Here is a 56,139-nt window from a genome sequence, read left to right on the forward strand (position 1 = left end):
CCAGAAGGCGGGTTCGAGCGCGATCTCCTCGCGCACCGCGATGATGCCGAGCTCGGAAAGCGACGCCTGGACTTCCGCCACGCCCGCGTCGACGGCGGCGGGCGTGTCGCCGTGCACGGCGATCGTCATATGGTGCTCGCCAAAGGCCGAACGGCCGCCGGCGACTTCGTCTTTCGCCTGACCGAGATCCGCTCTGAGGCTCATTGCCTCGTCTTCCGCCGAACGCATCCGCCGCAAGGCGAGATTCATCCGGCCGAGCGCAGCTTGCCGGTCGACGAAGCCGAACGACTGCGAAACCGTCAACTCGAAGGGCAGACGAAGCAGCTCGTCGAACATTCCCGGGCCGGTCTGCCCCGGATAGTCCTTGATCGAAACGATCCCGGTGAACGTGCGCGGCAGCGCGCCTGCCGGACCGAGTTCGACCGTCTCCTCGCCGAAACTCACGCGCCGATACGGAAGATAGGAGGCTATCTCCTCGAACGGCAGCAGCACCGGGCGCTCTTCGCGATTGTAGAGCTGCGAGAGGAATTCGAGCGGCTCCGAACAGGGCCCTTGGTCGGTATCGTATGTTCCGAGCAGGCGAGGCTCGTAGCTGCCGAGTGCGGCCATCAGCGCGTCGCGGGCAGTGTCGAGCTGGCGCAAGTCGGCGGCGATCGAGGCGCCGTCGTCGTTCGAGCCGCGCCCGAGGGACTCGCGGATGCGATCGAGCAGGCCGACACGGCCCTGGAGCGGGCGTCGCACCAGCGTCAGATAGAGATCGTTGACGTAGAGCCGCTTAGCCGCGAGGCGGGATTGCCATGCAGTTGCCAGCCGACGCGAAAAAGGGTCCCGGTAATCGCCGTCGAGCGCCGCTTGCGACTGGCGCCGGATCACGTGGTGGTAGATCGCGAAACGCGAGGAGCCGATGGCCTGCAGCATCGCGTCGCGTAGGCGTTTGCGATAGTTGATCTCGTCGGTGTCGGTCGTCTCGAACAGGAAGCCGCGCAATTGCACTACCTGCAGCAACAGCCCGTCGCGGGTCTCGATCGTCGTGCGATCGACATGCCGGGCATAGGGCAAATTGCGCCCGGCGGGCGCCTCGCGCTCGACCGTCCTGCGGTCGCGGGTCAGGGCCGGTAGGAGTTGCATCGCCAGATCGCGTAGTTCTTGACGCGCGGGCAACGGCCGATCCGCACCAGCCAAAGATCGAAGAAGCGCGGCTCGCGCACGCAGAGCAGCATTCCGGCCAGATGGACGAGCAGCGCCGCGAGGACGATCCACGCCGAGCGGAAGATCAGGAACAGCTCAGTGGCGAGCACTGCGTTCGCGACGAAATAGCTGTAGGCCACGCCGGCGAACATCTGCGGACGCGTCAGGGCAACGAACAACGGGTCGCGATCGAGCCCCTCCATTCGCTATTGTCCCAGGCTGGCAGTCGACTGGATTCCTGCCACGATGCTGGCGGCACCGAAAAGAATGAAGCAGCCCAGGATTACGGTTGCGCCGTAGCGCCAGTTGATCTCGTCCGGTCAGCATCAGAAAACCGACCGACGCGATCGCGATTACCGCCACCACGGTGGCGATCGTGCCGAGCAGGGTGCCTTCCAGCCATCGAACCGCGTTGACGATGGGGCCCGAACCCGCGGGATCGCTGAACGTATCCTGCGCCGTCGCGACGGCAGACCATATCAGGGTCGAAGCCGCACCAAGCCTGCTCGCAATGCGACAAATACGCGACATTGTCATTACGTCCGCCCCTTAATGGTCAATGATAACGCGATCTTTCGGCAAATGCCAAGGGCAAACCAGAGCGTTTTGAGCGTAGCTTCGCCGGGCCGATTACTTTCCGCCATTGTGTTTCGACAGGGTTGGAATCGAGCGTAAATGCTCCTCCATCCTCATGCCGGCCGCGCGCGTGCGCGTTGGAGATGCAAGAATTGCATCATCAAAGCTTGCGCAGTGGCAGCGGTGTCAAATATGCCTCGTTTTGGGCCGCTTTCGGCCGGGGGTGCGCAATGTCCAGCCGTCCGACGATCAAGGAAGTCTCGAAGATCGCAGGCGTGTCCTTCAAGACCGTCTCGCGCGTCCTCAATAACGAGAAGCATGTCAGCGAGGAAACCCGCCGGCGCGTCGAGGAAGTCGTGGCGCGGCTCAACTTCCGCCCCAGCCATGCGGCGCGCACGCTCGCCGGGCGGCGTTCGTTCCAGGTGGCGTTGCTCTACGACAATCCCAGCCCTTATTACGTCTATCACATCCAGCTCGGCGCGCAGCAGCGCTGCAGCGAACTCGGCTATCGACTGTTGCTCCAGCCGATCGACAGCCAGTCGCCCGATCTGGTTTCGAACGTGATGGCGCTGGTCGACGAGGCGCATCTGGACGGGGTGATCCTGTCGCCGCCGGTCACCGAGATCGCGGCCCTGCTCGACGAGCTCGACCGGCGCGGACTGCCTTATGTCCGCATCGCACCCGGTGCGCGCAAGGACAGCGGCATGGCGGCGGCGATCGACGACGTCGCGGCCGCGCGCGAAGTCACCGAGCATCTGATCGGGCTCGGCCACCGCGCGATCGGGTTCATCCGCGGGCTCGACAGCCACGTCTCGACCTGGGAGCGCCTGCAGGGCTATCGCGAGGCGCTCGAGGCGCACGGCATCGCCTTCGACGAAGGCCTGGTCGTCGCGGGCGAGAACAGCTTCACTTCGGGCGGCGAGGCGGCGCGGCAATTGCTGGAACGCACGCCGCGGCCCAGCGCGATCTTCGCCGGCAACGACGATATGGCGGCGGGCGTCTTGGCGGTGGCGCACGAGGCCGATATCGACGTGCCCGGCCAGCTCTCGATCGTCGGTTTCGACGATTCGGATCTCGCCCGGGCGGTATGGCCGCCGCTGACGACGATGCGCCAGCCGGTGCGCGAGCTGGCTTATGCTGCAGCCGATCTGATGCTCTCGCCGGAGGCCGAGCCGCGCGTAACGCTGGAGCACAAGCTGATGATCCGTTCGACCACCGGTCCGGCGCCGCGTTAACCACGATCCCGGGATTCCAGGGCCTGCTACCCTCGGGGCGGCGCGCGAAGCGTGTCCCGTAACAAAACGCACGTTAACCTTCTTCTGTGCTGGCCATAAAAGTAAACGAAGCGTTAACTCCTGCGATGCAAAGCCAACTCGTCGCCGAGGGCCATGCCCGCCGCCACCCGTTCCGCAGCCATATGCGGCGCGTCTCCGCGATCGAGCGCAAGGTCAGCGACGACAGCGACTGGAAGCTTTTCGCGCTGAGCTTCAGCGCCTTCTTCGTCTGCTTCTACACCTTCATCGTCTAGAACGCCGCCTCTCAGGGAATCGGATCGAGCCCGTGGGGCAGGTCCTCGGCCTTGTAGAGCCGCCATGCGCAATATGCCGAGGCGAGGCATAAAAGGAATACGATCCAGATCGCGTGGACCACGTCGACGCCGGGGATGTTGGTGAAGCCGAGAACGCCCACCGATCCGGCGACCATCGCCCCCGAATTGACGATATTGTTGGCCGCCACGGTGCGCGAGGTCTGCGACTTGTCGACCGTCGTGGTGAGGAAGGCGTAGAGCGGCACGACGAACATGCCGCCGGTGATCGCGATCATCGCGAGGTCGAACAGCACCCGCCACGCATCGGGCAATGCGAGGAAGTTCGCGGTCTTGAGCAGCGGCCCCTCGCTCACCGGAAAATACAGAGCGGCGAAGAAGAAATCGACGACGAACAGCGACATGGCGAGCACCGACGCCGTCGCATATTTCGCCGAGACGTGGCCCTTGAGCAACCGGTTGATCACCACCGATCCGATCGCGATGCCGACCGAGAAGATCGCGAGGAATACGCTGGCGACGTCCTTCTGGGCATGGAACACGTTCTTCACCAGCGGCGGGAAGAGCACGCCCAGCACCGCGGCGATCGTCCAGAACACGCTGATCGCGACGATGGCGAGATACAGGCGCGGGATGTGCATCGTCGCGCCGATCAATCGGGCGGAGGCGCGGAAGATGTTGTAATCCAGCTTCAATTTGGTGAGCGGCGGCGCCGGCGGGATCTTGAGCGACGCCAGCCAGCCGATCATCGCCACGCCCACCACGGCGAAGGCCGCGACGGTCGGGCTGATCAGTCCGCCCGCGATCGTGCCGAACAGAATGGCGATATAGGTTCCGGCCTCGACCAGCCCGGTGCCGCCCAGCACTTCGTCCTCGTTCAGATGCTGGGGCAGCACGGCATATTTGATCGGGCCGAAAAAGGTCGAGTGGATGCCCATGCCCACCAGAGCGACCAGCATCAGCGGCAGGCTCTTGATGAAGATGCCGAGCGCGCCGACCAGCATGATCACGACCTCGGCGGCCTTGATGATCCGCATGATCTTCGCCTTGTCGTAGCTGTCGGCGAGCTGCCCGGCGAGCGCGGAAAACAGGAAGAAGGGCAGGATGAAGATGCCGGTGGCGATCGCGCTGAACTGCGTTTCCTGCTCGACCGAACTGAAAATCTGATAGGTCGCGAAAAAGATCATCGCGTTCTTGAAGAGGTTGTCGTTGAACGCCCCCAGAAACTGCGTGACGAACAGCGGCAGGAACCGGCGCTCCTTCATCAACCCGAGCGCACCGATCATATCCTGCCACGTCCTTGAAGCGCGGGAGGACCCCGCCAAACGACGCGTCGGCATAGCCGAGCGTCACGGAACGTATCAACCGCCATGTGCGTCCCACATCCATGACGAAGACTGTTTCGGCTCCCGCACGACCGGTACCAGAGCCCGGACCCGCTCCGTCAGGGCCGTTGCGGATATCGGCTACGGACCCTAGGCAGAGACGATGCTGACGTTGCCCAACATCCTGACGCTCTCGCGGATCGTCACGGTGCCGCTGCTCGCGGCCTTTCTGTGGTGGCCCGAGTGGCGGACCGGCTATGCCGTCGCCTTCGCGATCTACTGCCTGATGGGCATCACCGATTATTTCGACGGCTATCTGGCGCGCGCGCAGGGCACCGTCTCCAAGCTCGGCGTGTTCCTCGATCCGATCGCCGACAAGATCATGGTCGCCGCGGTGATCCTGATGCTGGTGGGCAAGGGCGTGATCGCCGATTTCCACTTGATCGCAGCCTTGATCATCCTGCTGCGCGAGATCACCGTGTCGGGACTGCGCGAGTTCCTCGCCCAGCTCCAGGTGTCGGTCCCCGTCTCCCAATTGGCCAAGTGGAAGACGACGCTCCAGCTCGTCGCGTTCGGCGCGCTGATCCTCGGCCAGGCGGTGCCGCAATATCCGTGGGTGGCGTTGCTGGGGCTGATCACTCTGTGGAGCGCGGCGGTGCTCACCGCGATCACCGGCTGGGACTATATGCGCGTCGGCCTCAAGCACATGGATACGTGATGGACCTGCTCTATTTCGCCTGGGTCCGCGAGCGTATCGGGACGGGAGCGGAGCAGCGCGATCCGCCCGAAGCGGTGCGCAACGTCGCCGATCTGATCGACTGGCTGGCGACGCTCAGCCCCGGCCATGCCGAGGCGATGCGCGAGCCCGAACGGTTGCGCGCGGCCATCGACCAGAAGTTCGTGCCGCTCGATACGCTGCTGGGCGATGCGCGCGAAGTCGCGATCTTCCCTCCGGTCACCGGCGGATGATCCGGGTCTCGATCGACGACGCGCCGATCGAGCTGGGCGTCGAAGTCGCCGCGCTGGAGGAACGAGGCGCGGGTGCCGTGGCGACTTTCACTGGCGTCGTCCGCGGCGATGACGGCGTGACCGCGCTCGAGCTGGAGCATTATCCGGGCATGACCGAAGGGGCGCTGATCGCGCTGGCGGAAGTCGCGATGCAGCGCTGGTCTTTGCTCGGCGTCACCATGGTCCACCGGGTCGGCGTGATGGTTCCCGGCGACCGCATCGTTTTCATCGGCACCGCCGCGGAGCATCGCCGCGAGGCGCTGGAGGCCTGCGCCTATCTGATCGACCGGCTCAAGACCGACGCGCCCTTCTGGAAGCGCGAGACGCGGGGCGAGGCGGCCCGCTGGGTCGAGGCGCGCGGGAGCGATGCGGATGCGGCGGGGCGCTGGAACGCCGTCGACTAAAGTCATTGTGCTCCGGCCTTCGCCGGAGCACGAACGAGCGCTCACGCCGAATCAGCCAGCACCTGCGCCAACAGCCGGAAGTCCCGTTCGCGCGGACTCGCCTTGCGCCACACGAGCGCAATGTGCCGCGAGGCATTCTCCGCATCGAGCGGCCGCGCAGTCACCTGGGTATGGTCGAGGATGCCCGCGTCGATCGCCATCTCGGGCAGCATCGTGACGCCAAGGCCGTTGTCGACCATCTGCACCATGGTGTGCAGCGAGGTGCCGAGCATTGTCGCCTCGGCGCGCAATTCGGGCCGGTTGCACGCGGCGAGGGCGTGGTCCTTCAGGCAATGCCCATCCTCGAGCATCAGCAGCCGGTTGGCGTCGATATCGGCCGGGCGGATCGTCGGGGTCGGGTCCATCTCGCCCTCGGGAAAGGCGACGAACAGCCGGTCGTCGAACAACGGCGCCGCCTCCACGTCGCCGCAGCCGAAGGGGAGGGCCAGCAGCACGCAATCGGTGCGCCCGTGATGGAGCTGCTCGCAGGCCTGCCCGCTGGTCTCCTCGCGCAGGAACAGCTTGAGCTCGGGATATTCGCGCCGCAGCCGCGGCAGGATGCGGGGAGCAGGAACGGCGCGATCGTCGGGATGACGCTCATCCGCATCTCCCCCGACAGCGGCCGCCCCGCCGCGCGGGCAAGGTCGCCCAGCTCGTCCGCCTCGCGCAGCACGCGCCGCGCCTTGTCGACGATCCGCTCGCCGAGCGGCGTAAAGCGGACGACCCGCCGCGTCCGCTCGACCAGCACCACGCCGATCAGCGTCTCGAGCTCGCGGATTCCGGCGGAAAGCGTGGACTGGGTGACGAAACAAGCCTCCGCCGCGCGGCCGAAATGACCGGAATCGTGCAGCGCGACGAGGTATTGCAGCTGCTTGAGCGTCGGGAGATAGGTTGCTGCCACTGATCGCCTCTATCGATTGAAAAGGCGTATATAAGTGATTTCTTCTCTTACGTCATCCCGGCGAAGGCCGGGACCCAGAGTCAGGCAGGGCATCGCCTCGTGGCTCTGGATCCCGGCTTCCGCCGGGATGACGAGGAAGTTCAAGCCGCCGCCTCGACCAGCTCTTCCGTCGGCAACCGGATCAGATAATCGAACGCCGACAGCGCCGCCGTGGACCCCGCGCCCATCGCGATGACGATCTGCTTGTACGGCACCGTCGTCGCGTCGCCCGCGGCGAAGATCCCCCGCTGCGAAGTCTCGCCGCGCGCGTCGATCTCGATTTCGCCTCGCGGGCTCAGCGCCACCGAATCCTTGAGCCACTCGGTGTTCGGCACCAGCCCGATCTGCACGAAGATGCCTTCGAGTTCGATCTGGTGCTCGGTGCCGTGGTTGCGGTCCTTGTAGATCAGCCCGGACACCTTCTCGCCGTCACCGCGCACTTCGGTGGTCAGCGCCGAAGTGATCACCTTGACGTTCGGCAAGGTCGCCAGCTTGCGCTGGAGCACGGCGTCGGCGCGCAGGTCGCTGTCATATTCGATCAAGGTGACGTGCGCCACGATCCCGGCCAGGTCGATCGCCGCTTCCACGCCCGAATTGCCGCCACCGATCACTGCGACGCGCTTGCCCTTGAACAGCGGCCCGTCGCAATGCGGGCAATAGGCCACGCCCTTGTTGCGATATGCGTCCTCGCCGGGCACGCCCATCTGCCGCCAGCGCGCGCCGGTCGACAGGATCACGGTCCGCGCCTTCAGCGACGCCCCGTTGGCCAGCCGCACTTCGTGCAGCCCGCCCTCGGTCGGCGCCGGAATCAGCTTTTCGGCGCGCTGGAGGTTCATGATGTCGACGTCGTAGTCCTTGACGTGCTGCTCCAGATGCGCGGCGAGCTTGGGCCCTTCGGTGTGCGGCACCGAAATGAAATTCTCGATCGCCATCGTGTCGAGCACCTGCCCGCCGAAGCGCTCCGCCGCCACGCCCACGCGGATGCCCTTGCGCGCGGCATAGATCGCCGCCGCCGCGCCCGCAGGCCCGCCGCCGACCACCAGCACGTCGAAGGCATCCCTGGTCCTGATCTTCTCGGCCGCGCGCGCCTCCGCGCCGGTGTCGAGCCTCGCGACGATCTGCTCGAGCTCCATCCGGCCCTGCCCGAACGGCTCGCCGTTGAGGAACACCGTCGGCACCGCCATCACTTTCCGGGCATCGACTTCGTCCTTGAACAAGGCGCCGTCGATCGCGACGTGCTTGATCCGCGGATTGAGCACCGCCATCAGGTTCAGTGCCTGCACCACGTCGGGGCAGTTCTGGCACGACAGCGAGAAATAGGTCTCGAATTCGAAGTCGCCGTCGAGTTCCTTGACCTGCTCGATCAGCTCCTGCGCCGCGCGAGACGGATGCCCGCCGACCTGCAGCAGCGCCAGCACCAGCGACGTGAATTCATGCCCCATCGGCAGACCCGCGAAGCGCACGCCGATATCGGTGCCGGCGCGGCGGATCATGAAGCTGGGTTTACGCGCATCGTCCTTGCGCACGACGCTGATGTCGTCGGAAAGCGCCGCGATGTCGTTCAGCAGGCGCTCGAGTTCGCCCGATTTGGCATCGTCGCCCAGGCTGGCGACGAGCTCGATCGGCTGCTTGATGTTGACCAGATAGGTCTTGAGCTGCTGCGTCAGATTGGCGTCGAGCATCGGGTACTCCCAAGGAACTGGAACAACCGTTCGCCCTGAGCCTGTCGAAGGGCGGCCCACCACGGGCGCGTCGCTTGAGGCTAGGTGCCCTTCGACAGGCTCAGGGCGAACGGGGTGAGAAGAAAACGGCCCGGGATGGTAGTCCACCCCGGGCCGAATCGGCGCCTCCCACAAGGGGAGGGGAGGAGGCGCCTTAGGTCTTAGATCTTGCCGACGAGATCCAGCGAGGGAGCGAGCGTCGCTTCGCCCTCTTCCCACTTGGCCGGGCAGACTTCGCCCGGATGCGCGGCAATATACTGTGCGGCCTTGATTTTCCGCAGCAGCTCGGCAGCGTTGCGGCCGACGCCTTCCGACGTGATCTCGACCAGCTGGATCACGCCCTCGGGATCGACGACGAAGGTGCCGCGGTCCGCAAGGCCCTGACCCTCACGCAGCACGTTGAAGTTCGTGCTGAGAACGTGGTTCTGGTCGCCGAGCATATAGTAATTGATCTTGCCGATCGCCGGCGAGGTGTCGTGCCAAGCCTTGTGGCTGAAATGCGTGTCGGTCGAAACCGAATAGACCTCGACACCCATCTTCTGGAGAGTCGGGTAGATGTCGGCCAAGTCTTCGAGCTCGGTGGGGCACACGAAGGTGAAGTCGGCCGGGTAGAAGAAGAAGACCGCCCACTTGCCGCGCGTATCGGCGTCGGTGACCTGGACGAACTTGCCGTCCTTATAGGCCTGCGCCGTGAACGGCAGAATCGTGCTTCCGATGAGCGCCATGCGTGAATTCCTCCAAAGGCATTGTGTTGCAATGCGGGATATAAGCGTGCTGCGGCGCAATGCTAATGGGAAGCTTCGCTCGCGGTGATCGAGTGAGACGATCAGTGGGGGTATTGATCGATTGACCGCCGACACACACATGCCGTCAATCCCGGCGAAGGCCGGGATCCAGAGCCAAGCAATACTGTCCGAGCAGAGTAACCCTGGATCCCGGCCTTCGCCGGGATGACGAAACGCGTCGGGACACTGCGTCGCGGCGCCGAACCTTACCGCAGCGCGAGGTAAAGATTGTAGATGCTGGTCAGCGTCAGCACGATGCCGACCATCAGCATCAGCGTCTTGGGCTCAACCCGCTTCGCCAGCCGCGCCCCCAGCGGCGCCGCGATCACGCCGCCGATCAGCAGCCCGACCGTCGCGACGGTGAAGGCCTCGAGCCCGAGCTGGGTGATGAAGGTCGCCGAAATGGTGGCGGTCACGAAGAATTCGGCAGTGTTGACCGTGCCGATCGTCATCCGCGGGCTCGATCCCTGGACGAGCAGGTTGCTGGTCACCACGGGCCCCCAGCCGCCGCCGCCCGCTGCGTCGAGGAAGCCGCCGACGAGCCCCAGCGGCTCGACGATCTTGGGGCTGCGCTCCTGCGGCGGATAATGGCGGCTGCGCCACAGCAGATACAGGCCGATCGCCGTCAGATACGCGAGAATGAACGGCTTGGCGGTCGCTGCGTGGATGTTGGAGAGCACATAGGCTCCCAATGCGCCGCCGATCACGCCGGGCACCGCGATGCGCAGGAACAGCTTCCAGTTCACGTTCTTGTGGACCGCGTGGCTGATCCCGGAAACGGCGGTAGTGAAGGTCTCCACGGTGTGAACGCCCGCCGAAGCCATTGCAGGGGCACGCCCAGGCTCAGCAGCAAGGTGTTCGAGATCACGCCGAACGCCATGCCGAGCGCACCGTCGACCATCTGCGCGGCAAAGCCGACGGCGATGAAGGGGAGCAGCGCCGAGAGGTCAATTCCGAAGATCATCCGCGCCCTTTGCAAGCCGTTGGATGCGCAGGAATGCCGCGCCCGCCGAATTCCCACAAGATACATCGTGTTTAGACGGGACAAGCCCTGCGGGGGCCGTTCTGGAAATCCGGCGCGCAGTGCACTAAATGGGCGCGGCAAAGGGGAACCGGCCATGTTCCGTCGATTGAAGGCCTATCTCGATTCGATTCACGCGCGCGATCCCGCGCCGCGCAGCCGTGCCGAAATCCTGCTCTATCCGGGCGTGTGGGCGGTCTTCTATCACCGCATCGCGCATCGGCTGTACCGGGGCGGCTGGTTCTTCCTTGCGCGCGCAGTCAATCACTGGTCGCGCTGGATGACGGCGATCGACATCCATCCGGGCGCGACGATCGGCCGCAATTTTTTCATCGATCACGGCTTCGTGGTGATCGGCGAGACCGCCGAGATCGGCGACGACGTCACCATCTATCAATGCGTCACCCTGGGCGGCACCAGCCCCGATAACGGCGTCGCGGGCAAGCGCCACCCGACGATCCTGAACGGCGTGATCATCGGTTCGGGCGCGCAGGTGCTGGGGCCGGTCACCGTCGGCGAGCGCTCGCGGATCGGCGCCAACGCCGTGGTGACCAGGGACGTGCCCGAAGGCGCGGTGATGGTGGGCATCCCCGCCAGGTCCACCTTGGTCGAGGCGGGGACGTGGCAGAAGGATTTCGTCCCCTATGGCACGCCGTGCAGCGAGCTGTTCGATCCCGCCACCCAGAAACTCGAGATCATGCGCTGCGAGCTCGAAACGCTCCGCAAACGGCTCGACGCGATGATCGAGGACGGCGGTAAATCCACCGCCAGGGAGCGCCGCGACCGCGCCTGATGGGTATCGTCACGCCTCTGCCGGTCGGCCGGCCGTCGCAGGTCGGTTTCGAACGCCTCGAACTGACGCGCATCCTCGATCTGTACGGCCGGATGGTCGCCGCGGGGCACTGGAAGGACTATGCCATCCAGTTCGACCGTGACGCCGCGGTGTTCGCCGCCTTCCGCCGCGCCGCCGAACGCCCCGAATACCGGATCGAGAAATGCCCTGCGCTGCGCAACCGCCAGGGCATGTGGGCCTTGGTCAACGAGGCCGGGATGATCCTCAAGCGCGGCCACGAGCTCGGCCCGGTGCTCGCCCCGGTCGAGCGGCGGCTGATGAAGCTGGTGGGGGAGTAGAGCTGGCGGAGGGCGGCTTGTGGTGGTGAACTGCCATCGCCGTATTCTCGTCACCCCGAGCTTGACCCCGGGGTGACGAGGAATTCGAGCCTCCGCCACTGCGTGTAAACGCCCTTCGTCCGCAGCAGGCGTCTCCTGCCTAAAAGCAGCACTGGCAATGTAGGATTTGTTCTGCTTTCGTTCGGTGATGCGCAGCTTGCGGCAGCACCTTGGCGTCACGCCCTCGCACCGTGGTTGTCGCTTGACTCGCAAATGCCCAAACGAGTCAAGCGCGCGCCGGTTGACTCGCTGTGTCGAAGGGCAAAATCCACGGAAATCCGTGCCTTTTCAGCCCAACCAAAAGGTTGGTAGCCTTGTCCGTGCCAACCTTCCGGTTGGCTGGCGGGAGGGCCGCACCAAGCCGGAATCGGCCCGTCCCGCATATCCCGACACAGCATGCGCCACAAAGCAAAAGGGCCCGAAAAGCTCCCGGGCCCTTTCACAACCGCAGATTCTCGTATCAGGCGACGGCGAGCTGCTGCGTCGGCGGCAGCCGGCCCTCCAGATCCTTGCCGAGCAGGCCCACCACGTGGCGGCGCATCGGCTGCCAGAAGGCGGAGAGCGTGAGCAGCGCCGATCCGATCACCAGAGCGGTCAGCGCCGCTGCCAGCTCGACTGCGCCGCTCTGCTCGAACAATGCGAACATCGCCCACAGCACATAGACGAGGCTGGAGACGAGCAGCGCGCGGCGGTCGACTGCCAGCGCCACTGCGGCGAAGACCACGTAGAGCGCGAGCACCACGCCGGCCATCGGGGCGCCGATGTCGCCGTCGAACACGCCGAGCATGTGGAACACCGGGTGCGCGATCAGCGGCGCCGCCGCCAGATGGAGCCAGAAGGCGACGTCCGAGCGGCGCGTCCGGCGCTCGCGATCCGATATGTCCCAGCGCATCGCGAAGACGAAGACCAGCACGCCGGCGATCAGCAGCATCAGGTTGAGCGAATCCTGCGAAGCGGGAACGAACGCAGTGATCGCCCCGACCCCCACTGCCACCAGCGCTATCGCACCCACCGCGACGGTGATCGGCACCATGAAGCGCCGCCAGTGCAGCCATGTCGCGCCGGCGGTGAGGATTCCGGTGACGACCCCCATCACGCCCGCCAGCTGGCGCTGCTGCAGCTCGGTGGTGAGGCCGAACTGCTCCGAAAGCCACGGCGCATTGGCCACCCAGATCGCGCCGAAGCCGGCAAAGATGCCACCCGCGAAACCGAGCAGCAGCAGAATGCTGGGGAGGGCCATGCGGCGCTGCCTGGTGAAATATTCGGCGAGCAGCCAGCTGGTGATCGCCACTGCGAACCCGCCGAACGCGACGGCGACGCCCACCTGGCGGGGCCCCTCGGTCGTATCGAGATCCATGATCTTCGCGCCGATGTAAAAGCCGATCCAGCCCACCGCGACGAGGATCAGCATCGCCGCGATGCCGACGAAGACGTCGTTGAAGCCGGTCAGCAGCCGGAAACTCTCTTCGTCGACGGTCGGCGTCGATCGGCTAGCCGCTACGTGGTTTCTGAGGGCCGCCGCGGCGTCCTGCGAGATCGCTCCCGCCTCCACCGCGCCTGCCAGGTCGCTTTCGCTGTACATGGGCAATCCTCCTGTTGTGAGGATCGCCGTAGCATAAGTGTATTAGTGAGGCAATACGGTGAGGCGCTACTGCAGCCGGGACATGATCGACATGGTCTGCTCGGCGCCCGAATTGGGGACGATCTCGCCCTTGCGGTCGATGATCTCGGCCCATTGCGCGGCGACGCTTTCGGGGTCGGCTCGGTCAGCCTCGCGCCGGGGGTCAGCGTGACATAAGCGGCTTGCACCACGCCGGCGCCGGCGCCGATGATCATGTTGGTCGGCGCGTCCTCGGAGACGAGGAACAGCGCAGCGGGCGCCACATTCTCCGGCGCGAACGCCTTGAACGCCGCTTCGGGGAAGATGTCCTCGGTCATGCGGGTGCCGGCGACGGGCGCGATCGTGTTGACCTTGATCCCATATTTGGCGCCTTCGAGATGCAGGGTCTTGGCCAGCCCCGCCAGGCCCAGCTTGGCCGCGCCGTAATTCGCCTGGCCGAAATTGCCGAACAGTCCGGTCGACGAGGCGGTCATCAGGATCCGGCCGTAATTCTGGTCGCGCATCGTGTCCCACACCGCCTTGGTGCAGTTGGCCGATCCGTTGAGATGCACGTCGACGACGAAGCGGAAATCCTCCGGCTCCATCTTGGCGAAGCTCTTGTCGCGCAGCACGCCGGCGTTGTTGATCAATATGTCGATCCGGCCCCATCGCGCCTTGGCCGCTTCGACCATCGCGACCATCTGGTCATATTCGGTGACGCTGCCGCCGTTGGAGAATGCCTCGCCGCCCGCAGCTTCGATCTCGCGCACCACCGCGAGCGCGGCATCCGAATGGCCGGTGCCGTCGCGCGCGCCGCCGAGATCGTTGACGACCACCTTCGCGCCGCGCCGCGCCAGCTCGAGCGCATAGGCGCGGCCAAGGCCACCGCCCGCGCCCGTCACGATGGCGACGCGATTGTCGAAACCTATGGTCATGGAAGCGCTCCCCAAATCTATGGAGCGCTTCCTATGACGCCGTCACCGCGGGCGCAAACCCGCGTTGTCGCTCAGCGGCCGCCGCGCTGGCGGCACTGGTCCTTCACGGTCTTCGAGCAGGGGGATATTCCTGCTGCGCCGCGGGCGGGGGCCAGCCGTCATCGGTGCGGGGGTCGATGCCGCCGACGGAGCCGGCGCGGCTGCCGCGTCGGGCGTCGTCGGAGCAGCTGCCGCATCGGCCGGAGGCGTCGTGGCGGCTGCGTCGGGCGGCGTCGCCGTTGCGTCGGGCGTCGTGCCCGCGCCGGTGGTGCCGGGCGTGGTCGACTGGGGATCGGCGGGCGTCGACGCGTCAGGCGTCGTGGTTTGCGCAGGGGTCTGCTGGCTGGCGGGCACGTCCTGTGCCGCCGCGGTGCCGCTGATGATCAGCGCGGCGGCCATGATCGTCCATTTCATTCGCACGTCCTTTTCTCGCTACGGAGCCCCCGTTGCGGAAGAGAAACGTATATCCTGCACAGAATGTTGCGCGTCCGGCGCGCTTCATCCTGCCAAAAGCGGCGTTCGTCGCTCAGCCGCCCCGTTGTTTGCAGCCGTCGAACTGGCCGCGCTTGCAGAACGGAACGTTTTCACGCGGCGGCGGTGGCGGGAATGCCTCGCTGGGGGTCCTGGGATTGGGCACGAACACCACCTGCTGGCCGGGGGCGGGCGGCCCGTTCGGCCAGGGGCTCGCGGGGGCCAGCCCACCCAGCCGCGCCGGGGCATCGGCCGGCGGAGCAGTCTGGACAGGCGCATCCTGCGGGAGTGCACCGCTCATCGCCAGTGCAGCCAAAACGATCAGAGTCATCACAGGTCTCCGAACAGTTTCTCGAGCGCAGTCGACTGCGCTTTTCGAGAACGCGAGACCTGCGGGATGGCTCCGGATTTAGTTCCCGGTATCCAGCGCATAGCCCGCCGAGCGGACCGTGCGGATGATGTCGGGGCGATCGCCATGGTTGATCGCTTTCCGGAGCCGCCGGATATGGACGTCGACGGTGCGCGATTCGATATCGCTGTCATGTCCCCACACCGCGTCGAGCAATCGCTCGCGCGAGAACACCCAGCCCGGATGCTCGAGGAAGTGCTTGAGCAGGCGGAACTCGGTCGGCCCGAGCGAGATCACGTCGCCACCGCGGCGAACCTTGTGCCCCACCGTGTCCATTTCGATATCCGCATAGCTAAGCGCCTCGCCGGCCAGCGCGGGACGCACGCGGCGCAGCACCGCGCCGACGCGGGCGACCAGCTCGCGAGGGAAAACGGCTTGGTGACATAATCGTCCGCGCCGGTCTCGAGCCCGCGCACGCGATCCTCTTCCTCGCCGCGCGCAGTGAGCATGATGATCGGGATATTGGCGGTCTCGGGCATGCGGCGCAGGCGGCGGCAGACCTCGATGCCCGAAAGCCCCTCGACCATCCAGTCGAGCAGCACGATGTCAGGCGTCGCTTCCTTGGCGAGCAGCAGGGCCTCCTCGCCGTCGGGCGTGTGCTTGACCTCGTAATCCTCGCGCTTGAAGTGCCATGTCACCAGTTCGGCGATCGCGGCGTCGTCCTCGACGAGAAGCATCTTAACTCGGGCCATAAGGGCGTCCTTAACCAGCAGCCGCTTCGTCGGCCAGATAGCGGCCGGTCGCGGCGAAATATACCATCTCGGCGACGTTGGTCGCGTGATCGCCGATCCGCTCGATATTCTTGGCGACGAAGAGCAGATGCGCAACCTGGCTCACCGTGCGCGGATTCTCGACCATGAACGTCACCAGGGTGCGGAAGATGGAGTCATAGAAATCGTCGAGCGCCGTATCGCGCACGCAGATCTCCGCGGCGGCGGCGGCGTCGCGCGAGGCAAAGGCGTCGAGCACGTCGTGCACCATGTCGCTTGCCATCCGCGCCATCGCCGGCAGCAGCGACAGCGCCTCGATCCGCTCCTCACCCTCAGTGTGGATCAGCGGTACGCGCTTGGCGACGTTCTTGGCATAGTCGCCGATACGCTCGACCACCGCGGCGATCTTGAGCGCGGCGATCACTTCGCGAAGGTCGTCGGCCATCGGCGCACGCAGCGCGATGACGCGGACGACGAGCTTCTCGACCTCGGCCTCGATAGCGTCGATCGCCTTGTCCTTCTTGCGGACCTTGTCGGCAAGCGCGGTGTCGCCGCGCTGGAGCGCCTTCATCGCGTCGTCGATCGCCTGTTCGGCAAGCCCGCCCATCTGGCTGATCAGCGCACGGAGCTGCTTGATGTCCGCGTCGAACGCCTTGACGGTATGTTCCTGACCCGTCGCCATTTAGCCGTACCTTCCGGTGATATAGTCCTTGGTGCGCTCTTCGCGCGGCGTCGTGAAGATCTGGTCGGTCTCGCCATATTCCACGAGGGTGCCCAAGTGGAAGAAGGCTGTGCGCTGGCTCACCCGCGCCGCCTGCTGCATGTTGTGCGTGACGATGGCGATCGCATAGCGGCCGCGCAATTCGTGGATCAGCTCCTCGATCTTGGCGGTGGCGATCGGATCCAGCGCCGAGGCCGGCTCGTCCATCAGGATCACTTCGGGATCGACGGCGATCGCGCGGGCGATGCACAGCCGCTGCTGCTGCCCGCCGGAAAGCGCCGTGCCGCTGTCCTGCAGCCGGTCCTTCACTTCCTCCCAAAGGCCCGCCCGCTTGAGCGACCGCTCGACGATCGCCTCCAGCTCGCTCTTCGACGCCGCAAGCCCGTGGATGCGCGGGCCATAAGCGACATTCTCGAAGATCGACTTGGGGAAGGGGTTGGGCTTCTGGAACACCATGCCGACCCGGGCGCGCAGCTGGACCACGTCCATCGCCGAGGAATAGATATTCTCGCCGTCGAGCATGATGTCGCCGGTCACGCGCGCCGAGGCGATCGTGTCGTTCATCCGGTTGAGCGTGCGCAGGAAAGTCGATTTGCCGCAGCCCGACGGGCCGATGAACGCCGTCACCTTGTCCATGTCGATGTCGATCGACACGTCCTTCACGGCCTGCTTGTCGCCGTAGAAGACGCTCACGCCGCGGGCGGACATTTTGGAAGGAACGTCGATCATCACCAGCGGGTCTCGAATTTGTTGCGAAGATAGATGGCCAGGCCGTTCATGGCGAGGAGGAAGACCAGCAGCACGATGATCGCGGCGCTGGTCTTCTCGACGAAGCCGCGGCTGACTTCGTCGGACCACAGGAAGATCTGCACCGGCAGCACCGTGGCGGGGTCGGTGAAGCCGCCCGGCGGCGTGACGATGAAGGCACGCATCCCGATCAGCAGGAGCGGCGCGGTCTCGCCCAGCGCGCGCGCCATGCCGATGATCGTGCCGGTCAGGATGCCGGGCATCGCGAGCGGCAGCACATGGTGGAACACCACCTGGATCGGGCTGGCGCCGATGCCGAGCGCCGCATCGCGGATCGAGGGCGGCACCGCCTTGATCGCGTTGCGGCTGGCGATCACGATCACCGGCATGATCATCAGCGCGAGCGTCAGCCCGCCGACCAATGCCGCCGAGCGGGGCAGGAGCGGACCGAAGGTATAACCGAACAGGCTCCAGCTTCCGAGAAACACCGCGAGCCCGAGCAGGCCGAAGATGATCGAGGGCACCGCCGCGAGATTGTTGATCGAGACCTCGATCAAATCGGTCCAGCGGTTCTTCGGCGCATATTCCTCGAGATAGATCGCCGAAAGCACGCCGACCGGGAAGGCGATCAGGAAGGTCACGGCCATCGTCAGCAGCGAACCCTTGAGCGCGCCCCAGATGCCGACCGCGACCGGATCGGTCGAATCGGATTCGTGCAGGAAATCCATATTGAAGTGCCGCGACAGCGCGCCCGCTCGCTCGAGCTTCGCCACCGTCGCCTTGGCCTCGGCGTTACCGTCGCCGCGCATCGCCTGGTCGATCCCGGTCGAGGCGGGCACGTCGATGCTGATCTTGCGGTCGAGGATCGACGGATCCGCCTTGATCGCGTCGCGCACTCGCAGCCAGGCGTTCTCGGAGATGAAATCCTCGCCGCCCGCGCCGAATGCCGTCGCCGCTGCGCCTTTGACGGTATTCTCGAGCCCCGCGCCCGCCAGCGCGAGATCGGCGGCGGGCGTCCTGAGCTGACCGCGCTCGATCAGCATTCCCGATGCGGGGAAATCGATCGGCAGCGCCACGTCGGTCCGCGTGAAGCCGCGCCAGCCGTTTGCGACCATCGTGATCAGCAGGAAGGCGAGGAACGCCGCCGACAGCGTCACCGCCGCCAGCCCGAAGAAGCGGAAGCGCCGCTCGCGGCCATAGCGCCGGCGGATGCGCTGCTGCATCGCCGCCGCGTTCCAGTCGGTCGGGGTGCGTTCCGGGCCAAGGGCAGAGGGAGCGGCGCTATTCATAGGCTTCCCGATATTTCTTCACGACGCGCAGCGCGACGATGTTGAGCAGCAGCGTGATCACGAACAAGGTCAGGCCCAGCGCGAACGCCGCCAGGGTCTTCGGGCTGTCGAACTCGGATTCGCCGGTGAGCAGATCGACGATCTGCTTGGTGACGGTGGTCGCGCTCTCGAACGGATTGAGCGTGATGTTGGCGGCACCCGAAGCGGCCATCACCACGATCATCGTCTCGCCGATCGCCCGGCTGACCGCGAGCAGCACGCCGGCAACCACGCCGGGCAGCGCGGCCGGAATCAGCACCTTCGAGATCGTCTCGCTGGTCGTCGCCCCCATCGCCAGGCTGCCGTCGCGCATCGCGGTCGGCACCGCCGCGATCGAATCGTCGGCCATGGACGAGACGAACGGGATGATCATCACCCCCATCACGAGGCCGGCGGCGAGCGCGCTCTCGGAGGAGGCATAGGTATAGCCGAACGACACCGCGAGGTCGCGCACGGCGGGGGCAACGGTGAGCGCGGCGAAGTAGCCGTAGACCACGGTCGGCACACCCGCGAGCATCTCCAGCGTCGGCTTCATCCATTTGCGCACCGTCGGCGCGGCATATTGGGTGAGGTAGATCGCGCTCATCAGCCCGAACGGGATGGCGACGATCATCGCGATCACCGCGCCGATGAAGAATGTCCCCCAGAACAACGGCACCGCGCCCAGCGATTTGCCCGGATCGGCGGCGTCGATCACCTGCGGGCTCCAGTGCGTGCCGAACAGGAAATCGGTGATCGGCACCTGCTGGAAGAAGCGCAGCGACTCCCACAGCAGCGACAGGAAGATGCCCAGCGTGGTCAGAATCGCGATCAGCGACGCGACCAGCAGCAGCACCATCACGCCGCGCTCGACCTGGCTGCGCGCCTTGAAGCTCGCACGGACGCGGGTGAGGGCGAAGGCGGCGCCGGCAAAGGCAAGCAGGATCGCGACCCCGGTTCCCATCCAGCCATAGCGCGATTGCGCGGCGCGGGTGGGGGCGGCAAGCTGCTCGGCGACCGGATCGAAAGCCTTGGCGTCCACATCATTGGCCACCCGCTTGGCCTCCGCCAGCAGGGCATCGCGCTCGAACTCGAACTGGGGAAGCTGCGCCGCGGCGGGGTGCGCGAGCACCGCTTCCTTGACGAGCCCGGGACTGACGGCGCTCCACACCGCAACGAACAGCAAGGCGGGCAGCATCGTCCACATCGCGACATACATGCCGTGCTGGCCGGGCAGCGAATGGAGCCGCTTGGCGCCGCCCCGGTCGAAGCGATTGGCGCGTGCGCGGGCGGTCAGCCAGCCGATCAGCCCGAGCCCGGCGACGAGGAAAAGGAGGGTGAAGGCGTTCACGACGTCATCTCAGTGCAGCCCCGCCGGATCCAGCGCGATCCGCTGCGCCAGGATCTGCGCCGAGTGCGCCCGCAGCGCATCGGGCGCGGCGATCAGTCCGCGCTGTGTCAGCTTGCCCTTCGGATTCCACATCGTCGCGTAGAGCGTCAGGAAGTCTGCCAGCCCCGGCACTGCGCGCAGATGGCGCTTCTTGACGTAGAGGAACAGCGGCCGTGCGCCCGGATAGCTGCCGTCGGCGATCGTCGCATAGCTCGGCGCCACGCCTTCGATCGGCACGCCGTGCAGTCGGTCGATATTCTCCTCGAGGTACGAATAGCCGAACACGCCGAGCGCGTTGGGATTGGCGGCAAGGCCCTGGACGATCAGATTGTCGTTCTCGCCCTTGTCGATATAGGGTCCATCGTCGCGGATACGCTTGCAGCGGCTGTCATAAGGCGCGGTATCCTTGGCCGCCTTGAGCGCCTTGGCCTCCGGGTCCGCGGCCACGCAGCCGGGCTCCATCACCAGCTCGACCAACGCGTCGCGGGTGCCGCTCGTCGCTGGCGGCCCCATCACCTGGATCGGTATCGCGGGGAGCGACGGATTGACGTCGCGCCACAGCCGCGCGGCGTTGGGCTTGCCCAGTGGATTGGCGGCGAGCGCCAGATAGACGTCCTTCTTGCTCAGCGTCAGCCGGGGCCCGTTATTCGCCTCGGCCAAAGCGACGCCGTCGACGCCGATTTGGACTTCGATAATCTCGCCGACGCCATTGGCCTGGCAGAGCTGATATTCGGATTTCTTGATGCGGCGGCTGGCATTGGCGATGTCGGGGAACTCCCAGCCCACGCCTTCGCAGAAGCGCTTGAGGCCCGCGCCCGTGCCGATCGATTCGACCACCGGCGCCTTGCGCCCTCCGCCCTGATTGACGAAGGTCTCGGCGACTGCGGTGGTGAAGGGATAGACAGTCGACGAGCCGACGACGCGAATCTCGCGCGCCGTGTTGCTGTCGCAGCCGGCCAGCGTGAGCGCCGCCGCTGCAATCAGGGCCAACCTGCCGAAAATGTGCGAACTCCCCGCTTCACCCGAGTCGTGCGCCGCGGCACGCAAGCCGCGTGTCTTGCAAGTCGGTTACGCCTTTATGACACTCGTTGTACCGGCAGCAGGATAGTGACGGTGGTACCCTTGCCCACCGCGCTGGCGATATCGAGCCGGCCGCGGTGCCGCTCGACGATGTGCTTGACGATGGCGAGGCCCAGGCCGGTGCCGCCCAGCGAGCGGCTCCGTCCGGAATCGACGCGATAGAATCGCTCGGTCAGCCGGGGAGGTGCTGCGGTGGGATGCCTTCGCCTTCGTCCGAAACGGTCAGGCGCACCATCGCCTCGCCTTCGGGCTGTAGCGTCACGGTGACCGGCGTCGCGTCGCGGCCATATTTCATCGCGTTGCCGATGACGTTGTGGAGCAGCTGGCTGAGCTGGGTCGAATCGCCCGCCACCGGCGCGACGTCGCTGATCTGCGTGACGAGATCGGCAGCACGCGGGCTGCCCGAAAGCTCGACGGTCACTTCCTCGATCAAGTCGGCCAGTTCCACAGCCTTGTCGGGGATGCGATATTTCTCGGCTTCGATCCGGCTGAGCGAGATCAAATCCTCGATCAGCCGCTGCATCCGCTGCGCCTCGCCGAACACGATCTTGAGGAAGCGGCCGCGCGTCTCGGGATCGTCGCCGGCATCCTCGCGCAGCGTCTCGACATAGCCGAGCATCGAGGCGAGCGGGGTGCGCAGCTCGTGGCTGGCATTGGCGACGAAGTCGACGCGCATCCTTTCGGCTGCATAGCTGCCGGTACGGTCGACCAGATGCACTACGCGGCGTCCGTCGCCAAGCGTATGTACCCGCATCTCCCAACGCTGGTCGCGCGTGCCGAGCCCGACGAGGTGGATCGGCGCGGCGGGGGCGCCATTGTCGGTGCGCATCAGCCGCTCGGCGGCGGCGGGATGGCGGATCGCGACGCGGACGTCCTCGCCCAGCACATGCTGCCCCAGCAATTCGCGCGCGCCCTGATTCGCCGCCTCGACGCGGTTGTCGGCAATCACCAGCACCGGTTCGGCGATCGCCTCGATCACTTCGGCGATCGCAGGTTCGCTGTCGGCGGAAGGCATTGTGTGACCCGTCGCGGGGGCGTGCTCGTCGCCGCCGGTAGCCGCGATCAGCACCGCCGCCACGGCGCAGACCAGTACGACCAGGCTCGCCTGCACGTCGCCGTTCAGCAACAGGCTCACCCCTGCGGCGATGACCGCGACGACGAGCGCCAGCGCTGTTCGGATCCCGGGGAAAGACGGCATGTGTCCCGTTCTAGGCATGGATTTACGATTGCGAAAGCGCTGCTGGCGCAGGAGAAGGCACTATGGCCGACGAAACCTCCGGACCCGTCGCTTCGCGCCGCCGTGCATTGATGCTCGGCGCGGTGGGCGCATCGGCGATCGTCTCGATCCGCCCCGCGCTCGCGCAGACCAGCGCCTCGGTGCTCAATTGCGAGATTCCGGTCCCCGATCCGGCACGCGCCGGCAGCTATATCGCTGCCGACGGCACACTGGTGCCCGCCGGCACGCCCGGCGCCTATCCACCGCCGGGAACCGCGTTCAAGGCCGAGGACGTGAAGCGCGCGCTCTCGGGCGGAACCTTGCCCGGCACCGATTACGAACGCAGCCGCGCCTACACCAATTACATCCGCCGCCTCCAAACGGGCACCAGCGGCTTCACTTGCTTCGCATCGCTGCAGATGCCGCGCGGCTGAGGCCGTGACGGCACAACTTTACCGCGCCGCCGCGCCCGAGACGTTGCGCATCGTCCCGCTCGACGCGCTGACTCTGGTCTATCACCGCGCCTCGGGCATCACGCATATCGTCGACACGCCGGTTCCCGAGATACTCGAGACGCTTTCCGCCGAGCCGCTCTCGGCACCTGACCTGCTCGCCCGGTTGGCGGACGCATTCGACCTGGTCGATGCCGATCCCCTGGCGCTCGCGGTGCGTCTCGACGAACTCGCCGCCGTCGGCCTGGTGGAGCGGTTGTGCGCCATCTGACGCAGCTCCGCATCGGTCCGGTGGGCTTTCGCGTCGGCAGTGACTGGCGTGCGCCGATCGCAGCGCTCGACGATCTCTACCGCGACTATCCCGCGCCCGAGGACGGCATCCCCGACTTCAACGTCCACCTCTTTGCCGCTCGCCCGTGGCGCCGTGTGCTGCGACCGTCGGTCCATATCGGTGGCGATTTCGTCATCCCCGATGCCGCGCCGCTGCCGCTCGCGCAGGGGTTGCTCGCCGCGGAGATGGGAATGAACCTGCAGATGGCGCTCGGCCAGCGCCGCTATCTGCTGCTCCACGCCTCTGCGGTCGAGCGCGACGGCAAGGCGCTGCTGATGACCGGCATGTCCGGCGCGGGCAAATCCACGCTCGCCGCATTGCTGATGGCGCAAGGCTGGCGGCTGATGGGTGATGAGTTCGCCCTGCTCGATCCCGCGACCGGATTGATCCACGGCTTCCCACGATTGATCAGCCTCAAGAACGAGGCGATCGGCGTGATGGAGCGCGCACTGCCCAGCGCGCGCTTCGGGCCGGTGCTCGAAGGCACGCCCAAGGGCACGATCCGCCATCTCGTGCCCGATGCCCGCGCCATCGCCGCGATGGCCGAACCCGCCGAACCCCGGCTGATCCTGTTCCCGAGCTACGGCTTCGCGGCGGCCGAGCGCGACGTGCTGCCGAGCGAGACCTTCGTCCGCCTGACGCAAGCCTCGACCAACTATGTCGCGCTCGCCGAACGCGGCTTCGATGCGCTCACCCGGCTGGTGCGCACCGTCCCGGCCCGCGCGCTCGATTATCCCGATACTGCGACTGCACTCGCGCAGGTCGAGCGGCTGTGGGAGGCGGCATGATCGACGGCCGCATCCTCGCCGACGCATTGCGCGATCCTGCAACGGCCTCAGGGCTCGACGCAGACGGCTGGACCGCATTGCTCGCCATCGCCCGCGCCGAGCAACTGATCGGCACACTTGCCCACCGGCTGGAAGGTTTGCCGATGCCGCCCGCCGCCGCGCGCATTCTCGAGGACGCGCGCAGCTCGGCCGCGCAGGACCGAACCGCCGCGCTCTGGGAAGCCGAGATGGCGCGCCGCGCGCTCGCGTCCATGGGAATGCCGGTGATCCTGCTCAAGGGCACCGCTTATGCCGCGGCGGGCCTCGCCGCGGGCACCGGCCGTTCGATCGGCGATCTCGACATCCTCGTGCCCCGTGCGCGGCTCGATGAGGCGGAGGCCATGCTGCTCGCGGCGGGCTGGGAATGGGTGAAGCCCGATCCCTATGACGATGCTTATTATCGCCGCTGGATGCACGAGCTTCCGCCGCTGATCCATCGCGAGCGCGATCGGATGATCGACGTCCACCACACCATCCTGCCGCTCACTGCGCGCGTCACGCCCGATGCAGATGCGCTGATCGCCGACAGCGTCCTGCTGAAGAACGGCCTGCGCGTCCTGAGTCCCGCGGGCATGGTCTGCCATGCCGCAGCGCACCTCTTCGCGGACGGCGATCTTGCCGGAGGGTTGCGCAACCTCTGGGACATCGACCAACTTGTTCGCGAATTCTCCGAGCGTGACCCGGATTTTTGTTTGGACGTTTACGAGGAAAGCCATACGCACGGTTTGATGCCCGCGGTGATGCGAGCCTTTCGCCTTGCCGCTGCGCTCTATGACACCCCGGTGAAGGGCTATTCGAGCCCGATCAAGGTCACTCTCAAGCCCCAGCGCTCCGACAGGTTTTTCTTCCACCGCCTGCTCGCGCGCAACGCATGGGGACGCCCCACGCACAGGCTGACCCGGCTGGCTTTCTACCTACGGAGCCATGCGATCCGGATGCCGCCGCACATGCTGGCAAAGCATTTATTCATTAAATCGCGCAAGAGCCGGTCAGTTTAATTAAATCATTATTGATTTACTGGTCGGGTGCGGAAGTAATGAGTGCAAACTGATCGGCGTTATGTCTATTGCCCATGTCACTGTCTTGTGGCGATCGGCATAATTAGTAGTGGATAACAAGGAGGGCGGACGTTAGATCGTCCGGGTTGCTGTGATTTCCGAGACGCGAAGATGCAAGTAATTCATTGATATAAATGGATAACTTTGGTTATCGTAACTTCGAATGCCGGCAATCGGGGACAGGGCCGATTTTAGCGATTTGTTAACCTTTCTTATGTGAAGGTTAATCGCCACCGAAATAGGCGGGGCAAGACGTGGGGGCGCGGAAACGATGTAGTTCGGGCAGTGAGGCAGTTTGTGATCGACGAAGCCACGCAGGCTCTGGAAAATGCCGACGCCAGGACGATCGTCGAGGCGCTGTGGTCGAGTTGGCCGATCGTCGTGACGTTGTGCGCCGCCGATGTCGCCATGGGCGACTCCCCGAGAGACACATCGATTTCATCAAGGCGCTTCAGGAGCTGGGGATTCCGGCCTGATCACTTTCGAAGCATTCCTCGTCGGACCCGGCGGACCGCAGATGGTCGACGCCGCGCTCACTGCCCGCGGGCGCGCTTTGCTCGGGCCAGGAACGAACCCCGCCGAGACCGTCCGTCAGTTGGCGAGCTGAGGCTGGCGGATCAGGTCCGCCACGATATCCGCCACCGTCCGCAATATCTTGAGATCATGTCCGTCGAACTGGCGCTGGCCGCGCTGGATCGCGACGATCCGGCCCAGCGGCGCACCGTCCAGGTCATGCAGCGGGACGCAGGCATAGGATTGGAAGCCGAGCGCACCGGCTTCGATCGGATCCGCGAGCTGCCAGAGCAAAGCTTCGGAGGTTTCCGCTGCGCCGCCCGCCATCAGCACGCCCGCAGTCTCGAGCCGTTCGGAAGCGCCGGTCGCGCGCTGCCGGGTCGCGTAATGGCGCAGGTCGATGATGGCGCCGTCGGCGACGAGTGTCAGTTGAATCAGTTCCGCGAGTCTCGCCGACGCGATCGGCGCGCCGGGTCGCAAGTCGGCAGCGGCCTCTCCTTGAGAGGCATATTCTGACCCCTTCAATGCGTCCCCCCGGTGCGACCCACGTTTTCTTCCCCGTATATGCTCCACGTCCGATAGGGGAAAAGCAAGCGTCCGCGGAACTCAGGTTAAACACTGTTCGGGACTTTTCGGAACAGGCTGGAATCCATCCTCGTCCGCAACCGGATAGTTCAGGCGCCATGATATCGGGCGGCAGGGCGGTCGCGCGAGCAGTTCTTCGCGACCAATGCTTCGGCGGCGGCATAATTGTCCCAGTCGCGGATCTCGGGAAGCGAGGGGATGCACACCGGCTCGTCCATTTCGAGCGCGCGCAGCGAAGCGACCACCAGATCGTCGGCCTGCATCACGCGTTCGGGCGGGAAATTGGCGAGGTCGTTGCCGGCGACTTCGTGGAAATCGGTGGCGATCACGCCGGGGACGAGCAACTGGACGCGGACGCCGGTGCCTGCCGCTTCGACCTGCATGTGGCGCGTGAACGCCATCACATAGTTCTTGGACGCGCCATATCCCGCATTGCCCGGCATCTGCATGAACACCGTGCCCGAGGCGATGTTGATGATCGTGCCGCGTCCGGCGGCGGCCATCGCCTTCATCGCCGCGGCGGAAAGCCGGCTGAGCGCGAATATGTTGACGCGGAGCATCGCATCGAGCGCGTCGGGGTCGAGTTCCGCCACTCGGCCGCGCGTGGCATATCCCGCATTGTTGATCAGCATGTCGACGCCGCCTACCGCGATCCGCGCGGCCACCGCCGCCGCGCCTGCATCGCTGCCCAGATCGGCGGCGAGCACTTCGACATCGGCCTGGGTCGCGGCGCCCAGTTCCTCGGCCAGCGCGCGCAGCCTGTCCTCGCGCCGCGCGACGATCACCAGGTCGTGGCCGGTGCGCGCCAGATGCTCGGCGAAATTGCGGCCGATGCCGGCGGACGCGCCGGTGACCAAAGCGCGGGGGCGAGTCGTCATGGTTCAGTCTCCTGGGATGGGGTGCAGGATCATATAGGGTGTGCCGCGCCGAGCTTCTCCAGCGCCGGCACCAATTCGTCGAAATGATCGATCACTGCGTCCGCCGCCAGTTCCTCGATCGGTTGCATCAGGAAGCCGAAGCTGACCGCGACAGAGGGATTCCGGCATTCCTCGCCGCCTGGATGTCGAAGATCGAGATCGCCGACGAACGCCGCGCGCCCGCCGCCGCAGCGCCGGATCATTTCGCGGATTCCTTCGGGGAGGGCTTGCGGTTGTCCGGCCCCATCGTGTCGCCGCCGATCACGCAGGCGAAGCGATGATCGAGCGCCAGTTCGGCGACCAGCTTCACGGCGAGGCTCTCGGACTTGTTGGTGACGATCGCGAGCTTCACGCCGCGTGCCTCGAGCGTGTCCATCGCTTCGATGAGTCCCGGAAAGGCGTAGGTGCCCCGGGTAAGATTGTCGCCGTAGAAGGCGAGCAGCTCGGGATACGTGCGCTCCAGCACCTCGGGATCGCACCCGCCCGAAGCCTCGAGCCCCTGCTGGAGCATGTGTTTCCCGCCGCGCCCGATCATCGGCTTTACCGTCTCGACACTGAGCGGCGGGCGGCCGAGCAGCCCGAGCGCGTGGTTCACTGCGTCGGTGAGGTCCACGCTCGTATCGAACAGCGTGCCGTCGAGATCGAATCCGACAATGTCGAAGGGGAAGTCGGCCATATGCGGCGCCTGCTGCCAGCAACGCTATGGAATTGGCAAGCTTCTCATGGCAGGGGAGGCTCTTCCGGAGGGTATCATGACAGCGCCGATAGCCGCGATCATCCTTGCTGCGGGCAAGGGCACGCGGATGAAATCCGATACGCACAAGGTGCTTCACCCGCTCGCCGGGCGGCCCATGCTGCTGCACCTGATCGACAGCGTCGATGCGCTCGATCCGGCGCGCACCATCGTGGTGGTCGGCGCCGGACGCGAGCAGGTCGAGGCGGCCGTCCAGCCGCTCGGCGCCGAGACGGTCCAGCAGGCCGAACAGCTCGGCACCGGCCATGCGGTACGGATGGCGGAAGATGCGCTCGCCGGGTTCGCAGGCGATGTGCTGATCCTTTATGGCGACGTTCCCCTGGTCTCGACCGCGACGATGCGGCGGATGCTCGAGCGGCTGCACGGCGCCGATGCGCCCGCGGCAGTGGTGCTCGGCTTCCGCCCGTTCGATCCCGGCGCCTATGGCCGCGTGATCGCGGACGGGCAGGGGCACATCGTCAAGATGGTCGAGTTCAAGGATGCGAGCGCCGAGGAACGTGCCGAGACCCTGTGCAATTCGGGGCTGATGGCAGTGGGCGCGAAGGATCTGTTCGCGTTGCTCGCGCAGGTCACCAACGCCAATGCCGCGGGCGAATATTACCTTCCCGACATCGTGATGCTCGCCGCCGCCGCGGGCCGCCATTCGGCGGTGATCGAGACCGACGCGCACGAAGTCACCGGCGTGAACAGCCGCGGTGAACTCGCCGGGCTCGAGGCCGAATGGCAGCAGGCGCGGCGCGCGCGGGCGATGGCCGACGGCGCAACCCTGGTGGCGCCCGAGACGGTGTGGTTCGCGCACGACACGAAGCTCGGCCGCGACGTACTGATCGAACCGAACGTGTTCTTCGGGCCCGGCGTCGAGGTCGCCGATCGCGTCACCATCCACGGTTTCAGCCATATCGAGGGCGCGAACATCGCCAGCGGGGCGAGCGTCGGTCCCTATGCCCGGCTGCGGCCGGGCACGGTGCTGGCGAGGGCGCCAAGGTCGGCAATTTCGTCGAGACCAAGAAGGCGGTGCTCGGCAAGGGCGCCAAGGCCAATCATCTGACCTATCTCGGCGATGCCGATGTCGGGGCCGGTGCGAATATCGGCGCGGGCACGATCACCTGCAATTACGACGGCTTCTTCAAATATCGTACGAGCATCGGCGAAGGCGCGTTCATCGGCTCGAACAGCGCATTGGTCGCGCCGGTCGCGATCGGCAAGGACGCCACGGTGGGTGCGGGATCGGTGGTGACGCAGGACGTCGAGGCCGGCGCGCTCGCGCTCGCGCGCGCCCGGCAGGAGGCGCGGCCCGGCTGGGGCACGCGCTTCCGGGAAATGATGAAGGCCAGAAAGGCTGCGAAACCATGAGCGACCGCTACGCCGGCAAGCCGTTCCTCCGGCTGCTCGAAAGCTATATCCTCGATGCGATCGGCCATCTCGATCCGGCGGCCGATGCGTCGCTGCGCGCGATGGAGCCGCAATATCGCGAGATGTTCGGCGCTACCGGCAGCTGGCGCGAGATCGTGGTCGGGCGGATGCAGTTTCCGGACGGCATGCAGGGCGCCATCCGGGAGGTCTGGCAATCGGGCCGCGTCCGGTTCCAGCAGGCGAACGGGCGCGAGCCCGATCCGATGGAATTCACTCGGGTTTTCGTGGACACCAAATTTCCGCACTGATCGCGGCAGGGGATAAGTTCGATGTGCGGAATTGTCGGAATCGTCGGCAACCAGGACGTGGCCCAGCGCCTGTTCGACGGGCTCAAGCGGCTCGAATATCGCGGCTATGATTCGGCGGGCATCGCCACGCTACACGACGGCGAGATCGAGCGGCGCCGTGCCGAGGGCAAGCTGGTCAACCTCGCCGCGCGGCTGGCCGAGAGCCCGCTGCCCGGCACGATCGGAATCGCGCATACCCGCTGGGCCACGCACGGCGCGCCGACCGAGGACAATGCCCATCCGCACATCGTCGGCGATGTCTCGATCGTCCACAACGGCATCATCGAGAACTTCAAGCCGCTGCGCGACCAGCTGATCGCCGAGGGCCGCGAGTTCAAGAGCCAGACCGACACCGAAGTCGTCGCGCACCTCGTCAGCCGCGAGCTCGAGCGGGGCAGCAGCCCGCGCGACGCAGTCGCGGCGGTGCTCCCCAAGCTCCACGGCGCGTTCGCCGTCGCCTTCCTGTTCCGCAACCAGCCCGACCTGCTGATCTGTGCCCGGCTCGGCGCGCCGCTCACCGTCGGCTATGGCGAGGGCGAGAATTATCTCGGCTCGGACGCCCACGCACTCGCCTCGCTCACCCAGCGCATCGCCTATCTCGACGAAGGCGACTGGGCGGTGCTGACCCGCGACAAGGTCGAAATCTTCGATCGCGACAACAATCCCGTCGAGCGCCCCATCGTCGCCTCGGGCGTGTCGGCGGCGCTGATCGACAAGGGCAACCACCGCCACTTCATGCTCAAGGAAATCTACGAGCAGCCGGTGGTCGTCGCGCAGACGCTGGCGTCGTACATCCGCCCGGTCGAGCAGAAGGTCGCGCTGCCCGACATGAGCTTCGACCTGAGCAGGATCGAGCGCGTCGCGATCGTCGCCTGCGGCACCGCCTCCTATGTCGGCATGATCGGCAAATACTGGATCGAGCAGTTCGCGCGGCTGCCGGTCGAAGTCGATGTCGCCTCCGAATTCCGCTACCGCGATCCGGTCCTTCTGCCGAACACGCTGGGCGTCGTCGTCAGCCAGTCGGGCGAGACCGCCGATACGCTCGCGGCGCTCCGCCATATGAAGGCGAACGGCGTCACCACCGCGGGCATCATCAACGTGCCGACCAGCTCGATGGCCCGCGAAGTCGATCTGCTGCTTTCCACCCATGCCGGGCCGGAGATCGGCGTCGCCTCGACCAAGGCATTCACGTGCCAGCTCGCGGTGATGGCTGCACTCGCGGTCAATCTCGCCCGCGCCAAGGGCAAGCTGAGCGAGCAGGCCGAGCGTGAGATCGTGCGCCATCTGATCGAGGCGCCCGCCGCGATCAACGCCGCGCTCGCGCATGACGAAGAGATCCAGGCGATGGCACATACGATCGCCGCGGCGCGCGACGTGCTCTATCTCGGTCGCGGCCCCGATTACCCGCTGGCGCTCGAAGGTGCGCTGAAGCTCAAGGAGATCAGCTACATCCACGCCGAAGGCTATGCCTCGGGCGAGATGAAGCACGGGCCGATCGCACTGATCGACGACAGCGTGCCGCTGATCGTCCTCGCCCCTCGGGCCCGCTGTTCGACAAGACCGTCTCCAACATGCAGGAGGCCAAGGCGCGCGGCGCCAGGGTGGTGCTGATCTCGGATGCCGAAGGGCTGGCGCTGGCCGGCGAAGATGCGCTGGCGACGATCGAGATGCCCAGCGTCCACCCGCTGATCGCGCCGCTCGTCTATGCGGTGCCGGTGCAGTTGCTCGCCTATCACGTCGCCGTGGCCAAGGGCACCGACGTCGATCAGCCGCGCAACCTCGCGAAATCGGTGACGGTCGAATAAAAGGCCGTCGCCCGGCGATATGCTACTCTGGTGGCGAGGGATACGAAGTTTAGTGGGTTGTGGGTCGTCGAGCAGACGGAGCCGCCATGGGCAAAATGATGAGAAGCATTCTTCGGTGTGGCTTGATCATGGCATTTGCTTTGTCGAGCGGATGCGGGCGTCACGATGTTAGCTCCCTGGAATTTGCCAATCGCTCGTCCCACATTTTGACGAACGTCTTCGTAAAAGACCCCCGGAGGGAATGGATACTTGGTGATATCCAGCCGGGAGGCACGTTGAAATTTGCCGGCATTCTCGACGGAGAGGGGCAGGCATCTGTTCATTGGATTGAGGAGGGCCAACGCTATTCGGCAGACCTTTGTTATTACTCAAGAAGATTTCCCGCCAAGGGGAGAGTTATGATCGGCAAGGGGATAGCGAAGTACGATTGCAGTAACGAGGTTTCGCGTCGAATTTAACTACCCCAGCAACGCCTTCAGCGCCGCATCGATATCCGCTTCGCGATAGGGCTTCTCGATCAACGGCAATGTCTCGAAACCCTCGGGCAGGGTGCCGTAGCCGCTGGCGAAGGCGAAGGGCACGCCGCGCCGGCGCAGCGCCTCGGCGATCGGCGTGCTGCGTTCGCCGCCCAGATTGATGTCGAGGATCGCGGCGCCCAGCAGCTCGTTCTCGGCGAGGACAAGCCCCTCGGCCAGCCGCGCGACCGGGCCCACCGTCTCACAGCCGAGCCCGTCCAATATGTCCTCGAGGCACATCGCCACCACCGGCTCGTCCTCGACAACGAGCACGCGGAGCGCAGCATAGCCGCTCATTCGGCGCCCTCGGGCAAGGGCGCCTCGACGGTGCAGACCAGGCCTTCGGGCCGGAAGTCGATCTCGACCGTGCCGCCGAACTCCGCCGCCAGCCCGCGCTCGATCATCCGCGTGCCGAAGCCGCGCCGCGCGGGGACTTCGACCCTGGGGCCGCCACGCTCCTCCCACACCAGCGACAGCCGCGCGGCGTGATCGCGCTCCACCCGTGCCCAGCGGATCGCCACGCGCCCCTCCGGCTGCGACAGCGCCCCGTGCTTGACGGCATTGGTGGCGAGTTCGTGGATTGCCAGGGCGAGGGTGATCGCGGTCTTGGGCAGGATCGGGAGATCGGGTCCGTCGAGCTCGAAGCGCGCGGCATCGCCATGCGGGGCGACGGCATCGCCGATGATCTGCGCCATCGATACCGCGCCCCAATGCTCGCGGGTGAGCAGGTTGTGCGCTTCGGAAAGCGCGGCGAGCCGGCCCTCGAAGGCGGCGCGCGCGGCGGTCGGATCGGCACCGGGCTTGAAGCTCTGCTGGGCGACGCCCTGGACGATCGCCAGCATGTTCTTCACGCGGTGGTTGAGTTCGTCGACCAGCAGCCGGAGATGCGTCTCGGCACGCTTGGCCTCGGTCATGTCGCGGCCGATCGCGTGGAGCGCCGTCGGCTTGCCCTCGGTGTCGGTGGTCAGCTGGGAATTGATCTCCCAGATCAGCGGACGGCCGTCGCGCGCGCGGACCGCGATGGTCAGCCGGGTGCTCCCGCCTTCGCGCATCTTCTGATCGAACGCTTCCAGCGCGATCGCGAGCTGGTCGGGATCCATGAAGTCGCCGATCGACGCGCCGATCAGTTCCTCCTCGGCATAGCCGAGCGCCTCGATCACGGCCGGGTTCACCGAAGTGATCTTCTGGTCCAACGTGGTGGTGATCAGGAAGTCGTTCGCCTGTTCGAAGATCGTCCGGAAGCGCGCCTCGCTTTCGCGGAGCTCGGCCTCGGCGCGTTTGCGGTCGGTGATGTCGAACGATACGCCGACGAAGCGGCTCGGCCTCTTGTCCTCGTAATCGATGCGGCTGCCATGGCTCTGCAGCCAGCGTTCCTCTCCATTGTCGGCGCGCAGGACGCGATATTCGATCGTATAGGGCGTGCCCGTCCTGAAACACCGTTGTGCCGCGGAACGCACCATCTCGCGATCCTCCGGATGCACGCGCTCGAGCCATGCGTCGAAGCCGGCGCGGCTGTCGGCGCGCCGTTCCATGCCGAGCAGGTCGAAGCGGTTGGGCGACCATTCGCCCTGCATCGTCTCCAGATCGAGTTCCCAGCTCGCCATGCCCGCGCTTTCGGTGGCGAGGCGGAGGCTCTCCTCGCTCTTGCGCAGCCGTGCTTCGGCGGCGCGGCGCCCGGTGACGTCGAGCGTCACCGCCAGCACGCCGAACGGCTCGCCTTCGGGCCGGCGGATCACCGATACCGAATTGTTGACCCAGACCACGCCGCCGTTCTTGCGGACATAACGTTTCTCATGGGCATAAGGCGTGCCTTCGCGCACCGTCCGTTCGAACAGCTGCGCATTGGTGCCGCGGTCGTCAGGATGGGTGATGTCGAGCATCCGCATGCCCATCAGCTCCTCGCGGCTCCAGCCGGCGATCTCGCAGAAGCGATCGTTGACCAAAGTGAACCGGCCTTCCATGTCGACCTGGCTGAAGCCGGCGGTCGACTGGCTGATGAAGGCGGAGAGCTGGGCCTCGCGCTCGCGGAGCGACAATTCGGCTTCCTTCGCTTCGGTCACGTCATGCGCGACGCCGATGAAGCCGATGTGCCGCCCCTGCGCATCGCGCCGCGGAGAGGAGGTGGAATGGAGCCAGCGCCATTCGCCCTTGAAGTTGCGATAGCGGCCTTCGAGATCGAAGGTCTCGAGGCGCGCCTCGCCGGCGATCGACTGCTGCAGGATTTGCGCTGCGTCGTCTGGATGAATGATGGTCCGCCAGTCGAAGCGGAGCGCCTCGTCATAGGAGACGTTGAGGAACTCGACATACGCGCGGTTGACGAAGCTGCGCGTGCGATCGAGCCGCGTGACCCACACCGCCACCGGCGCGCTGTCCGCGATCATGCGAAACTCGTCCTCGCCTACGGGAAGCGGTTCGTGCCCGGGCCCGGCTTCGGTCATTACGCGGTACGCACCCCCGAATGCATGCTTTGCATTCCTAGACCTAACGTCTGGAGAATCAATTGAAAGGCTTAGCCGCGCGGCATCGCCAGCACGGCCTGCGCGCGCTTCAGGTGCGGCATGTCGAGCATCGCGCCGTCCAGTCCGATCGTGCCAGCCCCCGGGTTCGCCGCGAACGCCGCGACGATCCGCTCGGCGCGTTCCAGCTCGCTTTCGGAAGGCGAGAAGGCGCGGTTGATCACCGGAACCTGATCGGGATGGATCGCCATCATGCCCCGAAAACCCGCGCGGCGCGCCTTGGCGGCGACCTTGGCCAGCCCGTCGAGATCGCGGAAATCGCCATGGATCGTCTCGATCGGAGTCACGCTCGCAGCCGCGGCACCCGCCAGCGCCAATGCCCGGAAGAGCTGATAAGGGAAGTCGTATTCGCCATTCTCGTCGCGGTTGTCGGTCGCGCCGAGCGCAGTCGCGCTGTCCTCGGCACCCCAGGTGAGCGCGGCAAGGCGCGGGCAACCGGCATAGTCGCCGAGACCGAACAGGGCTGGCGCGGTCTCGGTCGCGACCACGATGGTGCGGATCGCGCCCGCCGCGTGCCCTGCCGCCGCTTCCAGCGCGCTCAGATAATGATGAAGCCGGTCCGCCTCGGCGCGCGTCGCCTTGGGCAGCATGATCCCGTCGGGACGATGGGGCACCACCGCGGCCAGATCGGCGAGCGCGTGTTCGGTGTCGAGCGGATTGATCCGCACCCATTGCGGCTGCGCGCGCGGGGCGGTGCGCAGATGCTCGGCGACCAGCCGGCGCGCGTCAGCCTTGTTCGCGGGGGCAACCGCATCTTCGAGATCGAGCAGCACGAGATCGGCGCCGCTCGCGCCGGCCTTGGCCAGCTTCCGCTCGGAATCGCCGGGCGCGAAGAGCAGGGAGCGTGCGATCAGCGGTTCGGCCATGGGTCCTCCGGTTTGAGCGGACAGACCTAGAACGGGGAAGCGCGCGGGTAAACCGCGGGGTCCGGCTGAAACGCGAAGCAATCCGGAGTCCGGCCTCCTCTCCCAACCCCCGTCATCCCGGCGAAAGCCGGGACCCAGGGTTACGGGCGGCGAACTGTCTGGCTCCGGATCCCACCCTTCGCCGGGGGACGGTTAGCCCGCGCAATTCCGCACCGCCGCCAGCACCGTCTCCGCCCATTCCTTGCGGCAGATCAGCAGGTCCGGAATGCTCGTCTCGCGCTGGTTGTAGACGATCGGCGATCCGTCGATCCGCGACGCGTGCAGCCCCGCGGCCAGCGCCACGGCTACGGGCGCGCAATTGTCCCATTGGTGCTGCCCGCCGGTGTGGAGGTAGATCTCGGCCTCGCCGCGCACCACCGCCATCGCCTTGGCGCCCGCCGAGCCCATGCCCACCCGTACCGCGCCGATCCGCTCGGCCACGTCGACGCACAAGGCGCTCGGCCGCGTCCGGCTCACCAGCAGCCGGGGTGGCGTCTGCGGAGCGGGAAGCGGGGAGGGGCATCGCTCGACAGCGTCACGCCCAGCTTGGGCAGCGCCACTGCGCCACTCTCCGCACGGCCGTCGACTGCCAGCGCGACATGCACTGCCCAATCGTCGCGCCGCTCGGCGAATTCGCGGGTGCCGTCGAGCGGATCGACGATCCACACCCGGCTCCGCTCCAGCCGGGCGAGATCGTCGGCGGATTCCTCGGAAAGGATCGCATCCTCGGGCCGGGCATCCCGCAGCCGCGCGAGGATCAGCGCATTGGCTTCGCGGTCGCCCCGGTCGCCGCCCGCGCAGTCGCTCTGGATCCGCAATAGCAGCGCGCCCGCCTCGGCGGCGATGTCGCGCGCGAGTTCGGCGTCGGTCAAATCACCGGGCTCCACGTTCCCATGATCGTCTCGACGATCCGCTCGGCCGCGGCCTCGGGCGTCTCCTTCGTCGTGTCGATCCGGATCTGCGGGCTCTCCGGCGCTTCATAGGGGCTCGAGATGCCGGTGAAGTTGGCGATCTCGCCCGCGCGCGCCTTGCGATACAGCCCCTTGGGATCACGCCGCTCGGCTTCGGCGATCGGCGTGTCGATGAAGATCTCGAAGAAGTCGCCTTCGGGCAGCATCGCGCGCACCATCTCACGCTCGGCGCGGAAGGGCGAGATGAAAGCCGTCAGCACGATCAGCCCGGCATCGGTCATCAGCCTGGCCACTTCGCCGACGCGGCGGATATTCTCGACCCGATCGGCGTCGGAAAAGCCGAGATCGCGGTTGAGCCCGTGGCGGATATTGTCGCCGTCCAGCAGGAAGCTGTGCTTGCCCATCGCGTGCAGCTTCTTCTCGACCAGATTGGCGATGGTCGACTTGCCCGAACCCGAAAGCCCGGTGAACCACAGCAGCCGCGCGCGCTGGCCCTTTTGCGCGGCATGCGCCTCGCGGGTGATCTCCACTGCCTGCCAATGCACGTTCTGCGCGCGCCGCAGCGCGTGGTGCAGCATGCCCGCCGCGACAGTCGCGTTGGTCACCTTGTCGATCAGGATGAACCCGCCGAGATCGTGGCTCTCGGCATAGGGCTCGAAGACGATCCCGCGATCCGCGGCGATCTCCGCGACGCCGATATCGTTGAGCTTGAGCGTGCGCGCCGAGACGTGCGCGAGCGTGTTGATGTCGATCGCGTATTCGGGCTCGCGGACGGTCACGCTGACGGTCTGGGTGCCGAGCTTGAGCCAGTAAGCGCGGCCGGGCAGCAGGTCGGCCTGGTCCATCCAGACGATCGTCGCCTTGAATTGATCGGCCACCTGCGGCGGTGCGTCGGCCGCGGCGATCACGTCGCCGCGCGAGCAATCGACTTCGTCGGCGAGGGTCAGCGTGACGGATTCGCCAGCGCCTGCCTCGTCGCGATCGCCGCCCATCGCGACGATACGCGAGACGGTCGTGGTCCGCCCCGAGGGCAGGATCCGAACCTCGTCGCCCGGCTTCACGGTGCCGCTGGCGATCAGCCCGGCAAAGCCGCGAAAGTCGAGATTGGGCCGGTTCACCCATTGCACCGGCAGCCGGAACGGCTTGGCCCGATCGGCTTCGGCCTCGACCTCGACCCGCTCGAGATGATCGAGCAGCGCCGGACCGGCGAACCACGGCGTGTTCTCCGAAAGGCCGGTGATGTTGTCGCCCTTGAATCCCGAAATTGGAATAGGCGTGAAGCCCGCAATGCCGATCGATTCCGCGAAACCGCGATAATCTTCGACGATCGCGTCATAGGCGGCTTGGTCGTAGCCGATCAGGTCCATCTTGTTCACCGCGAGCACGATGTGCCGGATGCCGAGCAGATGCGCGAGATAGCTGTGCCGCCGCGTCTGGGTGAGCACACCCTTGCGCGCGTCGATCAGGATGACGGCGAGGTCGGCGGTCGAGGCACCGGTGACCATGTTGCGCGTATATTGTTCGTGCCCCGGTGTATCCGCGACGATGAACTTGCGTTTCTCGGTCGCGAAGAAGCGATAGGCGACGTCGATCGTGATGCCCTGCTCGCGTTCGGCGGCGAGTCCGTCCACCAGCAATGCGAAGTCGATCTCCTGCCCCTGCGTACCCAGCCGTTTGCTGTCGGCCTCGAGACTCGCCAGCTGATCCTCGAAGATCATCTTCGAATCGTAGAGCAAGCGCCCGATCAGCGTGGATTTTCCATCGTCGACCGAGCCGCAGGTGATGAAGCGCAGCAGCGACTTGTTCTGGTGCAGCGTCAGATACGCCGAGATGTCGGACGCGATCAGCGCGTCGGGGCGATAGGAGGTCATGCGTCCACCATCCCACCGTCACCCCGGCGAAGGCCGGGGCCGAGGGTTTTCCTGCCTTGTCGCCCTTGGCTCTGGACCCCGGCCTTCGCCGGGGTGACGAAGAAATTTGCGCCAGGCGGCATCAGAAATACCCCTCCTGCTTCTTCTTCTCCATGCTCGCGGCCTGATCGTGGTCGATCGCACGGCCCTGGCGTTCGGAGGTGGTGGTGAGAAGCATTTCCTGGATCACGTCCTCAAGGCTAGCCGCTTCGCTCTCGACCGCGCCGGTCAGCGGATAACAGCCCAACGTCCGGAACCGCACCGATCGCTCGACCGGCACCTCACCCGGATTCAGCCGGAAGCGTTCGTCGTCGACCATCAGGATCAGTCCGTCACGCTCGACCGTCGGGCGCGGTGCCGCGAAATAGAGCGGCACGATCTCGATGCCTTCCGCGAGGATGTACTGCCAGATGTCGAGCTCGGTCCAGTTCGAGATCGGGAACACCCGCATGCTCTCGTCCTTGGCTTTCCGCGCATTGTACAGATGCCAGAGCTCGGGGCGCTGGTTCTTGGGGTCCCAGCGATGGCTGGCGGTGCGGAACGAGAAGACGCGCTCCTTGGCGCGGCTCTTCTCCTCGTCGCGCCGCGCGCCGCCGAAGGCCGCGTCGAAGCCGTATTTGTCGAGCGCCTGCTTGAGACCCTCGGTCTTCCACAGATCGGTGTGCAGGCTGCCATGATCGAACGGGTTGATTCCCTGCGCCATCGCATCGGGGTTCTTGTGGACGATCAGCTCCATTCCCGCCGCCTGCGCAGCCTTGTCGCGCAAGTCGTACATCGCCTGGAACTTCCATGTCGTGTCGACATGGAGCAGCGGAAAAGGTGGCGGCGCCGGATAGAATGCCTTCTTCGCAAGGTGCAGCATCACGGCGCTGTCCTTGCCGATCGAATAGAGCATCACCGGCCGTTCAGCCTCCGCGACGACTTCGCGCAGGATGTGGATGCTCTCGGCCTCGAGGCGCTGAAGATGGGTGAGGGGTGGAAGAGACAAGTCGAATCCCGATTACGCTGCGTTGCCCGGCTAAAGCTTCGTGAACCTTCTGCCGCTATTTGGCAGTGTTGATCTAGGGGGAGAGGGCCTCGATTGCGAGGCGTTCCTAATTCGGAGCGGAGAAGAAAAATTGTCAGGCCATTTCCGCCGCAGCGGTGATCGCAGGCCCCAACCGCACGGCGTCAAGGGGATCATCCTCGCCGGCGGGTCGGGCACGCGGCTCTATCCAGCGACGCTGTCGATCTCGAAGCAATTGCTGCCGGTGTTCGACAAGCCGATGATCTATTACCCGCTGTCGGTGCTGATGCTGGCGGGCATTCGCGACATCTTGATCATTTCCTCGCCACGCGACTTGCCGATGTTCGAGGCCCTGCTGGGAAACGGCGCGGCGTTCGGGATCAACCTCAATTATGCGGTGCAGCCGGCACCCGAAGGGCTCGCGCAGGCCTTCCTGATCGGTGAGGAGTTCCTTCAGGGCGGCCCCGCCGCGCTGATCCTCGGCGACAATATCTTCCACGGCGACGCGATGGGGGCGAAGGGCCACATGGCCGCGACAGCGGCCGCGGCCGGCGGGGCGACGGTCTTCGCCTATCAGGTCGAGGATCCCGAGCGGTACGGCGTGGTCAGCTTCAACCCCGAGACGGCGCGCGCCACCAGCATCGTCGAAAAGCCGGAGAAGCCAGTCTCGCGCTGGGCAGTCACCGGCCTCTATTTCTTCGATTCCGACGTGACGGCGATCGCGCGCACGCTTAAGCCTTCGCCACGCGGCGAACTCGAGATCACCGACGTGATCCGCGCCTATCTCGATCGCGGCGACTTGACCGTGAATCGCCTTGGCCGCGGCTATGCCTGGCTCGATACCGGCACGCATGACAGCCTCCACGAAGCCGGGGCCTTCGTCCGCACGATCGAGCACCGCCAGGGTATCAAGATCGCCTGCCCCGAGGAGATCGCCTTCGATCTCGGCTATCTGAGCGCCGACGCGATGCTCGACCGCGCGGCGCTGATGGGCAAGACAGGGTATGCCGATTATCTCCGCCGCTGCGTGCAGGACGCCGCATGATCCGGCGCGTGCTCGTCACCGGCGGGGCCGGGTTCATCGGCTCGGCGGTGTGCCGCTTGCTGGTGGGGCGCGGTTATCACGTCGTCTGTCTCGACAAGCTGACTTATGCCGGTAACCGCGCGTCGCTCCGCGACCTCGCCGCGGCGCCCAATTTTCGCTTCGTCGAGGCCGATATCGCCGACACCGGGACGGTGCTCCGCCTGCTGCGCGACGAGCAGCTTCACGGCATCATGCACCTCGCTGCGGAAACGCATGTCGATCGTTCGATCGATTCCCCGGCAGCGTTCGTCGAAACCAATGTTGTAGGCACCGTGCGGCTGCTCGATGCAGCGCTCGCATATTGGCAGTCATTGCCTGCGGGCGAACGCGACACCTTCCGCTTCCACCACGTCTCCACCGACGAAGTGTTCGGCGATCTGCCGTTCGACAGCGGCGTCTTCACCGAAGCGACCCCCTACGCGCCGTCCTCGCCTTATTCGGCCTCGAAAGCTGCGTCGGATCATTTCGTCCGCGCCTGGCATGAGACCTATGGCCTGCCGGTGGTGCTGTCGAACTGCTCGAACAATTACGGACCGTTTCACTTCCCCGAAAAGCTGATCCCGCTGACCATCCTCAACGCGCTCGAGGGTAAGCCGCTGCCGGTATATGGTCGCGGGGAGAATGTCCGCGACTGGCTCTTTGTCGAGGATCATGCCGTGGCGCTCGAGCGCGTGCTCACCCAAGGCAGGTCGGGCGAAACCTATCTGATCGGCGGCCGGGCCGAGGCGACCAACCTGCGCGTGGTCGAAGCGATCTGCGACATCCTCGATCAGCGCCAACCGCTGCCCGGAACGGTTCGCCGCTCGCTGATCAGCTTCGTGGCCGATCGTCCCGGCCATGATCGCCGCTACGCGATCGATCCCGCCAAGGCCGAGAGGAACTTGGCTGGACCCCGAGCGAGAATTTCGGATCGGGGCTGAGCAAGACCGTGGACTGGTATCTCGACAATCGCTGGTGGTGGGAGCCGATCCGCGCCTCGAACTATGCCGGCGAACGGCTCGGAAAGGTCGCCTGATCAGCCCGCTCTGGGCTTGCCCACGCCCACCAGCTTCAGGCCGGCGCGCGCCGCTTCCGCCGGCGGATAGATGTTGCGCAGGTCCACCAGCAGCGGGGTCTTCAGCGTCCGCGCCATCCGGCCGAGATCAAGCGCGCGGAATTCGTCCCATTCGGTGACGATCACCAGCGCGTCCGCGCCCTCCGCGGCTGCATAGGGGTTCGCGGAGAATTCGACTCCGGGAAGCATCGGCCGCGCCTGCTCGACGCCTTCGGGATCATAAGCACGTACCGTCGCCCCGGCATCCTGCAGCGCCGCGATCACCGACAGGCTCGGCGCATCGCGCATGTCGTCGGTATTGGGCTTGAAGGTGAGGCCGAGAACCGCGACCGTCTTGCCGTGCGCGTCGCCGCCCATCGCCTTGATGACCTTGCGGCCCATTGCGCGCTTGCGCGCATCGTTCACCTGGACTGTTGCCTCGACGATGCGTTGCGGCGTCTCGTGGTCGGCCGCGGTCTTGAGCAGCGCCAGCGTATCCTTGGGGAAGCACGACCCGCCATAGCCGGGCCCGGCGTGGAGGAACTTCGCGCCGATGCGATTGTCCATGCCGATCCCGCGCGACACTTCCTGCACGTCTGCGCCGACCGCTTCGCACAAATCGGCGATCTCGTTGATGAAGGTGATCTTGACCGCGAGAAACGCGTTCGCGGCATATTTGATCAGCTCCGAAGTACGGCGGCCGGTGAAGACGATCGGCGCGTTCTGATTGAGCGACAGCGGCCGATAGATCTCGCGCATCACCTGGCGCGCGTCCTCGTCATCGGTGCCCACGACCACCCGGTCGGGCCGCTTGAAGTCCTCGATCGCCGCGCCCTCGCGCAGGAATTCGGGATTGGAGACGACCTTGGCGCCGCTGTCGGGCGCCACTTCGGCAAGGATCCGCTCGACTTCGTCACCCGTGCCCACCGGCACGGTCGACTTGGTCACGATCACGCTGGGTCCGGTCAGGTTCTCGGCGATCTCGCGCGCCGCGGCATAGACATAAGAGAGATCGGCATGGCCGTCGCCGCGGCGGCTGGGTGTGCCGACCGCGATGAACACAGCATCGGCATCCTTGACGCCCTCGGCCAGATCGGTGGTGAAGGTCAGGCGGCCAGCCTTGACGTTCGACGCGACCAGTTCGGCGAGGCCGGGCTCGTAGATCGGCATCACATTCTGGTGGAGCAGCTCGATCTTGCGTGCGTCCTTGTCGACGCAGACGACTTCATGGCCGAAGTCCGAGAAGCAGGCGCCGGAAACCAGCCCCACATATCCCGTGCCGATCATCGCGATGCGCAATGCAAATCCCCTTCGGAGTGAAGGCCCAGCCCTTAACCAACCGCGGGCGCAGGGCAAGTGCGCGAAGGATGAGGCGTCCTGCGCCGATTTGAAGGCAATAAAAAAGCAGCCGGAAATCCAGCCGCCTCAATGAAATCGTCCGGGCCGGTCAGCACGCCTTCAGAGCTGAAGGCGCCTCACTGCCGGCCCGGAAGTGACGATCAAGTTAGAACGGACGAATATCTTCGCCCGTGCTCTTGTCGCGAAAAAGAAGTTCAAACGCCAACATCATGGATCTCCCATCGGCGCGCAACAACGCGCAATTCGACTGGTTAAGGGGAGATTAACAACGAATCAATCAGGATTTCTGCGGAATAGTGCAGATCGGGAATCGTCAACCGGCTCCGATTTAACCCTTCCTTCAAGGGTATGATCGTAGTCCTGCGGCCATGTCAGGCGGGTCTGAGCCTTCGGTGCCCATAGGGGATGCAGCGTCGCGCGCGACCGCTTCGTCCGTGGAAGCCAATGGAATCACGGCGAAAGTCGATGCACGACGCACGTCCGGGGCGTGCGCACGCGAGGCTCTCGATGCGCCGACGACGCTGCGCGCGCCCACGTCCGCGAGCCTGGCCGGAGGCGGAAAGCCCGTCCGTCCCCAATCGGGCTATTGGCGGATTCTGTCCCAATGTGAGATTCTGAATTTCGCGACTCTGCGTCGTCATCTCGGCCGACCGCGCGCCGATGCGCTGATTCTCGACGTTGCGGCGCGAATCGCCGAGGTGCTTCCCGACGTCCGAATCCTCACTGCCGGCCGCGCCCTGATCGAGATCGGCTTCGAGCGCGAGGCGCCCGAAGCCGGCGCTGCCGACATCGATCGGCTGCGCAAGGCGCTGGCCCGTTCGTTCGATCTCGACGGCGAGCCATACCAGCTTCAGATGCAGTTCGGCGTGGCGGTGGCGCCGTGCGAGGATTGCGACGACGTCCGCCTCACCGAGGCCGCCGAATCGGCGCTTGATCAGGCGCGCAGCGAGAAGAAGGTCGTCATGCTCGATCTCTCGCGCGCCGATCTGGCATTCGATCGCCTGACGCTGATGCGCGAACTTCCCCGCGCGATCGCCAATGGCGAGATGTTCCTGCAATATCAGCCCAAGGTCCATGTCCGCCGCCAGGAGATCGCCAGCGCCGAGGCACTGGTGCGCTGGCAGCATCCGCAGCGCGGCCTGATCCTTCCGGGCGACTTCATCTCGGTCGCCGAAGAGGCCGGCGAGATCGGCTCGCTGACGATGTGGACGTTGCGCCAGGTCATTGCGGACCAGAAGCGCCTCGCCGCCGAGGGCCATGACATCACGCTGTTCCTCAATATCTCGGGCATGCTGCTCGCCGATGCGGACTTCGTGAAGGAAGCCTGCGCGATTGTCTCGACCAGCGGCGCCAAGCTGGGCTTCGAGATAACTGAGACCGCGGTGATCCGCGATCCGGATAGTGCGATCCAGCACCTGCAGACCTTCGCCGATATCGGCGTCCAACTCGCGATCGACGATTACGGCGCCGGGCTCTCCTCGCTCGCCTATCTGAAGCGCCTGCCCGCCAGCGAACTCAAGATCGACAAGATGTTCGTGATGCAGCTGACCAGCAGCAACCGCGATCCGCTGATCGTCCGCTCGACGATCGATCTCGCGCACGCGCTCGAGATGGAAGTCACCGCCGAAGGCGTCGAGACGCCGTCGGCGCTCGCTCTGCTCAGCGTGATGGGTTGCGACATGGTGCAGGGCTTCCTGCTCTCGCGCCCGCTAGGGTTCGACGCTTTTCGCAAATATCTTCTCGACGAGGCCCATCTCACCAGCGCGGCCAACGTGCAGTCCTTCATCCGGCCCGAAAGCTTCTGGAAGCGCGCGTGATGCGCGCGCCGTTCCGCTTGGCCGGTCTCGCGCTGGCATTGGCGGTCATCCAGCCCGCACGTGCCGACGACGCGGCTTTTCCCGCCCCGCTCCAGGCGCAGATCGATGCCGCGAAGAGCAGCATGATGGCCGATCAGGCGCAGGTGCTGCGCCATGTTGTCCTGATCGACGGGCTCGCTCGTCGAATCCCCGACATCCGCCAGCGCACGCTCGCGCTCGCCACCGCGCGGTGGCTCGGAGCGGAGGCGTATCTGCGGAGCAATGCGTCGGAACGCGCGAGGCCGCTTCTCGACGAAGGACTGCGCCTCATTGGTACGATACCCGCGCCGATCAAGTTGCGCGGCGATCTGCTGATGTCCCAGGGCGCGCTCTACACGCAGGCCAATGAGCCGGTGAAGGCGCTGGCCAATTATCAGGAAGCCTTTCGGATCTTCGGTTCGGTACGCGAGCCGCGCAGCCAGGCGATCGCGCTCCAGAACATCGGCGAGCTCTATAGCGTCGCGAACGACGACAATCGCGCACAACAATATTATCGCCAGGCCTCCGAGCTCTACGACGGCGATCCCGCGCTTTCGCTGTCGCTACACAACCGCCGCGGCAATGTCCTCGCCCGCGCCGATGAGGGCCGCGCCGAAGCGGAGAAGGAGTACGAAGCGGCCCTGGCCATCGCGCGGCAGCTCGAAAGGCCGTTGCTCGAGGCGCGAATTCTCGTGAATCTCGCGCGCAACCAGGTCGAACTCAAACATTACGAAGCCGCGGATCGCACCCTGGCGCGCGGCTTCAAGTTGGTCGAGGAGGCCGATGCGGATCTCCTGCGTCGCCATCTTCTTGCCACCGCCGCCCGACTGGCCGCCGATCGAGGTGATATGGCGAAGGCGGTGCGGTTGATCGAACAGTGTTTCGCGGGCGTGGATCTGACCACGACGACAGGCGATTTCCGGATTTCTCATTTTTTCGCCTACGAGATCCTGCGCGATGTCGGCGCGTCGAAGCTGGCCTTTGCGCATCTCCAGGCGCTGAGGCGTCTCGACGAGGAAACCACCAAGGTCGCCACCTCGACCGGGGCGGCCCTCATGGCCGCTCGGTTCAATTATGCCAAGCAGCAGACGGACATCGAGAGGCTCGAGACTGAAAAGGTACGCCGCACCGCCGCGTTCCAGCGCACTCTGTTCCTCAGCATCGGCGGCGCGACGCTGGTCATCATCGCGCTACTGAGCTTCGGCTTGATCACGCTCCGCCGCAGCCGCAACCAGATCCGCGCGACCAATGTCGTGCTGGGCGAGACCAATCTGGCGCTCGAAAAGGCGCTCCGGGCGAAGACGGAATTCCTCGCCACCACCAGCCACGAGATCCGCACGCCGCTCAACGGCATCCTCGGCATGACCCAGGTCATGCTCGCCGACCCGAAGCTGGAAGCCGAGACGCGCGACCGCATCGGCATCGTTCACGGCGCGGGCGTGACGATGCGCAGCCTCGTCGACGACATTCTCGACGTCGCCAAGATGGAGACGGGCAACCTCACCGTCGAAGCCGCGCCACTCGATCTGTGCGCCACGCTGCGCGAAGTGACGCGGCTGTGGGAAGAGCAGGCGCGCGGCAAGGGCCTCCTCTTCCGGCTCGAACTCAGCCACGCGCCGGGCTGGATCGTCAGCGACTCCGCTCGCCTCCGCCAGATCGTCTTCAATCTCCTCTCCAACGCCATCAAGTTCACCGAACGCGGCGCCGTCACGCTTCGTGCCGTGGCCGAAGGCGAAGGTGAGGCGCGCCGCCTGCGGCTCGTCGTTACCGACACCGGCATCGGCATCCCCACCGACAAGTTCGAGGAAGTCTTCGAATCCTTCCGCCAGGTCGATGCCGGCACCACGCGCCAGTTCGGCGGCACCGGCCTCGGCCTCACCATCTGCCGCAACCTCGCCCGCGCGCTGGGTGGCGAGATCTCCGTCGACAGCGTCGAAGGCGAAGGCACCAGCTTCACTGTCGATCTGCCGCTGGTCGTCGCCGAGGCGCCCGCGGAGGTCGCCTCGGACGGATCGCGCGGGGGCACGATGCTGATTCTCGATCGCAACCCGATCGCGCGCAGCATGCTGCGCACCCTGCTGGAGCCGAAGACCGCCTCGCTGCGTTTCGCCGCCACTACCGAAGAGATGCTGGCGATGATCGAGGAGGGAGCGTGACGCATCTGCTGCTCGACGAAGCGACGCTCAAGGCAGGCGAGGGTGCGCCGATCGAGGCCGTCGCCACGCTTGCTGGGGCCGGCGGGGCCGCCAAATGCGCGGTCCTGTGGATGAAACCCGACGCCGAACTGAAATCGCAACTTCTCGCCACAGGCATCGAACAGGTCATCGAAAAACCGATTGCCGGCGCGGCGCTGGTCGCCGCTCTCATTACGGACACGGAAGAAAATTCTGGCCCGGAAGATCGTGACCCGCTTGTGTCGCAGGCGGCATAGCGCGATAGCACACGTCATATGATAAAAATGGTCGCCTCCTCTCCCTCGCTCCGCCGCGGCGGCAGCCAATGAACATCCTCTTCATCGAGGACGATCCGATGAATCGTCGGGTCGTGAAGGACATGCTCGACGTCGCCGGCGCGACCATGGCCGAGGCGAGCTGGGCCGAGGAGGGGTTGGCCAGGATCGACGACGAGAGTTTCGACGTGGTGCTGGTCGATCTGCGCATGCCGGGCACCGACGGCTTCGAGACGATCCGCCGCATCCGCGCGCGCGACGACGAGAAGGGCAAGCTGCCGATCATCGTCGTCACCGCCGATACTGCAGTCGACCTGCGCGAGCGTTGCCTCGGCCTCGGCGCCGACGACGTGCTGTTCAAACCGGTGGCGATGGACGCGCTGTTCGATTCGATCGGCCGCGTGCTCGCCAGCCGTGACGGCGGAGTTCTTGCTTAGTCCTCGACGATGCGGCTGTGCTTCGCGGTGTCGCGCATCTTCAGATAGGTTATCAGCGAAATCCCGATCATCGCGGTGACGTACCAGTAGAAGCCGCGCTCCCAGCCGGCATCCTTGAACCACAGGGCCACATAGGGCGCGGTGCCGCCGAAGATCGCGTTTGCAAGCGCATAAGGCAATGCGACGCCGAGCGTCCGGATATGCGCCGGAAAGAGCTCGGCCTTCACGACCGCGTTGATCGAGGTGTAGCCGCTGACGATCACCAGCGCCCCCGTCATCAGCCAGAAAGCCTGCCATGCGGTCTCGACATTTTCGAGCGCGGTGAAGATCGGCCAGGTGAACAGCACCCCCAATATGCCGAAACCCACCATCAGCGGCTTGCGCCCGATCCGGTCCGACAACGCCCCCGCGAGCGGCTGGATCGCCATGAACACGAACAGGGCCGCCGCATTGACCTGCGTCGCCGTCGCATCGGAGAAGCCTGCGGTCTTCTTGAGGAACGCGATCGGGTAGATCGTATAGGCATAGAAAGCGAGGGTGCCCCCGGCGGTCAGCAGCATCACCACCGCAGCCTCGCGCGGATGCTCGAGGAACAGTGCGGCGAAGCCGGATTTGCGCGCGGTATCCCGCTTCTCGAAACTTTCCGTCTCGGCAAGCCGCCGGCGCAGCCAGAATACGATCACTGCCAATACGCCGCCGACGGCGAAGGGAATACGCCAGCCCCATTGCTTGAGATCGGCCTCGGGCATCGAGGCCTGCAGCACGAGCAGCACGACCAGTGCGGTGAGCTGGCCCGAGATCAGCGTGACATATTGGAAGCTCGAGAAGAAGCCGCGGTGCCGCTTGCCCGCCATCTCCGAGAGATAGGTCGTGCTTGCGCCATATTCGCCGCCAAGCGACAGGCCCTGGATCAACCGCGCGACGACCAGCGAGACCGTGGCCAGAGAGCCGATCGCCGCATAGCCCGGCGTAAGCGCGATCATCAGCGATCCGATGCACATCAAGGTCACTGAGAGCGTCAGTCCCGCCTTGCGGCCGTGGCGATCGCCATAGACCCCCATCAACCAGCCGCCGATCGGCCGCATGAAGAAGCCCACGGCAAACACTGCCCAGGCGTTCAGGTCCTTCGATGCGTCGTCGGGGAAGAAATGCGGCGCCAGATAGGTGGCGAGCACCGCATAGGCATACCAGTCATACCATTCGACGAGATTGCCGGCCGAGCCGCCGAGGATCGATCGCAGGCGGTGCCGCGCAGGGAAGGGGATGCCATCGCCGCGCACTATAACGGCGCCCCGCGCGTCGGGAAGTGGCGCGGTGGTGGCCGCTTCGGTCCAACGGGCGACTGGACCAAAACAGCGCGGTCGCCCGCTTGATCATCCAAGGCTGACCCGCCGCCGGATCCCTTAACAAAACCAAAGGCAATGGTGCCGCTAAAACCTGACGTCCTCTCTATTTCTTAGCCTGAGCGAGAGTTTTCCGGCCTTGAGAGGGCCTTCGGGCTAGGAGCTGGAACATGAAGAGTCGCGGTATACAGACGAGCAGATCGCCTTCGCGCTGAAGCGGGCGGAGACGGGCGCATCAATTGTGGAGGTCATCATCGTCGACGCCGGCAAGCGCTGCTAGGTCGTATCGACATTCAGGGGATTCCCAAGGGGTGAAGTGTTTGATTGATGGGCTTCCGCAGTTGCGGAGGCATTATGGGGATCAAGCGGTTCGAGTTGAGCGAAGCGCAGTGGCGTTGGATCGAGCAGGTGCTGCCAGGCAAGGCCACGGATCCAGGCCCGGAGGGCAGGTGATAACCGTTTGTTCGTGCGCAACAGGTATATCCACCACGTGCTGGATCTGCTCGGTGAGCCGTTCCACATGTTATGCTCGACGAATTTCTCGAAGCAGCTATAAGAAACTTGGCATGCTGTGTCGCATCAATAAGCGAAAACCCGAAATTGATCGGCTTACGCCGGGAAAACCATTCTATTGACGAAATTGATCGCCGATTGCCGATTTTCAAAGGTGAGAAGTGCTAGTCCACCGACCCGGATTTCGCTGCGTCCGCTGTTGACGCTGTGCAACAGGCCAATTTGTTGTATGTTCTGCCCAGGAACTTCGACCACACTTGCCAACATCTGCCAATCGCTGTCGAGCAAAGTTGCCGTGCCCGAAGCCCCTCTGCTTCCGTTCAATTGGAGATGAACTGGAGATCCCGACATCAATCTAGCAATGTACAATATCACGATCCAGCTGGATCCGGGAATATTGAGAAGCGGCTCAGGCCAGAGCTGCTGCTCTGCCTGAACCGTAATCTGCTGTGATCTTGTGACACCCGGTAACGCGGCGTCACCGTCCACTGCGCGGCTGATCTGCGGCACGGTCCCGGTAAATGGTCGAGTGGTGGAACCGTCCCAAAGTTGAAGAACATGTTCTCGCGCTAATGGAGCCCGTGCGGTCGGAAGAGGCATGCGAAACCAAGGCGTACGGAGCCCCTGTGCACCGGTTGGTCCAAATATACTTCGACACAAGCCAGGGTGAGATCCCTGTAACAGCCGTGCTTCCCAGTGAAATAATTGCGAACTGCTGTCCATATCCACAGTGTTCAGAGAATCTAGGCTGCACCCTCGAGTGGAGACTTGGGTTCCACGTAGCACCATATTGCCTACAGGTGTGTCTTCAAAAATAATCGGGGAGCTGCAGTTTGAGGCATGGAGGAACGAGGCGCGCGGGTGCCTTACCCCTCCACCTCGATATCTTGGCCTTGTGCGGTACTTTCGTTCCAGGTGCGGGCAACACGGATGCAAGGTGTACTATCGGCACCGTCGAATCCGCGAATATAGAAGGGGAATCCGGGGGCATTCTCTATTACGCAATCTTCGAAATCGATCTGACCGCCCGGTGCGTTGGTTGAATCTATATAAAACATCGCCTTGCGAAAGCCGATGAAGCGAGAGCGGCGCATTTTCACCACTCCACCATGCATTGGATCTCCGGGCGCTTGGTTGCTTCGCGTCCAGAGGTGATAGTCGGCATCAGCGAACGTGCAGTCATCGACTACGAGGCCGATGTTGCCATAGGGCCTGGCTATCGATGTGCTGAGGCCCGACCAGCCCACGCGCTGGAAAATCGTTCTGCCTACGTATTCGTCCAACCGCTTGTAGGCTTCTTCACCACACGTAAAGCCAACGCCGGAAGACTCATCTGTCCCGGAGATCGACAGATCGGAAATCTGTACTGCATCCCAACTGGCGTCGGCATAGAGCGCTCGTAGAACGGGTTGCGAGGTGGCGGGCCGCAACGTGGTGACGCCACGTCCGGCGCCCCGCAGATGCACCAGGCGCGAATTGAGCCGAAGGTTGAGCCGATAGATGCCTGGCGGAAAATACAGCGTTCCGCCCCTTGCGCTGCCAGCGCCCCATAGGCGCTCTGTATAGCTACGGTGTCGTCAGTGACGCCATTGCCGACGGCGCCTCGCGCGCGTACGTTGAGGTCAGGGTTTCCAACACACTGAGCGGCCGAGACTTCTCCATTCCAGGTCGCGCCGACTGCCGCCAGCGCACCGCCGAACAGCGCCTGGCGTCGAGTGGGGTTGAGGCGGGCCGCCTGGCCTTGTTCATGGAGCATCTGCATCTCGTCCTGTTTTGCCTCAGGACGGATAGCCGTCGTGAGCGCCTTATAAAGCCTTGTATCCCGACACCTGCGCCGGGCATGATAGGTCACACGGCGCGCGAGGAACTCGGCTACGCTGCCGTCCGCTGGCCGGTGAGCGACTTGGCTTAACGGTTTGCCGGGGAGGTTGTCGCCTGCTTGTTCGACATGTCGATGGGCACACGCGACCAGCCGGCGCGGCGAGCACCTGATCTTAGCCGTGTTCCGCAATTTTGCGCGGCACTTGTGCGAGCGGCGAGAGATGGTCAACGAGCCCGGAGCTGGGCTTGAACCCATCAACGGTTCTTTGCAGTAGCTCTCGGGCGCGCGCAGGATCGCTGGCATTGACGCTGTCGCGAAGCGCCTCAAGGTGCCTTGCGAGTTGGCTCTGCGGAAGAAATTCCTCCGTGGCTTTGCGGATGCGAGGGTGCGCGGTTTCGATGGGAGCGTCTGCAATTAGCAGTTCCTCGTATAGCTTTTCTCCCGGACGAAGGCCGATGATTTTCAGTTCGATATCGCCAAAGAGGTCGTTCTTGTCCCGAACGGTCAAACCGGAAAGTTCGATCATGTTGCGTGCCAAGTCCACGATTTTCACCGGTTCGCCCATGTCCAAAACGAATACGTCGCCGCCCGTGGCCATGGCTCCCGCCTGAATTACCAACTGCGCGGCCTCGGGAATGGTCATGAAGAAGCGCGTAATGCGCTCGTCGGTGATCGTAACGGGGCCGCCGCTCAAAATCTGTTGGCGGAACACTGGGACGACGGATCCCGACGAGCCCAGTACATTACCAAACCGGACCATGGACAAGCAGGTGGCTGAGTTGCTTTCGTTCGCCATCGCCTGGACGACCATCTCGGCAAGCCGCTTCGTCGCACCCATGATGTTTGTCGGCCGCACAGCCTTGTCGGTACTGACCAGAACAAAATGCGGAACCTTGTTGCGGACGCATTCGCGCGCAACGACCATGGTGCCGAATACGTTATTCTGAATTCCCTGAAGTAGATTATGCTCGACCAGCGGCACGTGCTTGTACGCTGCGGCATGGTAGACGCGACTGGGCTGCCAATATGAGATTATGTTCGCGATGCGTTGTTCATCCTGAACCGATCCGAGCAGCGGTACGAGTTGGGTGGTCCGTTCCCGCCCCGCTATCTGTTGATTGGTCAGAAATAGTTCTAGCTCGCGATGGATCGAGTAGAGCCCGAATTCGCTATGGTCGAGCAGAAGCAGTGCCTGTGGGCACCCGACAAGGATCTGTCTGCATAGCTCGGAGCCGATCGAACCTCCGGCGCCAGTCACCAGAATGACCTTATCTTGTATATGCTGCTCGATCACCGAGCGGTCTGGCAGAACGGGCTCGCGGCCGAGCAAGTCCTCGATTTCGAGTTCTTTCAAATTCGCCGTTCCCAGATCGCTCAGCGCAAAATCCATGAGATCGGGCAATGTTCTCACATTCACGCGCGCCGAGCGCACGGCTGCAATAATCTCGTTTCGACGGCGCTGTGTGGCCGAGGGAATCGCCAACAGTACTTCATCGATCGCCATCTGCCGGAGCAGCGCTGCCACCCCTGAGGGGAATGTACGCGAATTCCGTTAATCGACGCGCCTTGCAACTCCCGATTATCGTCCAGGAAGCCCATTACGCGCATTTCGCGGCGGCTGGTGATCGCGGCCGCCAGTTGCCGGCCCGAAACGCCAGCACCATAGATCAATACCCTCGGGACCGCCGCCTTGCCGCGTGAGTTCAGCGCTCCATGCAGGACCGCCCGCGCACCGATGCGCACCAGCGCCATGAAAATGAACAGCAGCGCCGGTTGGATAATGCCGATCGTTCGCGGGACGCCCGGAATGCTCCAAACGGTGAAAACCACGGAATAAGCTAGCGCGTACAGGAGAAGCGGAGCCACTAGGTGATTCGCCGACGCACTTTCGGCGTAGCGGAACATGGGACGGTATACGCCCATAAGGATGAAAATCGGGATGGCGAGGACCAAAGATCCTGCAACGGCATATATGGCTTCGCCCGATAGGGGCGTCCATTCATTAAGCCGAACAAAATATGCGATCCATACAGCGATGCTGCTCAGGCACGCATCAACGACCACTTGAGTTAACTGCTTCACCAATCTTGGCAATCTTACAAGCCGGTGAGCTATATCGTGAAAATTCATCAGCGCTTTCTCATCCACGTTCATCGTGGCGTTGGATCGATGACGGCATAGCCCTGGGCGGCTTGATTGGCCAGCGCATCGCCTTATGGCACGGCGCATGCCCAACCAACTTGATTCTCGCTATGGCAAACGGCTTTTCGATGTCACGCTGGCGCTTGCGCTGGCAGTTCCAGCCATCGTCCTGTGTGCGCCCATGGCCATATTGATTTGGCTGGACGATCGCGCCAATCCGCTCTTTATCCAACGCCGGCTTGGGCGTGACGGGCGCGTGTTCCAATTGGTCAAGTTGCGGACCATGCGGACGGGCACAGGCGACCGCCCATCGCATGAGGCGCTCGCGAACAGCATCACACCGCTTGGGCAGTGGCTGCGCCGCACGAAAGTCGATGAATTGCCTCAACTTTGGAATGTTCTACGTGGTGAGATGAGTTTTGTCGGCCCTCGTCCCGGCCTGCCAAGCCAGATCGAGCTGGCGCAAAGCCGGAAGCGATATGGCGTTCATCGCCTGCTTCCCGGCATTACCGGCGTTTCCCAGGTGCGGGGACTGGATATGTCGACACCCGAATTGCTTGCGGAGATAGACGCAACCTATATCGGCACCTGGTCGCTCCGGCGGGATCTGGCTTTGCTTGTGCAAACTGCGCGCGGAGGAGGGCAAGGGGACGCGGCAGCCCGCCGAATAGACCGCTAGAGACGCCCGTCCCAACCCGTCGCGCGGGTAAGCGCCTCGCGTTCCTCGCTGATTTGCTTGGCGGACACCGCACCGGGAATCAGATGATCAATGCCCGGCACCGCAATCAGGTGCGTACGACCGGTATTTGTGAGGCGCGCCAAAGCGGAGAGGCTGCCACCGCGCGCGCTGGATGGGTAGTAGATATGGCCTTGCATCGCGGCGAAGCGATTCTGATCCAGCGAAAGAATCGCGAGACACAGCTCACCAAGGTCGTCCAGGCCGAGAAAGCGACGTGGGGCCTTTGCGAGCGCGAACGGCAGAGGAATTCCGGCACGCGCGGCTCGGGCGATGTGCCCAACGGAGCCTTTTGCACCGGCCCCATATAACGGCGGCAGGCGCAGTATCGCAGCCGGCAGGCCCGGATCGGGTGCCAACGCCACAGCCTCCATCCGGCGCTTTGACAGGCCATAGAAATCGCGCGCCGATGGTTCGCGCCCAGCATAGACCGAACTCATCGCGACGAGGCGGCTGAGGTTTAGCTGCCCGGCGGCGATGCGGATGGCGTGCATGGCCTCCGACGCGGCGTCAACATTCGCTTCGGTGTAACTCTTGCGATCAGCGCGATCGGCGAAATGCAGCACGGCGTCGCAGCCGCGCAGCGCTCGGGCGAAGGCGGTCGCGTCGCTGAAATCCGGGACGCTACGGACTGGAAAACCATCGAACTCCTCGATGTCTCGACGGCTAATGCCCACGATCTCGTGGTTTGCGTGCCGCAACCGGCGGCTGACGGCCCCGCCAGCGAGGCCTGTGATCCCTGTTATCGCGACGACGCACATGCCGGCACCCTTAGGGACGGTGTGATTGCGCGGCAACATGGTGACGCTGAGATCGAGCGCGCCTCCTCTGCGATCCTCGAACTTTCACGCGGTCGCCACGACCAGAGGCACTCAGCGTTGACCGAAGCCATCTCGGCTTGATCCGAAGTCGTCCTGATGCCTCGCCCCTACCATCGGAGCTGCAGCAGCTTGAGCGGAAATCGCATCTGCACGGCCAGCAATGCCATGGGCTGTCCCATGGCGCGCAAGCTACGGGCCAACTCGGAGCTGATCCGGAGCTTCGCCTTGATGCCGTCGGTCGACACACCGCCTATCCGGAAGCTCGAGATTATCTCCGGCAACAACGCGAACGTGCTGCGTCGTTCAAGCAGCGTGCGGGCGATGATATCGAAATCGCCTGCAATCCTGAAGCTTGTGTCAAAGCCGCCGAGCTCAAGCAAAACATCGCGCCGTACGAACATAGACGGGTGGGGTGGCATCACACCGAAACGCAGCAGTATCCGATGGAAACGACGGGACGAGTAGACTCGCCCGGCGGGCGTCACCCCATCCAGGCGTACGAATTTGACATCGGCAAAGATGCAGTCCGCATTTGTTTCGGCGATCCGCGCGGCAGCCAGTGCGAGGGCGTCGGGACGAGAAAAAGTCGTCCGAATTGAGAAACAGAACATAGTCGCCTTGGGCCATATGGAGGCCTTTGTTCATTGCATCGTACAGCCCGCCGTCAGGCTCGCTGTTCCAGCGGAGCCGGCTATGTTGGTTGCTGCGCACGACATCCAGCGTTCCATCCTTGGAAGCGCCATCAATGATGATATGCTCGTAATCCTCGAACTGCTGCGATCGCACTGAAGTAAGTGTATCACCTATAGTAGATTCTGAGTTCAGCGCGACAGTAACAACCGAGAAAAGCATGGTAATGGCTACCTTTGAAGCATAGGTGCACTACGGGTTATGCACGGCAAGCACACAGGTGTTAGCCGGAGCGACGATTTCTGTCGAGCCGATGCTGCCCCGTCAGCCCCGGAGGGTGGGTTGGTAGCGCGATTCTGCGCGACCGGCTGCGTATAGCTTGCCTAGCGGCCGTCAACGATGATACCGGGTCGCCGCGGAGGGGCGGGGCTCCCTTCGCGCTGACGCCATTGGGCGCTTCGCGCGAGCGGATGGCGTCGACTCACTCCCTGTTTCTTCGAGGTTCGCTTCACTTGTCCGAAAATCCCGTTAGTGTGGTCATCATCGGCCTTGGCTACGTTGGCCTCACTCTCGGCGTGGCGCTCGCCCGCCGGAATATCCGCGTTTTTGGCATCGAGCGCAGGCCCGAGGTGGTGGAACTGACCAACTCCGGTAAAGCGCATTTTTCGGAAGTCGGACTCGATAGCGCACTCGAGAGCGTGGTCGAGAAGGGCTTGCTTACCGCGAGCACCTCGACCGCAGGAATTCCGCCTGCCGAATTTTACATCATTACTGTGGGTACGCCGCTGAATCCGGGCACTTTTCGTCCGCGCCTCGACATGATTGAGGAAGCAAGCCGCGAAGTTGCCGAGCAGCTGCCCGCCGGCGCGACGGTTATCCTCC

49 protein-coding genes and 11 pseudogenes (2 of these 60 only partly in view) are annotated in these 56,139 nt (G+C 64.9%); 22 read left to right on the plus strand and 38 right to left on the minus strand.

Translation table 11 applies throughout. The features are described from left to right. The 3 genes and pseudogenes from PIB19_RS22065 to PIB19_RS22075 form a co-directional block, all read right to left on the minus strand. A protein-coding gene (locus tag PIB19_RS22065; protein WP_271239056.1) for a VirB4 family type IV secretion/conjugal transfer ATPase crosses the window boundary here: on the minus strand, positions 1 to 1,128 show its start. It extends 1,245 nt beyond the left edge of the window; the window shows 1,128 of its 2,373 coding nt (coding positions 1-1,128); its start codon is at positions 1,126 to 1,128; its stop codon lies beyond the left edge, outside the window. After that, on the minus strand, positions 1,107 to 1,391 hold the full coding sequence (locus PIB19_RS22070) for a type IV secretion system protein VirB3 (RefSeq protein ID WP_271239057.1): 285 nt from the start codon (positions 1,389 to 1,391) through the stop codon (positions 1,107 to 1,109). The genes PIB19_RS22065 and PIB19_RS22070 overlap by 22 nt, the downstream gene beginning before the upstream one ends. Before the next feature lie 3 nt (positions 1,392 to 1,394). Beyond that, positions 1,395 to 1,725, minus strand: a pseudogene (locus tag PIB19_RS22075) (TrbC/VirB2 family protein). A 269-nt stretch (positions 1,726 to 1,994) separates the two neighbouring features. Here PIB19_RS22075 and PIB19_RS22080 point away from each other — a divergent pair. Together PIB19_RS22080 and PIB19_RS22085 are read left to right on the plus strand one after the other, a co-directional pair. Continuing rightward, a complete protein-coding gene (locus PIB19_RS22080) occupies positions 1,995 to 2,999 on the plus strand; it encodes a LacI family DNA-binding transcriptional regulator (RefSeq protein ID WP_271239058.1) in 1,005 nt (334 codons plus the stop codon). Between the two features lie 125 nt (positions 3,000 to 3,124). Continuing rightward, entirely contained in the window at positions 3,125 to 3,292 is a 168-nt protein-coding gene (locus PIB19_RS22085) for a hypothetical protein (protein ID WP_271239059.1), read from the plus strand. 11 nt (positions 3,293 to 3,303) lie between these two features. On the opposite strand, the gene PIB19_RS22090 is transcribed toward PIB19_RS22085, so the two are convergent. Next, positions 3,304 to 4,596, minus strand: a complete 1,293-nt coding sequence (locus PIB19_RS22090) for an MFS transporter (RefSeq protein ID WP_271239060.1) — start codon at positions 4,594 to 4,596, stop codon at positions 3,304 to 3,306. A 202-nt stretch (positions 4,597 to 4,798) separates the two neighbouring features. Between PIB19_RS22090 and pgsA the strand changes: the two genes are divergently transcribed. The 3 genes from pgsA to PIB19_RS22105 are packed head-to-tail and all read left to right on the plus strand — an operon-like array spanning position 4,799 to position 6,047. Further along, positions 4,799 to 5,353: a CDP-diacylglycerol--glycerol-3-phosphate 3-phosphatidyltransferase gene (gene pgsA, locus PIB19_RS22095; RefSeq protein WP_271239061.1), complete on the plus strand. Its 555-nt coding sequence runs from the start codon at positions 4,799 to 4,801 to the stop codon at positions 5,351 to 5,353. Then, complete coding sequence (moaD, locus tag PIB19_RS22100) at positions 5,353 to 5,604, plus strand: molybdopterin converting factor subunit 1 (protein ID WP_271239062.1); 252 nt, start codon at positions 5,353 to 5,355, stop codon at positions 5,602 to 5,604. Before pgsA ends, moaD begins: the two co-directional genes overlap by 1 nt. Then, complete coding sequence (locus PIB19_RS22105; RefSeq protein ID WP_271239063.1) at positions 5,601 to 6,047, plus strand: molybdenum cofactor biosynthesis protein MoaE; 447 nt, start codon at positions 5,601 to 5,603, stop codon at positions 6,045 to 6,047. The genes moaD and PIB19_RS22105 overlap by 4 nt, the downstream gene beginning before the upstream one ends. A 41-nt stretch (positions 6,048 to 6,088) precedes the next feature. On the opposite strand, the pseudogene PIB19_RS22110 reads toward PIB19_RS22105, so the two are convergent. The 4 genes and pseudogenes from PIB19_RS22110 to PIB19_RS22125 all read right to left on the minus strand — a co-directional run bounded on the left by PIB19_RS22110 (position 6,089) and on the right by PIB19_RS22125 (position 10,496). Further along, positions 6,089 to 6,987 (minus strand): annotated as a pseudogene (locus PIB19_RS22110) (hydrogen peroxide-inducible genes activator). Positions 6,988 to 7,127: 140 nt separating this feature from the next. Beyond that, positions 7,128 to 8,708, minus strand: a complete 1,581-nt coding sequence (gene ahpF, locus PIB19_RS22115; RefSeq protein ID WP_271239064.1) for an alkyl hydroperoxide reductase subunit F — start codon at positions 8,706 to 8,708, stop codon at positions 7,128 to 7,130. A 200-nt stretch (positions 8,709 to 8,908) separates the two neighbouring features. Further along, positions 8,909 to 9,472, minus strand: coding sequence for an alkyl hydroperoxide reductase subunit C (gene ahpC / locus PIB19_RS22120; RefSeq protein ID WP_271239065.1), 564 nt, complete (start codon positions 9,470 to 9,472; stop codon positions 8,909 to 8,911). A gap of 266 nt (positions 9,473 to 9,738) precedes the next feature. Next, a pseudogene (locus PIB19_RS22125) lies at positions 9,739 to 10,496 on the minus strand (sulfite exporter TauE/SafE family protein). Positions 10,497 to 10,650: 154 nt separating this feature from the next. Between PIB19_RS22125 and epsC the strand changes: the two are divergent. Beyond that, the gene (gene epsC, locus PIB19_RS22130) at positions 10,651 to 11,346 is read left to right on the plus strand and encodes a serine O-acetyltransferase EpsC (RefSeq protein WP_271239066.1); all 696 of its coding nucleotides are present in this window, start codon (positions 10,651 to 10,653) and stop codon (positions 11,344 to 11,346) included. Continuing rightward, the gene (locus PIB19_RS22135) at positions 11,346 to 11,684 is read left to right on the plus strand and encodes a DUF2794 domain-containing protein (RefSeq protein ID WP_271239067.1); all 339 of its coding nucleotides are present in this window, start codon (positions 11,346 to 11,348) and stop codon (positions 11,682 to 11,684) included. Before epsC ends, PIB19_RS22135 begins: the two co-directional genes overlap by 1 nt. Positions 11,685 to 12,183: 499 nt before the next feature. On the opposite strand, the gene PIB19_RS22140 is transcribed toward PIB19_RS22135, so the two are convergent. From PIB19_RS22140 to PIB19_RS22190, 11 genes and pseudogenes are all read right to left on the minus strand, one after another. Further along, complete coding sequence (locus tag PIB19_RS22140) at positions 12,184 to 13,305, minus strand: hypothetical protein (RefSeq protein WP_271239068.1); 1,122 nt, start codon at positions 13,303 to 13,305, stop codon at positions 12,184 to 12,186. A gap of 66 nt (positions 13,306 to 13,371) precedes the next feature. After that, a pseudogene (locus PIB19_RS22145) lies at positions 13,372 to 14,258 on the minus strand (SDR family NAD(P)-dependent oxidoreductase). 42 nt (positions 14,259 to 14,300) lie between these two features. Next, entirely contained in the window at positions 14,301 to 14,711 is a 411-nt protein-coding gene (locus PIB19_RS22150; RefSeq protein WP_271239069.1) for a hypothetical protein, read from the minus strand. 112 nt (positions 14,712 to 14,823) lie between these two features. Beyond that, positions 14,824 to 15,099 carry a hypothetical protein gene (locus PIB19_RS22155; RefSeq protein ID WP_271239070.1) on the minus strand — a complete coding sequence of 92 codons (276 nt, stop codon included), beginning with the start codon at positions 15,097 to 15,099 and terminating at the stop codon, positions 14,824 to 14,826. A 78-nt stretch (positions 15,100 to 15,177) separates the two neighbouring features. Next, positions 15,178 to 15,869, minus strand: a pseudogene (phoB, locus tag PIB19_RS22160) (phosphate regulon transcriptional regulator PhoB). 10 nt (positions 15,870 to 15,879) lie between these two features. Then, positions 15,880 to 16,569: a phosphate signaling complex protein PhoU gene (gene phoU / locus PIB19_RS22165; RefSeq protein WP_271239071.1), complete on the minus strand. Its 690-nt coding sequence runs from the start codon at positions 16,567 to 16,569 to the stop codon at positions 15,880 to 15,882. Beyond that, complete coding sequence (gene pstB, locus PIB19_RS22170) at positions 16,570 to 17,337, minus strand: phosphate ABC transporter ATP-binding protein PstB (RefSeq protein WP_271239072.1); 768 nt, start codon at positions 17,335 to 17,337, stop codon at positions 16,570 to 16,572. Continuing rightward, positions 17,337 to 18,644 carry a phosphate ABC transporter permease PstA gene (gene pstA, locus PIB19_RS22175; RefSeq protein ID WP_271239073.1) on the minus strand — a complete coding sequence of 436 codons (1,308 nt, stop codon included), beginning with the start codon at positions 18,642 to 18,644 and terminating at the stop codon, positions 17,337 to 17,339. Before pstA ends, pstB begins: the two co-directional genes overlap by 1 nt. Continuing rightward, complete coding sequence (pstC, locus tag PIB19_RS22180; RefSeq protein WP_271239074.1) at positions 18,637 to 20,013, minus strand: phosphate ABC transporter permease subunit PstC; 1,377 nt, start codon at positions 20,011 to 20,013, stop codon at positions 18,637 to 18,639. Before pstC ends, pstA begins: the two co-directional genes overlap by 8 nt. A 9-nt stretch (positions 20,014 to 20,022) precedes the next feature. Next, positions 20,023 to 21,042 carry a PstS family phosphate ABC transporter substrate-binding protein gene (locus PIB19_RS22185; protein ID WP_443018663.1) on the minus strand — a complete coding sequence of 340 codons (1,020 nt, stop codon included), beginning with the start codon at positions 21,040 to 21,042 and terminating at the stop codon, positions 20,023 to 20,025. 86 nt (positions 21,043 to 21,128) lie between these two features. Further along, positions 21,129 to 22,330: pseudogene (locus PIB19_RS22190) on the minus strand (ATP-binding protein). Positions 22,331 to 22,392: 62 nt separating this feature from the next. On the opposite strand from PIB19_RS22190, the gene PIB19_RS22195 reads away from it, so the two are divergent. From PIB19_RS22195 to PIB19_RS22210, 4 genes are read left to right on the plus strand one after another with little or no spacing between them, the layout of a single operon-like run. Continuing rightward, on the plus strand, positions 22,393 to 22,782 hold the full coding sequence (locus tag PIB19_RS22195; RefSeq protein WP_271239075.1) for a hypothetical protein: 390 nt from the start codon (positions 22,393 to 22,395) through the stop codon (positions 22,780 to 22,782). Positions 22,783 to 22,786: 4 nt separating this feature from the next. Next, complete coding sequence (locus PIB19_RS22200; protein ID WP_271239076.1) at positions 22,787 to 23,071, plus strand: HPr-rel-A system PqqD family peptide chaperone; 285 nt, start codon at positions 22,787 to 22,789, stop codon at positions 23,069 to 23,071. Continuing rightward, positions 23,059 to 23,919: an HprK-related kinase A gene (locus tag PIB19_RS22205; protein ID WP_271239077.1), complete on the plus strand. Its 861-nt coding sequence runs from the start codon at positions 23,059 to 23,061 to the stop codon at positions 23,917 to 23,919. The genes PIB19_RS22200 and PIB19_RS22205 overlap by 13 nt, the downstream gene beginning before the upstream one ends. Next, positions 23,916 to 24,956 carry a nucleotidyltransferase domain-containing protein gene (locus tag PIB19_RS22210; protein ID WP_271239078.1) on the plus strand — a complete coding sequence of 347 codons (1,041 nt, stop codon included), beginning with the start codon at positions 23,916 to 23,918 and terminating at the stop codon, positions 24,954 to 24,956. The genes PIB19_RS22205 and PIB19_RS22210 overlap by 4 nt, the downstream gene beginning before the upstream one ends. A gap of 651 nt (positions 24,957 to 25,607) precedes the next feature. Here the strand turns inward: PIB19_RS22210 and PIB19_RS22215 are convergent. The 4 genes from PIB19_RS22215 to PIB19_RS22225 all read right to left on the minus strand — a co-directional run bounded on the left by PIB19_RS22215 (position 25,608) and on the right by PIB19_RS22225 (position 27,707). After that, the gene (locus tag PIB19_RS22215; RefSeq protein WP_271239079.1) at positions 25,608 to 26,009 is read right to left on the minus strand and encodes a GAF domain-containing protein; all 402 of its coding nucleotides are present in this window, start codon (positions 26,007 to 26,009) and stop codon (positions 25,608 to 25,610) included. Positions 26,010 to 26,203: 194 nt separating this feature from the next. Next, positions 26,204 to 26,992, minus strand: a complete 789-nt coding sequence (locus PIB19_RS22220) for an SDR family NAD(P)-dependent oxidoreductase (RefSeq protein ID WP_271239080.1) — start codon at positions 26,990 to 26,992, stop codon at positions 26,204 to 26,206. A 29-nt stretch (positions 26,993 to 27,021) separates the two neighbouring features. After that, positions 27,022 to 27,234, minus strand: a complete 213-nt coding sequence (locus PIB19_RS23350) for a hypothetical protein (RefSeq protein ID WP_336297220.1) — start codon at positions 27,232 to 27,234, stop codon at positions 27,022 to 27,024. After that, positions 27,231 to 27,707, minus strand: coding sequence for an HAD hydrolase-like protein (locus PIB19_RS22225; RefSeq protein ID WP_336297221.1), 477 nt, complete (start codon positions 27,705 to 27,707; stop codon positions 27,231 to 27,233). Before PIB19_RS22225 ends, PIB19_RS23350 begins: the two co-directional genes overlap by 4 nt. A gap of 76 nt (positions 27,708 to 27,783) precedes the next feature. Between PIB19_RS22225 and glmU the strand changes: the two are divergent. The 3 genes and pseudogenes from glmU (at position 27,784) to glmS (ending at position 31,290) form a co-directional block, all read left to right on the plus strand. Then, a pseudogene (gene glmU, locus PIB19_RS22230) lies at positions 27,784 to 29,138 on the plus strand (bifunctional UDP-N-acetylglucosamine diphosphorylase/glucosamine-1-phosphate N-acetyltransferase GlmU). Beyond that, the gene (locus PIB19_RS22235; RefSeq protein ID WP_271239081.1) at positions 29,135 to 29,446 is read left to right on the plus strand and encodes a hypothetical protein; all 312 of its coding nucleotides are present in this window, start codon (positions 29,135 to 29,137) and stop codon (positions 29,444 to 29,446) included. Before glmU ends, PIB19_RS22235 begins: the two are co-directional and overlap by 4 nt. 21 nt (positions 29,447 to 29,467) lie before the next feature. Continuing rightward, positions 29,468 to 31,290: pseudogene (gene glmS / locus PIB19_RS22240) on the plus strand (glutamine--fructose-6-phosphate transaminase (isomerizing)). 458 nt (positions 31,291 to 31,748) lie between these two features. Here the strand turns inward: glmS and PIB19_RS22245 are convergent. The 6 genes and pseudogenes from PIB19_RS22245 to cysD all read right to left on the minus strand — a co-directional run bounded on the left by PIB19_RS22245 (position 31,749) and on the right by cysD (position 39,035). Beyond that, a complete protein-coding gene (locus PIB19_RS22245) occupies positions 31,749 to 32,102 on the minus strand; it encodes a response regulator (protein ID WP_271239082.1) in 354 nt (117 codons plus the stop codon). Then, positions 32,099 to 34,186, minus strand: coding sequence for a PAS domain-containing sensor histidine kinase (locus PIB19_RS22250; protein ID WP_271239083.1), 2,088 nt, complete (start codon positions 34,184 to 34,186; stop codon positions 32,099 to 32,101). Before PIB19_RS22250 ends, PIB19_RS22245 begins: the two co-directional genes overlap by 4 nt. Before the next feature lie 128 nt (positions 34,187 to 34,314). Further along, positions 34,315 to 35,187, minus strand: coding sequence for an HpcH/HpaI aldolase/citrate lyase family protein (locus PIB19_RS22255; RefSeq protein WP_271239084.1), 873 nt, complete (start codon positions 35,185 to 35,187; stop codon positions 34,315 to 34,317). Positions 35,188 to 35,379: 192 nt separating this feature from the next. Continuing rightward, positions 35,380 to 36,098, minus strand: a pseudogene (locus tag PIB19_RS22260) (3'(2'),5'-bisphosphate nucleotidase CysQ). Then, a complete protein-coding gene (cysN, locus tag PIB19_RS22265; RefSeq protein WP_271239085.1) occupies positions 36,095 to 38,008 on the minus strand; it encodes a sulfate adenylyltransferase subunit CysN in 1,914 nt (637 codons plus the stop codon). Before cysN ends, PIB19_RS22260 begins: the two are co-directional and overlap by 4 nt. Positions 38,009 to 38,129: 121 nt before the next feature. After that, complete coding sequence (gene cysD / locus PIB19_RS22270; RefSeq protein ID WP_271239086.1) at positions 38,130 to 39,035, minus strand: sulfate adenylyltransferase subunit CysD; 906 nt, start codon at positions 39,033 to 39,035, stop codon at positions 38,130 to 38,132. Between the two features lie 130 nt (positions 39,036 to 39,165). On the opposite strand from cysD, the gene rfbA reads away from it, so the two are divergent. Further along, entirely contained in the window at positions 39,166 to 40,098 is a 933-nt protein-coding gene (gene rfbA, locus PIB19_RS22275; protein ID WP_271239087.1) for a glucose-1-phosphate thymidylyltransferase RfbA, read from the plus strand. Then, positions 40,095 to 41,152 (plus strand): annotated as a pseudogene (rfbB, locus tag PIB19_RS22280) (dTDP-glucose 4,6-dehydratase). The gene rfbA and the pseudogene rfbB overlap by 4 nt, the downstream one beginning before the upstream one ends. Here rfbB and PIB19_RS22285 read toward each other — a convergent pair. Then, complete coding sequence (locus tag PIB19_RS22285) at positions 41,153 to 42,469, minus strand: UDP-glucose dehydrogenase family protein (protein ID WP_271239088.1); 1,317 nt, start codon at positions 42,467 to 42,469, stop codon at positions 41,153 to 41,155. Positions 42,470 to 42,963: 494 nt separating this feature from the next. On the opposite strand from PIB19_RS22285, the gene PIB19_RS22290 reads away from it, so the two are divergent. The 4 genes from PIB19_RS22290 to PIB19_RS22305 all read left to right on the plus strand — a co-directional run bounded on the left by PIB19_RS22290 (position 42,964) and on the right by PIB19_RS22305 (position 47,250). Then, positions 42,964 to 44,346: a putative bifunctional diguanylate cyclase/phosphodiesterase gene (locus tag PIB19_RS22290; protein ID WP_271239089.1), complete on the plus strand. Its 1,383-nt coding sequence runs from the start codon at positions 42,964 to 42,966 to the stop codon at positions 44,344 to 44,346. Continuing rightward, positions 44,346 to 46,520 carry a tetratricopeptide repeat-containing sensor histidine kinase gene (locus PIB19_RS22295; protein ID WP_271239090.1) on the plus strand — a complete coding sequence of 725 codons (2,175 nt, stop codon included), beginning with the start codon at positions 44,346 to 44,348 and terminating at the stop codon, positions 46,518 to 46,520. The genes PIB19_RS22290 and PIB19_RS22295 overlap by 1 nt, the downstream gene beginning before the upstream one ends. Beyond that, positions 46,517 to 46,795, plus strand: coding sequence for a hypothetical protein (locus PIB19_RS22300; protein ID WP_271239091.1), 279 nt, complete (start codon positions 46,517 to 46,519; stop codon positions 46,793 to 46,795). The genes PIB19_RS22295 and PIB19_RS22300 overlap by 4 nt, the downstream gene beginning before the upstream one ends. 68 nt (positions 46,796 to 46,863) lie before the next feature. Beyond that, on the plus strand, positions 46,864 to 47,250 hold the full coding sequence (locus tag PIB19_RS22305) for a response regulator (RefSeq protein ID WP_271239092.1): 387 nt from the start codon (positions 46,864 to 46,866) through the stop codon (positions 47,248 to 47,250). Here the strand turns inward: PIB19_RS22305 and PIB19_RS22310 are convergent. The 5 genes from PIB19_RS22310 to PIB19_RS22330 all read right to left on the minus strand — a co-directional run bounded on the left by PIB19_RS22310 (position 47,247) and on the right by PIB19_RS22330 (position 53,082). After that, positions 47,247 to 48,530 (minus strand): MFS transporter, encoded by a 1,284-nt coding sequence (locus tag PIB19_RS22310; RefSeq protein WP_271239093.1) that lies wholly within the window; start codon positions 48,528 to 48,530, stop codon positions 47,247 to 47,249. The genes PIB19_RS22305 and PIB19_RS22310 overlap by 4 nt on opposite strands. 672 nt (positions 48,531 to 49,202) lie before the next feature. After that, on the minus strand, positions 49,203 to 49,616 hold the full coding sequence (locus tag PIB19_RS22315; protein ID WP_271239094.1) for a hypothetical protein: 414 nt from the start codon (positions 49,614 to 49,616) through the stop codon (positions 49,203 to 49,205). Positions 49,617 to 49,972: 356 nt separating this feature from the next. Beyond that, positions 49,973 to 50,536 carry a hypothetical protein gene (locus PIB19_RS22320; protein WP_271239095.1) on the minus strand — a complete coding sequence of 188 codons (564 nt, stop codon included), beginning with the start codon at positions 50,534 to 50,536 and terminating at the stop codon, positions 49,973 to 49,975. Positions 50,537 to 51,100: 564 nt separating this feature from the next. Then, positions 51,101 to 52,432 carry a polysaccharide biosynthesis protein gene (locus PIB19_RS22325; RefSeq protein WP_271239096.1) on the minus strand — a complete coding sequence of 444 codons (1,332 nt, stop codon included), beginning with the start codon at positions 52,430 to 52,432 and terminating at the stop codon, positions 51,101 to 51,103. Beyond that, entirely contained in the window at positions 52,342 to 53,082 is a 741-nt protein-coding gene (locus PIB19_RS22330) for a nucleoside-diphosphate sugar epimerase/dehydratase (RefSeq protein WP_271239097.1), read from the minus strand. The genes PIB19_RS22325 and PIB19_RS22330 overlap by 91 nt, the downstream gene beginning before the upstream one ends. Positions 53,083 to 53,155: 73 nt before the next feature. Between PIB19_RS22330 and PIB19_RS22335 the strand changes: the two genes are divergently transcribed. Then, positions 53,156 to 53,749, plus strand: coding sequence for a sugar transferase (locus PIB19_RS22335; protein WP_271239098.1), 594 nt, complete (start codon positions 53,156 to 53,158; stop codon positions 53,747 to 53,749). Here the strand turns inward: PIB19_RS22335 and PIB19_RS22340 are convergent. From PIB19_RS22340 to PIB19_RS23905, 3 genes and pseudogenes are all read right to left on the minus strand, one after another. Further along, entirely contained in the window at positions 53,746 to 54,567 is an 822-nt protein-coding gene (locus PIB19_RS22340) for an NAD-dependent epimerase/dehydratase family protein (RefSeq protein ID WP_271239099.1), read from the minus strand. The genes PIB19_RS22335 and PIB19_RS22340 overlap by 4 nt on opposite strands. 167 nt (positions 54,568 to 54,734) lie before the next feature. After that, complete coding sequence (locus tag PIB19_RS22345; RefSeq protein ID WP_271239100.1) at positions 54,735 to 55,238, minus strand: hypothetical protein; 504 nt, start codon at positions 55,236 to 55,238, stop codon at positions 54,735 to 54,737. Between the two features lie 16 nt (positions 55,239 to 55,254). Beyond that, positions 55,255 to 55,479: pseudogene (locus tag PIB19_RS23905) on the minus strand (glycosyltransferase); the annotation flags it as partial. Between the two features lie 290 nt (positions 55,480 to 55,769). Between PIB19_RS23905 and PIB19_RS22350 the strand changes: the two are divergent. Then, positions 55,770 to 56,139: the 5' portion of a hypothetical protein gene (locus tag PIB19_RS22350; protein ID WP_271239101.1), read on the plus strand. Its footprint extends 200 nt past the window's final position; 370 of the gene's 570 nt are visible here — the first part of the coding sequence; it begins with the start codon at positions 55,770 to 55,772; its stop codon lies beyond the right edge, outside the window.

The sequence above is a fragment of the Sphingomonas sp. 7/4-4 genome (genome assembly GCF_027941955.1).
In the GTDB taxonomy this organism is placed as follows: Bacteria; Pseudomonadota; Alphaproteobacteria; order Sphingomonadales; family Sphingomonadaceae; genus Sphingomonas.

Excerpts from the sequence above, each read along its gene's own strand:
- PIB19_RS22140 (WP_271239068.1), bottom strand. The coding sequence starts at position 13,305 with ATGTACAGCGAAAGCGACCTGGCAGGCGCGGTGGAGGCGGGAGCGATC.
- PIB19_RS22210 (WP_271239078.1), top strand. The coding sequence starts at position 23,916 with ATGATCGACGGCCGCATCCTCGCCGACGCATTGCGCGATCCTGCAACG.
- pstA (WP_271239073.1), bottom strand. The coding sequence starts at position 18,644 with ATGAATAGCGCCGCTCCCTCTGCCCTTGGCCCGGAACGCACCCCGACC.
- PIB19_RS22225 (WP_336297221.1), bottom strand. The coding sequence starts at position 27,707 with ATGGCCGACTTCCCCTTCGACATTGTCGGATTCGATCTCGACGGCACG.
- PIB19_RS22195 (WP_271239075.1), top strand. The coding sequence starts at position 22,393 with ATGGCCGACGAAACCTCCGGACCCGTCGCTTCGCGCCGCCGTGCATTG.
- PIB19_RS22250 (WP_271239083.1), bottom strand. The coding sequence starts at position 34,186 with ATGATCGCGGACAGCGCGCCGGTGGCGGTGTGGGTCACGCGGCTCGAT.
- PIB19_RS22335 (WP_271239098.1), top strand. The coding sequence starts at position 53,156 with ATGCCCAACCAACTTGATTCTCGCTATGGCAAACGGCTTTTCGATGTC.
- PIB19_RS22085 (WP_271239059.1), top strand. The coding sequence starts at position 3,125 with ATGCAAAGCCAACTCGTCGCCGAGGGCCATGCCCGCCGCCACCCGTTC.
- pgsA (WP_271239061.1), top strand. The coding sequence starts at position 4,799 with ATGCTGACGTTGCCCAACATCCTGACGCTCTCGCGGATCGTCACGGTG.
- pstB (WP_271239072.1), bottom strand. The coding sequence starts at position 17,337 with ATGATCGACGTTCCTTCCAAAATGTCCGCCCGCGGCGTGAGCGTCTTC.
- moaD (WP_271239062.1), top strand. The coding sequence starts at position 5,353 with ATGGACCTGCTCTATTTCGCCTGGGTCCGCGAGCGTATCGGGACGGGA.
- PIB19_RS22255 (WP_271239084.1), bottom strand. The coding sequence starts at position 35,187 with ATGGCCGAACCGCTGATCGCACGCTCCCTGCTCTTCGCGCCCGGCGAT.
- phoU (WP_271239071.1), bottom strand. The coding sequence starts at position 16,569 with ATGGCGACGGGTCAGGAACATACCGTCAAGGCGTTCGACGCGGACATC.
- cysN (WP_271239085.1), bottom strand. The coding sequence starts at position 38,008 with ATGACCTCCTATCGCCCCGACGCGCTGATCGCGTCCGACATCTCGGCG.
- PIB19_RS22220 (WP_271239080.1), bottom strand. The coding sequence starts at position 26,992 with ATGACGACTCGCCCCCGCGCTTTGGTCACCGGCGCGTCCGCCGGCATC.
- epsC (WP_271239066.1), top strand. The coding sequence starts at position 10,651 with ATGTTCCGTCGATTGAAGGCCTATCTCGATTCGATTCACGCGCGCGAT.
- PIB19_RS22080 (WP_271239058.1), top strand. The coding sequence starts at position 1,995 with ATGTCCAGCCGTCCGACGATCAAGGAAGTCTCGAAGATCGCAGGCGTG.
- PIB19_RS22105 (WP_271239063.1), top strand. The coding sequence starts at position 5,601 with ATGATCCGGGTCTCGATCGACGACGCGCCGATCGAGCTGGGCGTCGAA.
- PIB19_RS22330 (WP_271239097.1), bottom strand. The coding sequence starts at position 53,082 with ATGAACGTGGATGAGAAAGCGCTGATGAATTTTCACGATATAGCTCAC.
- ahpF (WP_271239064.1), bottom strand. The coding sequence starts at position 8,708 with ATGCTCGACGCCAATCTGACGCAGCAGCTCAAGACCTATCTGGTCAAC.
- PIB19_RS22135 (WP_271239067.1), top strand. The coding sequence starts at position 11,346 with ATGGGTATCGTCACGCCTCTGCCGGTCGGCCGGCCGTCGCAGGTCGGT.
- PIB19_RS22245 (WP_271239082.1), bottom strand. The coding sequence starts at position 32,102 with ATGAGCGGCTATGCTGCGCTCCGCGTGCTCGTTGTCGAGGACGAGCCG.
- PIB19_RS22070 (WP_271239057.1), bottom strand. The coding sequence starts at position 1,391 with ATGGAGGGGCTCGATCGCGACCCGTTGTTCGTTGCCCTGACGCGTCCG.
- PIB19_RS22295 (WP_271239090.1), top strand. The coding sequence starts at position 44,346 with ATGCGCGCGCCGTTCCGCTTGGCCGGTCTCGCGCTGGCATTGGCGGTC.
- PIB19_RS22155 (WP_271239070.1), bottom strand. The coding sequence starts at position 15,099 with ATGACTCTGATCGTTTTGGCTGCACTGGCGATGAGCGGTGCACTCCCG.
- PIB19_RS22345 (WP_271239100.1), bottom strand. The coding sequence starts at position 55,238 with ATGTTCTGTTTCTCAATTCGGACGACTTTTTCTCGTCCCGACGCCCTC.
- PIB19_RS22305 (WP_271239092.1), top strand. The coding sequence starts at position 46,864 with ATGAACATCCTCTTCATCGAGGACGATCCGATGAATCGTCGGGTCGTG.
- PIB19_RS22090 (WP_271239060.1), bottom strand. The coding sequence starts at position 4,596 with ATGATCGGTGCGCTCGGGTTGATGAAGGAGCGCCGGTTCCTGCCGCTG.
- ahpC (WP_271239065.1), bottom strand. The coding sequence starts at position 9,472 with ATGGCGCTCATCGGAAGCACGATTCTGCCGTTCACGGCGCAGGCCTAT.
- PIB19_RS22150 (WP_271239069.1), bottom strand. The coding sequence starts at position 14,711 with ATGAAATGGACGATCATGGCCGCCGCGCTGATCATCAGCGGCACCGCG.
- PIB19_RS22235 (WP_271239081.1), top strand. The coding sequence starts at position 29,135 with ATGAGCGACCGCTACGCCGGCAAGCCGTTCCTCCGGCTGCTCGAAAGC.
- PIB19_RS23350 (WP_336297220.1), bottom strand. The coding sequence starts at position 27,234 with ATGATCCGGCGCTGCGGCGGCGGGCGCGCGGCGTTCGTCGGCGATCTC.
- PIB19_RS22325 (WP_271239096.1), bottom strand. The coding sequence starts at position 52,432 with ATGGCGATCGATGAAGTACTGTTGGCGATTCCCTCGGCCACACAGCGC.
- PIB19_RS22340 (WP_271239099.1), bottom strand. The coding sequence starts at position 54,567 with ATGTGCGTCGTCGCGATAACAGGGATCACAGGCCTCGCTGGCGGGGCC.